This is a genomic window from Sphingobium sp. (assembly GCF_036170395.1).
Lineage (GTDB): Bacteria > Pseudomonadota > Alphaproteobacteria > Sphingomonadales > Sphingomonadaceae > Sphingobium.
Genome location: NZ_JAVHPD010000078.1, coordinates 1 through 41,904 on the forward strand (window position 1 = coordinate 1; position 41,904 = coordinate 41,904).

Consider the following 41,904-nt stretch of genomic DNA (forward strand, 5'->3'; position numbering starts at 1 on the left):
GTCGGCGGCTATATCAGCGACAATTGGAGCTGGCACTGGATCTTCTTCATCAACCTGCCGATCGCGGTCCTCTGCGTGTTCGCGGCCCAGGCGCTGCTGCGCCCGGTTGAAACCGACACGGCGCGTGTGCCGATCGACAAGGTGGGCCTCGCTCTGCTGGTGTTCTGGATCGGTTGCCTTCAGATCATGCTGGACATCGGCCGTGACCATGACTGGTTCGCCGACCCGATGATCGTCGCGCTCGCAATCCTGGCTTTCATCGGTTTCCTCGTCTTCATCATCTGGGAACTGACGGAGGAGCATCCGGTCGTCGATCTGCGGGTGTTCCGCCATGTCGGCTTCAGCTCGGGCGTCTTCACATTGTCGCTCTGCTTCGGCTCCTATTTCGCCAGCATCGTGGTCATCCCGCAATGGTTGCAGATGTCGATGGGCTATACGGCGACCTGGGCGGGGATCGTCACGGCGATGACCGCGACGGCGGCGCTGTTCACCGCGCCGATCGCCGCGCGCCTCATGAACAAGGTCGATCCGCGACTGCTCATTTCCTGCGCTGTCGCATGGATCGGCATCATGTCGCTGTGGCGCGCGCACTGGACCAGCGGCATCGATTTCGGTTCCATGGTGCTGCCCCAGTTCATTCAGGGCTTTGCGCTGCCCTTCTTCTTCATTCCGCTGACGACGCTGACGCTTGGATCGGTTCTGCCGCGCGAGACGGCGTCTGCCGCCGGGCTCCAGAATTTCGTGCGCACGATGGCGACCGCGATCGCCACCTCGCTCGTGCTCACGACATGGGGCGATTCGCAGCGGGTGGCGCGCAACGAGATGGCGGGCGTGTTGCAGCCCGACCAGACCCAGTCAGCTCTGACCGGGATCGGCTTTTCGACTGAGCAGGCGCGCCAGACCATTTCCAACATCGTCGAGCAGGAGGCGATCGTCATCGCCGTCGATCATGTCTTTTTCATATCGGCGATCATCCTGTTCACCGCCGCCGTCATCGTATGGATCGCACCCAAGCCGCGCGCCAATGTGGACACGTCGGCCGCCCATTAAGGGCTACCCAACCCCCATAGTGTGAGGTCATCGGGCCGGTTGATGTTGGGCAGGTCGAGGCCATCCGCCACGATCGCCCGCGCCCCGGTCCGCTCCGTCCAGCCCCGGATCGAGCGGCTGTTGGGCTCCGAGAGATGCGCGTCCAGCTCATCCGCCAGCGAAGACGGCCACCAGCCGAGCAGCGGCTGCCCGACGACAAAAGAGGGGTCGCTCCCGATCAGCAGCACCGGCAAAGCGGCGGGATAGACCGGCATGTCGCACCCGCTGCTCAGCACGCCCGCAAAGCCACGGGCGCGCGCATGATGGAGCGCTGCGTTGAGCCCGCCGAGCGGCCCCAGGTCCGGTCCCGGTCGGTCGGCAAGTCCAGCGGCGCGGCCGCATATCACGACCTCCGCCACATGCGGCGCAAGCCCTGCCACCGCATGATCGAGCAAGGTCCGCCCGTCGGGCAGCAGAGCAAGCGCCTTGTCGCTGCCGAAGCGGCGCGAGCGCCCGCCGGCCAGTATCGCCCCCAATATCGGTGAAGGCTGCATCGCATCGTCCTTGTCTGCCCCTCTGTCGGGACAGCCCGGCATTGCCTATAGCGGGGCGATGCACAAGCCCGACCCGCTCGCCGCCCTTCGCTTCGACCGCCTGACGCCGGACGGCATGGCGACGCCCATCGACCGGCCGATCGCCGACGAGGCGCCAGTCGCGATCGAGTTTAACGGGGTCGGCTATGCGGTGCTGATGGCGACGCCCGCCCATATCGGCGATCTCGTCACCGGCTTTGCGTTGGCCGAGCGGCTGGCGGAGCGCCAAGACCTGCCGCTCGATGTCGATGTGCATCGCGCCGAGCAGGGGCTGGTCGCGCGCGCCACCCTGCCGCCGGCGCGGACCGACGCGCTGCTCGACCGGGTGCGGCACCGCGTGTCCGATTCGAGCTGCGGCCTGTGCGGAATCGAGAATCTGGAACAGGCGCTCCGGCCCCTCCCGCCCGTGACGGCCCGGTCTGACGCCACGCCGGCCGCCATCTTCCGTGCTCTTGGCGATCTTTCGGCGCATCAGCCGCTCAATGCCGCTACCGGCGCGGCCCATGCCGCCGCCTGGGCCGGGCCGGACGGCGCGATCCGCCTGGTGCGGGAGGATGTCGGCCGGCATAATGCGTTCGACAAGCTGATCGGCGCGATGGCGCGCGCCAAGGAAGATTGGGGCGGCGGCTTTGCGCTGCTCAGTTCCCGCTGCTCGTTCGAGCTGGTGGAGAAGGCGGTGCTGAGCGGTTGTCCCTTGCTCGTCACCGTGTCCGCGCCGACCCGGCTCGCCGCCGATCGCGCCGCCGCCGCCGGCCTGCCGCTGGTCGTTCTGGCGCGCCGCGACGCGCTGTTGCTGCAAGGCCACATCGCCGGCGCATGACGCGCGCCGTGCTTGGCAAGCGCCTGTCTTTCCCCTAGAGGCGGCGACGCGGACGGGGCCATACCCCATCCGTAATGATCGCGCCGGTGCCCGGAAACGGGCTTAATCGGGAATGCGGTGCGGGCGTTCGTCGCCCAAATCCGCGGCTGTCCCTGCAACTGTAAGCGGGTAGCGCGATGCACTTGAGGTCGAAAGACCGGCCACTGGGGCTTGCCCTGGGAAGGCTCGTGCATCGATGCTGCGACCCGCGAGCCAGGAGACCTGCCGGCGCTTGGTCGCTCTTGCTTTGGTTCAGGGGATGGCCGGGGCACGGTGGTTTTCCGTCGAGCGACGCCATGCGGCCGGGGCCGCATCGGGTTGCAGGCGGGATTTGGCGTCGTCCCCGTGCATATCCGACCGTCGACAAGGCGGAAGCCCCAGGCCCGAAGTCGCACCCGACGCCTTGGGGTTCATCATGTTGAAGTACGGACTTTCTTTCGCGGCGCTACTGGCCGCGCATCCCGCGCTGGCACAAGAGGACGATCAGCAGATCATCGTCACCGCCGCCGGCATCGCCCAGCCGCGCGACGAAGTCGGCCAGGCGGTCACTGTCATTGACGCAGAGACGATCCAGCGGCGGCAGCCGATCGACGTTGTCGATCTGTTGGCGACGACGCCGGGCGTGCGCTTCAGCCGCACCGGCACGATCGGCAGCGCGACCGGCGTGTCGCTGCGGGGGGCGGAGACGACGCAGACTTTGGTGCTGATCGACGGGGTCAAGGTCAATGACCCGAGCGGCATTGGCGACGCTTATGATTTCGGCCCGTTGCTGACCGGCAATATCCGCCGGATCGAAATCCTGCGCGGGTCGAACTCGGTCGTCTATGGCAGCCAGGCGATCGGCGGCGTCGTCAACCTGATGACTGCCGTGCCGGTCGACGGCTTCGCCGCCAACGCCTCGGCCGAACATGGCTACAGCGATACGTGGAGCGCCAAGGCGGACGTGTCGGGCAGCAGCGGCATCGCGGCGGGCGGCATCGGCGCGGCCTATTTCCGCACCGACGGCATCTCCTCGGCGGCGGGCGGCACGGAGCGGGATGGCACCGAGAATATCGCCACCAACGCTCGATTGACGCTCAACTTCACCGATGCATTGAGCCTCGACCTGCGCGGCTATTATATCCACGCTGATCTTGACTATGACAGCTTCTTCGGCGCGCCCGCCGACAGCAGCGACGTGTCGAAGATGGACCAATATGTCGGCTATGCCGGGATCAACCTGGCGTTGCTCGACGGAAAGCTCACCAACCGGGCGGCGGTGACCTACCTCCGAAACGACCGCGACTATTATTTCGTGCGCGGCACCGACCCGGATTATGGCTACAAGGGCACGAACCTGCGCTTCGAATATGAGGGCGTCTATACGCCGGTCGATGCGGCCAAGTTCATCCTGGGCTATGAGCATGAGCGGCCGGACTATGACTTCTTCGGCTTTGGATCGACCAGCAGCGCCCGGATCAACATCGACAGCGTCTATGGCCTTGCCATCGTGAAGCCGTTCGACGGCCTGGCCGTAACCGGGGGCGTGCGGCATGACGATCACAGCCAGTTCGGCGGCGCGACGACCTTCGGCGCGAACGCCAACTACTCGCCCAATGGCGGCGCGACCAATGTGCGGCTGAGCTATGGCGAGGGGTTCAAGGCGCCGTCGCTCTACCAGCTTTACGACAGCTTCAGCGGCAATGCGACGCTGCGGCCGGAGCGATCGAAAAGCTATGACATCGGCTTCGACCAGCGGCTGGATGGCGGGCGCGCGATCTTCTCGGTCACGGCCTTCCGCCGGGATACCCGCAACCAGATCAACTATGACGGCGCGACCTTCACCTATGGCAATATCGATCGCACCCGCGCCAAGGGGGTGGAAGCATCGGTGGCGCTGAAGCCGGTGGACGCGCTGACGGTGACGGGCAGCTATAGCTATGTCGATGCGCGGGATCGCTCGCCCGGTTCGGCCTTCTTCGGCAACCGGCTCGCGCGCCGCGCCGCCAATCAGGTGAGCGTGTCGGCTGATTATGACTGGTCCTTCGGCCTGTGGACCGGCGCGACGGTGACGATGGTGGACGACAGTTTCGACAATGCGGCCAATACGCGCCGGCTCGACGGCTATGCGCTGCTGGCCGTGCGGGCGTCGCTGCCGATCGGCGAGCATCTGGAGGTCTATGGCCGCATCGACAATCTGACCGACGAAGCCTACGCCACGGCCTATGGCTACAACAGCTACGGCCGTTCCGCCTATGGCGGCGTGCGTGTCCGGTTCTGACGGCGGGTGTAAAGGGGCGGGCGCTGTGCCCGCCCCGCTACCGCGCGTTGAGGCGCGCGGTCATGGCGCGTGCGGCCAGAACATAGGCGGGGCCGCCGCACACGGTCCACGCCTGGGGCAGGCTGATGCGGGGGATGGAGCGCAGGGCCGGGTGATGAAGCATTTCAGTGCCCTGATCCTGCACCCGATCGGTCGCCTGCTCGACGATCAGCCAGTCGGGGCGGGCGGCGACCATCTCCTCCAGCGAAAGCTGCGCCAGCGCCGGCTTGCCGAGCTTCCCGGCAAGGTTGGTGAGGCCCACCCGGCGCATAAGGTCATCCACCAGAGTGCCCGTGCCGGTCAGATAGCCGCGCCTTTGATAATAGGCGGCTACACCGCTCCCGCGAGGGTGAGGCAGGGCCGCGAGGGCGCGGTTCATGTCGGCGATCAGCGCCTCGCCCCGATCGGAATGGCCGACGGCGCGGGCGACTTCGCGTATCTGGTCGAGGATCGCGGCATAGCTGGTCGCGTCCGCCACGCCCACAGTGCGCCAGCGGCCCGGCGGCGCAGCGGCGAGCGCGCCGCCGCCGAGGGGATAGCCGATGAGCAGATCGGGCTGGATCGCCAGCACCTCCTCCGGCCCGCGCCGCAGGCTGCGGAAGGCGCGCGCCTTGTCCGCCGCCGCCGACAGTTCGGGATCGCGCGCGTTGATGCTGAGCGCGGCGATCTGCGACGGATCGGCGAGCGCCAGCAGATATTGGTCGGCGCAGACATTGAGCGACACGATCCGCCGGGGCGCGGACGGCGCGGCCGCTCCGGTCATAAGGGGCAGCGCGAGCGCAGCGAGGAGCAAAGGGCGGATCACGATTGCTGCTTCGCCAAACTGGGGCAGCGGGTCAAGCCATGAGGCGACCCCGCCACCCGCTGCTGGTTCCTGCGCTGGTGCTGATCCTGCTTGCCGCCGCGATTGCGTCGCTGATGCTGGGGACGGTAGCCATCGCGCCGCAGCGCATCCTTGCCGTGCTGTCGGGGGGCGGCGATGCGGTCGCGCGCACCATCATCCTCGACCTGCGCCTGCCGCGCACGATCCTCAGCCTGGTCGTGGGGGCGATGCTGGGCCTGTCCGGGGCGACGCTCCAGGGCTATCTCCGAAATCCGCTGGCGGAGCCATCGGTCCTGGGTCTCTCCAATGCCGCCGCTCTGGGGGCGGTTTGCGCGCTCTATTTCGGGCTGTCCCAGCTTCATCCCATCATGCTGCCGCTGCTCGCGATCCTGGCCGCACTGGCCGCGGTCGGCGCGCTGTTCCTGCTGTCGGGCACGGCGGAAAGTCCGTTGACGCTGATCCTGGCGGGGATCGCCGTCGCGACGCTGGCGGGGGCGGGGATCAGCCTCGCGCTCAACCTGTCGCCCAATCCGTTCGCGGCGATGGAGATTATGAGCTGGCTGATGGGGAGCCTTGAGAATCGGAGCAGCGCGCATCTGTGGGTCGCCATTCCGTGCGTCGCGATTGGTGCCGCGCTGCTGCTGAGCGATGGCCGCACGCTCGATGCGCTCACTCTGGGGGAGGAGGGCGCGCAGGCGCTCGGCGTGGACCTCGGCCGAGCGCGGTGGCGGCTGATGCTGGGCATCGCGATCGGCGTCGGCGGCGCGGTGGCGGTGTCGGGGGCGATCGGCTTCGTCGGGCTGATCGTGCCGCACCTCCTCCGCCCGCTGACCGACCGGTCGCCGTCGGCCGTGCTGCTGCCGTCGCTGCTGGGCGGGGCGATCCTGCTGACGCTGGCGGACATTGGCGTTCGGCTGATCCCCACGACCAGCGAATTGAAGCTAGGCGTCGTGACGGCCTTGCTCGGCGTGCCCTTCTTCCTGTTCCACCTGATGCGGGCGCGGCGGCTATGGTGACGATCGCGGCGGAAGGGCTGTCGGTGCGGCTGGGGCGGCATCCGGCGGTGACGGGTATCGATCTAAAGCTAACGTCGGGGCAGCTGGTGGGCGTGATCGGTCCCAATGGCGCGGGCAAATCGACGCTGATCCGGGGGCTGCTGGGGCTGGTGCGGCCGGCGGCGGGGCGGGTGACGATCGACGGGGCGGACATTGCTGGGCTGGATCGCCGCGCGATCGCCCGCACCATCGCCTATCTGCCGCAGGGGCAGACGCTGCACTGGCCGCTCAGCGCCGAACGGCTGGTGGCATTGGGGCGGCTGCCGCACCTCGGGCCGCTGTCGCGACTTTCGGGTGCGGACGCGGCGGCGATCGAGGCTGCCATGGCCCAGACCGATGCGCTGCATCTGAAGGGCCGGATCGCTACCGAGCTGTCGGGGGGCGAGCGTGCCCGAGTCCTGCTCGCCCGCGCGCTGGCGGTGGGCGGGCTGGCGCTGATCGCCGACGAACCGCTGGCGGCGCTCGACCCCGGCCATCAGATCGATGTCATGGCCCTGCTGCGCGGCCAGTCGCGAAGCGGGGCGCTGGTCGTGACGGTGTTGCACGACCTCAGCATGGCCGCGCGCTGGTGCGACCGGCTGCTGCTGATGGACGGCGGCGCTCTGGTCGCCGACGGCGCGCCGCTCGACGTGCTGACCCACGCCAATCTGGCGCGGGTCTATGGCGTTACGGCGCGGATCGAACCGGGCGAGGAGCCGCTGGTACTGCCGACCGGCCGGGTTTAGTCGCCGAAGCCGCGCGGGGCGGGATCGACGACGCTGTACGCGCCCGTGCCGACCTCGTTCACCTCCAGCGCGCGCTCGGCCACGCCAGTGCGGCCGAAGCGGAACGCGCCGTCGATGCCCGAAAAGCCGCCGCCGTCGCGCAGCCGCGCCGCCGGGAAGGGGGTGCCAGGCCGCCAGTCCTGCGCAATCCGCACGGTCAGCAGCACCGCGTCATAGCCGAGCGAGGAGAGGCGGAACGGCGCGCTGCCGTAGCGGGCGCGATATTTGCTGGCGAGCTGGCGGTAGAGCGTGTCCGACACGCTGGCGAACCAGGCGCCGCGCAGCACCGGGCTGGCGGCGAGCGACGTGTCGGCGTTCCAGAGTTCGGTGCCGAGCAGCCGCGCGGTTGCGCCGCCATTCTTGCGCACGACCGGAGCGACCTGAAGCGCGACGCGGCCGCTGTCGGCGATCAGCAGCGCGTCATAGCTGGACGATGCCTGCAATTTCTTGACCGCTGCCGTGATGGAGGCGGGGGAACGGTCGAAATTCTGCATCGACACGACCGTGCCGCCGGCCTGCTCGACCGCGCGCAACAGCGCATTGCCCGCCCGTTCGCCATAGGTGCCGCGCGGCACCAGCGCGCCGAAGCGGGACAATCCCTTCGACCGGGCATATTCCACCACCCGCTCGATCGACTGGCCGGGGTTGTAGCCCATCACATAAACGCCCGCGCCCGCGACGCTGGTGTCGTTGGAGAAACTGATGACAGGCACGTTGGCGCGCGCGGCGATCGGGCCGATCACGCGGGCATCCTCCGCCAGCAGCGGCCCCAGGATCAGGCGATTGCCGTCGGCCAGCGCCCGGTTCACCGCCGCCGCAGCGCCCAGCGCCGTATCATAGGTGGTAATGCGGACCTTGTCGGTCTTCGTATCCAGCAGCGCCAATGTCGTCGCGTTGGCGATCGACTGGCCGACGCCGGCATTGCTGCCGCTCATCGGTACCAGCAGAGCGACGCGGTGGCGAGTCGCGTCGGTGGGCAGGCCTTGCACCACTTCGGGCGTGGTCGGCTGGGCCGGGCCGGTGGGGGTGGTGGGCACCTCGCTTTTGGGCACGATCGACTGACAGGCGGCGAGCGCCAGCGCGCTGGCGGCGAAGGCGATGCGCGCGCCGCGCTTCAGGACGGCGAACACATCTGCTTGCCGGGGGGCATCCGTCTCTGTCATCTGGCGTCCTTATGGAAATCGAACCTCTCGAGCCGGGGCTTTACATCGTCGCGGGGCCGATCGGCAACCTTGGAGACCTGACGCCCCGCGCGGCCGACATATTGCGCCGGGCGGACGTGGTGGCGGTGGAGGATACGCGGGTCAGTGCGCGGCTGCTGCGCCATGCAGGCTCCGACCGGCCGATGCTGCCCTATCATGACCATAGCGCCGACCATGTGCGGCAGCGGCTGGTTGAGCGGATGGGCCACGAATCGGTCGCGCTGCTGTCCGATGCGGGCACGCCGCTGATCTCCGATCCCGGCTACAAGCTGGTGCGCGATGCGCGGGCGGCGGGGCGCAGGGTGACGACGCTGCCGGGGCCGAGCGCGGCGATCGCGGCGCTGACGCTGGCGGGGCTGCCGACCGACCGCTTCCTGTTCATGGGCTTCCTGCCCGCCAAGGCCAAGGCGCGGGGTGATGCGCTGGACGAGGTGGCGGGGTTGCGGGCGACGTTGGTCTTTTATGAGAGCGGGCCGCGCCTGTCGGAGAGCCTGTCCGCCATGGCCGCGCATCTGGGCGACCGGGAGGCGGCGGTTAGCCGGGAGATCAGCAAGGCGTTTGAGGAGACGGCTTGCGGCCCACTTTCCGCGCTGTCCGCCCGCTATGCCGATGCGCCGCCCAAGGGGGAGATCGTCGTCATCGTCGGGCCGCCCGGTGACGCGCCGCCGGCGAGCGCCGAGGATGCCGACGCCGCGCTGCGCGAGGCGCTGACCCGCCTCCCGGTATCGAAGGCGGCGGGCGAGGTGGCGAAGAAGCTGGGGCTGGACCGGCGGGCGCTTTACGACCGGGCGATGGAGCTGAAGGGGTGAAGAAGCAGCGCGCCGAGCAGCGGGGGCGGCAGGCGGAGCGGATCGCGGGATGGTGGCTGCGCCTCAAAGGGTGGGAGATTGTCGGCCGCCGGCTCCGCACCCCGGCAGGCGAGGTTGACCTGGTGGCGCGCAAGGATGCGATGCTGGCCTTCGTCGAGGTGAAGGCGCGCGGGAGCGCGGCGGAGCTGGACCTCGCCATCGACGAGCGGCGGCTGGCGCGGGTCGCGGCGGCGGCGGATATCCTCTGGCACGCGTTGGCGCAGCCGGGGGACGATATGCGGATCGACGTGATCCTCCTTGCGCCGGGGCACGCGCCGCGCCATCTGGCGAATGTCTGGCATGGGGGGTGACGCCCCAGCCCCGCAATCAATTCCGTTCGTTTCGAGCGGAGGTTCGAGCGCAGCCGAGAACCGAAGTCGAGAATCTGTTCTCGACCGACGCTTCTCGACAAGCTCGAAGCTGCTCGAACCGAACGGTTCATGGGAACGATACGCATGACCAACCTCAACCCCCTGACCGTCGCGGTGCAGATGGACCCGATGGAGGGCATCAGGATCGCGGGCGATTCGACCTTTCACATCATGCTGGCGGGGCAGAAGCGGGGGCACAGGCTCTATCATTATCTCGCGCCGGACCTGACGTATCGCGATGGCCGGGTGCTGGCGAAGGCGCGGCCCGTGAGCATCCAGAAGGTGCAGGGCGACCATTTCGCCTATGGCCCGGAAGAGGTGCTGGACCTCGGCCGCGACGTGGATGTCGTGCTGATGCGGCAAGACCCGCCCTTTGACCTTAGCTACATCACCGCCACCCACCTGCTGGAGCGTGTGCAGGCCGAGACGTTGGTGGTCAACGATCCCGCGAGTGTGCGCAATGCGCCCGAAAAGCTGTTCGTGCTCGACTATGCGCGGTTCATGCCGCCGACGATGATTACCCGCGATCTGGCCGAAGTGCGCGCCTTCCTTGCCGAGCATGGCGAGATCGTGGTGAAGCCGCTCTATGGCAATGGCGGGGTCGCGGTGTTCCATGTCGGCGCGAATGGGGCGAACCTGTCCTCGCTGGTCGAGCTGTTCAAGGAGAAATGGGTCGAGCCTTTCATGGTGCAGGCCTTCATCCCCGGCGTCGCCGAGGGGGACAAGCGCATCGTGCTGGTGGACGGCGAGGTCATGGGCGCGGTGAACCGGATACCGGGCAAGGGCGAGATACGGTCGAACCTGGCGGTCGGCGGGTCGGCGGCCAAGACGCAGCTGACCGAAAGGGAGCACGAGATTTGCGCCGCTCTGGGGCCGGAGCTGAAAGCGCGCGGGCTGTTGTTCGTGGGCATCGACGTGATCGGGGGCGAATGGCTGACCGAGATCAACGTCACCTCGCCGACCGGCATCGTGTCGATCCAGGCGTTCGACGGGACCGATACCGGCGGCCTGATCTGGGACGCGATCGACGCGCGGCTGGCGGCGCGCGCGGCCGCCTAGATCGATGCGCCATTGCCGTCATGCCAGCGGAGGCTGGCATCTCTCTTCTCCTTCAGGCGTTGACGAGAAAAATGAGATCCCGGCCTTCGCCGGGATGACGGAGCGCGAGGGTTAGGCGATGACCGACTGGGTGCTGCGCCTGATCGATGCGGGCGGCTATTGGGGCATCGGGCTGCTGATGGTGCTGGAGAATGTGTTTCCGCCCATCCCGTCCGAACTCATCATGGGGATCGGCGGCATCCGCGTGGGGCAGGGGCGGATGGCGATGGAGTGGCTGCTGCTCGCCGGCACGATCGGCACCACCATCGGCAATTATTTCTGGTATCTGGTGGGGCATATATTGGGCTTCCACCGGCTCAAGCCGCTGGTTGATCGCTACGGGCGCTGGGCGACGCTGGAGTGGCGCGATGTCGAGGCGCTCGATCGGCTGTTCGGCAAATATGGGCAGATCGTGGTGTTCGTGTTCCGCTTCCTGCCGGCGTTCAGAACGATGGTATCGCTGCCGGCCGGGCTGTTCCGTATGGGGCATATGCGGTTCCTGCTATGGACGGCGGGAGGCGCGCTGATCTGGAACATCATCCTGGCCTATGCAGGCTATCTGCTGGGGCGCAACTTCACGCAAATCGATCGCTATGTCGGGCCGGTGGCGACCGCCTGCGTCGTAGGGGCGGTGCTGCTCTACCTCTGGCGGCTGGCGACGTGGCGACCCAAGGGTTAGGCGCGGGGGTGGGCGTTGCGGTAGATGTCGAGCAGGTGGGCGGCATCCACCTGCGTATAGACCTGGGTCGAGGAGAGGCTGGCGTGGCCCAGCAGTTCCTGGAGGGAGCGCAGGTCCGCGCCCCGGCCGAGCAAATGGGTGGCGAAGCTGTGGCGTAGGGCGTGGGGGGTGGTCCGCTCGGAGAGGCCGAGGCGGCCGCGGGCGCCTTGCACGGCGCGCCGGATCAGCGCGGGTGAGAGGGGGCCGCCGCGGGCTCCCCGGAACAGCGGTTCGCCTTTGGCCGGAGGGTAGGGGCAGGCGGCGAGATAGGCGTCGATCGCGTCGCGGACCTGCGGCAATAGCGGGACGATGCGGGTCTTGTTGCGCTTGCCGGTAACGCGCAGCGTGTCGCCCAAGGGCAGGATATCGCCGGTCAGCGCCATCGCTTCCCCGATGCGGAGGCCCGCGCCGTAGAGCAGCAGCAGCACCGCCCAGTCGCGCGCGCCGATCCAGCCTTCGCGGGCGGTTTCGGCTATGTCCTGCGCCAGCGCGACGGCTTCGTCGGGGGAGACGGGGCGGGGGAGGCCGCGCTTGACTCGTGGGCCTTTGAGTTGCGGCACCCGCGCCTCTTCGCCACCGGCGAAGCGCAGGAAGCCGCGCACGGCCGAGAGTTCGCGGGCGGCCGAGAGGTTGCCGATGCCGTCCATCCGCCGGTGGGTCAGGAAGGCGCGCAGGTCCGCCTGCTCCAGCGACGCCAGCGTGGCGGAGGTGAGCGGGCCGCCCCGATGCTGCTCCAGAAAGGCGACCAGCCGCTCGGCGGTGGCGACATAGGCGCGCACTGTATGGGCCGATCGCCGCCGGTCGAGGGCGAGATGCTGGCGCCAGCGGTCGAGAAGCGGGTGGGGCATGGGGAGGGTTAGGCCGATACACGCTGCTAGAGGTTTCGCGTTCCCCGGCGTAGGCCGGGGTCCAGTTCGACGCTCTGGACTGGACCCCGGCCTACGCCGGGGAACGAAGCTGCAAGGCCCGGTCCAGTGCTCCCCGATATTACAGGGCGGATGGGGTGCCGCAAAGCCCCAAGTGGAACAGCGAGTGGGACAGCTGATTCGCCATTTTCATGGCATATCGTTTCGATATCGTAATGATGTGGCATTGGCAAGCCGCCCTTGAATTTCTGGGCGAAATGGGCACATGGGACGCATGGCAACCCCTTTCGATCCGGCCGATCTGCCCACGGGCATAGTGATGCCGCTGTCCCTTCTGGTGAGCCGGGTGCTGGCGCCCAATCCGTCGCCTTTCACCTACACCGGCACGCAGACTTATCTGGTGGGCACAAGCGACGTGGCGGTCATCGATCCGGGGCCGGACGATCCCGCGCATCTGGCGGCGCTGGCCGCTGCGATCAGCGGCCGCCCGGTGGTCGCAATCCTGTGTACCCACACCCATCGCGACCATAGCCCCGCCGCGCGCCCGCTGAGCGAGGCGACCGGCGCGCCGATCGTGGGCTGCGCGCCGCTGACGCTGGAGGATGACGGGCCGCGCGCCGACGCGGCGTTCGACGCCGCCTATCGCCCCGACCGGGTGCTGAGCGACGGCGAGCGGGTGACAGGCACCGGCTGGACGCTGGAGGCGGTGGCGACGCCGGGGCATACCTCCAACCATCTCTGCTTCGCGCTGGCCGAGGAAGGGGCGTTGTTCACCGGCGATCATGTGATGGGCTGGTCCACCAGCGTGATTTCGCCGCCCGATGGCGACATGACCGCCTATATGGCCTCAATGCAGCGGCTGCTGGAGCGGGACGACGCGATCTATTATCCCGCCCATGGCGATCCGGTCGAGCAGCCGCAACGGCTGGTGCGCGGCATGATGGGGCATCGCAAGCAGCGCGAGGGGCAGATACTGCGCTTCCTGGAGCGCAACGGCGCGAGCGCGATCCCCGACATGGTGGCCGAGATGTACAAGGGCGTGGACCCGCGCCTGTACGGGGCGGCGGGGCGATCGGTGCTGGCGCATCTGATCGACCTCGCCGGCCGGGGCGTCGCCGCGCCCGCCGGGGACGGGCAATGGCGGATGGCGTGAGGCGCTATGCCGGGCCGATCGCCGCCGCGCTGCTGATCCTGATCGTCGGGGCGGCGATGCTGGTCGGCTGGCAGCGCTATAATCGCGACTATGTGGTGAGTGTGGAGGATGACGGGTCGGCGGTGACGAAGATCATCGCCGAGAAGATCGGCGGCACCGCTTCGCTGCGGGTGTCGCGGCTGACCGGCACGATCCAGAGCACGGCGCAGGATGTGCGCGGCTTTGGGCTGCTCAAGTCCGATCAGCTGGTGAAGATGCCCTATTCGGTCGATTACTTCGTCGACCTGTCGGGGCTGAGCGCGCGCGATCTGGAGTGGAACGCGCAGAGCCGCACGCTGATCGTCAACGCGCCCGACGTGAAGCCCGACCGGCCCAATGTGGACGAGAGCCGGCGGACTTTGGTGCGGACCAACGGGGTGTTCGTGACCCGGCGGGCGGGCGAGGAACTCAGCCGCAAGGTGTCGGCCCATGCGCAGGCGCGGGCGGAGAAATCGGCGCGCTCGCCCGAACGGATGGCGCAGGCGCGCGAATATGGCCGCGCCGCCGTCGCGAAGATCATGGCCGCGCCGCTGGGCGCGATGGGCTATGGCGACGCGCGGGTGATCGTGACCTTTCCGCCCGAGCGGCGGGGGGAGAATCGCGAGCGGTGGGACGTGACCACGCCGATTAACGAGGTGCTGGCGCGGGGGCGGTAGGGGGGCGGGCTGATAAGGTGGCCTGCCTGCGTGGCGCTGTTCTCCCTCCCGTTTACGGGAGGGGGCATATGCGTAAGCGATCAGGGTTAGACGCTCAAATGGCGGCTTTACAGTGGCCGAAATTGGCCAATTTCGATAAGTCTGGTTTCGATCAGCCAGTATGAATAGCCGCCATTACAAAATGGCACCAACACCAGCATACTGCCCCAAGAAATCGGCGTATGGATGACCGCGTTCGATCAAGGTGCCGCCAAATATTTCGTGCTGCAAACATCTTGCGGTAGCAAGCTCCAAGTCTCGGATCGGGTCGCAGCGGTAATCGGTATAATATTTGTGATAGATGGAGGCCTCATAGATATTTGGAGCGCCGCCGTGGATCACACCAGCACGCAATTTCGCCAGTTTTCTAGCGCGTGCCTCGTCAAACTCGGGACCGAGCTGCGTCCCGACGGCATCTACCATCGCCTGCGTTGCCGCTTCTTTGTCTCCAAATAACGCATCTAACGCTCCGCAAAGCGGAGCTACGCGAGCAGCAGGATCTTTAACCCAAGCTCTGAAGAAATATTGTAGGGCCAAGACCGATTTGCGATCACGCTTGCTGTCTGAGTTCAGCTTTTCTGCCAGTGCCGAGAGCCACAAATGATCAACCGTGGCAATTTCAAGATACTCGCTCAAAGCGGGCGTGCTGGCGTCGCCGCTGTGAAATGTAGCCCGGCTTTTGAAGCTCATGTACCCTTTGGGCATAGTAGCTATCGAAAAGCAGTACCGCTGGAGTGGGTGAGGGAGCAGCGCACATGCGCCGAGGATCGCATTCCGATTACGTAAAGCTACTTCCGCCAACGGCGCCCTTACTCTTAGCCAACAAGATATATCTGCGGATGGCATGCCCGCGTGCATAGGCGTCGGTGGATGGCAGTTCGGCCTAATCTCATCAGGGTCATACCATTGCATTAATTCTTTAGCCAACTCTTCAGGCGGCAGTAAGAAGAACGATTGGCTACGGAAAGATGCTTCCACCTTCGCGATTTTAATCGGGTAGAGAAACAGATCATTTACGGTTACGAAAATTGGCGAACGTTTCATCGCTTCAGCCAATTGAATCTTCTCGCTCGCATTTATGTGATCGGCAAAGGAAGCATTATCAGGCAAGCCCCACGAATTAAAGCGGAGGGATTCAATCTCTTCACGCATGAAATTGACTAACATTCGCTGCAAGTCTTGAACGGACAGCGATCGCAAATGAGGCGAAGCTTCTCGGCGAATAAATAGTGCGGCCTCTAAAAGTGCGCCCGCCTCAAAATAGATTTCTGTTCCGATGTGCGGCTTTGAAACTTGGTAGCCGCCATCCACCGATCCAACTCGTTTTGAGCGAAACATCGACCTCAATAACAGTTCAATCGCTTGTAAAACGGGAGCGTTAGATTCGTGCATTACCGTACGATGCAGAGTCGAATGGGACGCCGCAACCAAAAGGATACAGCAAACAGCGGCAGGCTGAACCTAATGGTGAAACCGAGCGAGAACGACCGCTTTTTAGGATTGCAATCGTAACGTGCAAACGAAAAAAAGTTGCGTTTTGCAACTAGAAATTTTTGACTGTCCGAATGTCCGCAAATCCATCAATCTCCGTCATGTCAGCGAAGGCTGGCATCTCTCTTCTTCTGGCGCTGCGGTTGAAAGAAAAGTGGGATCCCAGCCTTCGCTGGGATGACGGGACATCGAAGCTGGGAGCTTGATCCCCTCTCAAAACATTGTCGTTTCAGGAAGATGTTGGCGTCTGTCGCCTCCGATGATAGGATTTTCCTGTCGGTCGAATAGAGGCGGGGGTAGCATGGCGACGCGGGCATCGGGGGCGGGGGCGGTTTTCGATCGCGAGCATCGGTTCTTCTTTATCAGCGCCTGTATCATGGCGCTGGTGCTGGTGGCGGGATTTTCGACCAATATCCTGTTTCAGCGGTCGAGCTTCGCGGTGCCGGCGCTTTACCATGTCCATGCGGTGACCTTCTTCGGCTGGGTGGTGCTGTATCTGCTCCAGACCGGCCTCGTCGCGACCGGATCGCGGGCGCTGCACAAGAGGCTGGGGTGGCTGGCGCTTGTCTGGGTGCCGGCGATGGTGGTGCTGGGCATCGCGATCACGCTGACCGTCATTCGCTCCACGGGCGGTCCCTTCTTCTTCGCGCGCGACGAGTTCCTGATCGGCAATCCGATCGGCATCCTGACCTTCGCCGGGATCGTGTTCTGGGCGATCCGGCTGCGGCGGCGGACCGACTGGCACAGCCGGCTGATGCTCTGCGCCATGGCGTCGGTGACCGGGCCGGGCTTCGGGCGGCTGCTGCCGCTGCCGCTGATGATGCCGCTCGCCTGGGCGCTTTCGGCGGTGCTGTTTCCCGCGCTCTTCATCCTGGCCGGAATGGTGAGGGACAAGCGGCGGATCGGGCGGGTGCACCCCGCCTATTTCTGGGGACTGGGCCTGCTCGCGGGCACGCAGATCGTTGCGGAGGGGATCGCCTTTAGCCCCATGGGCCGGGCGATCGGCGACGCGGTGACGGCCGGCACGCCGGGGGCGGCGCGGCCGCTCTATGCGGACTGGCCCCAACATCCTTGATCCCCCCGCCTCTCGGGCCTATCTGCGCCCGCAGAGAAGCGAGACGGAGTGAACAGGGTGGACGCACGCGGCGGCATGGGCGGATCATTGCAGGGGCTGGACCTGCGCGCGGAGATCGACCGCCTCCGCAAGGAGCGCAACGCCGTGATCCTGGGTCATTATTACCAGAAGCCCGAGATTCAGGATCTGTCGGATTTCGTCGGCGACAGCCTGGAACTGTCGCGCAAGGCGGCGGAGACCGATGCGGACGTGATCGCTTTCTGCGGCGTGCGCTTCATGGCGGAGGCGGCCAAGATTTTGTCGCCCGACAAGATCGTGATCCTGCCCGACATGGATGCGGGATGCAGCCTGGAGGATAGCTGCCCGCCCGCCCAGTTCAAGGCGTTCCGCGAGGCGCATCCCGACCATATCGCCTTGAGCTACATCAATTGCTCGACCGAGGTGAAGGCGCTCTCCGACATCATCGTCACCTCTTCTTCGGCGGAGAAGATCGTCGCGCAACTGCCCAAGGACCAGAAGATCATCTTCGGGCCGGACAAGCATCTGGGCGGATACCTCAAGCGGAAGCTGGGGCGCGACATGCTGCTGTGGCCGGGCGTGTGTATCGTGCATGAGGCGTTCAGCGAGACCGAATTGCTGAAGCTCAAGGCGCAGCATCCCGGCGCGCCGGTCGCCGCGCACCCTGAATGTCCGCCCTATATCGCCGACCATGCCGATTACATCGGGTCGACCAGCGGCATATTGAATTACGCCCGGACCATGCCCGGCGACACGCTGATCGTCGCGACCGAACCGCACATCATCCACCAGATGCGCAAGTCCGAGCCGACCAAGAACTTCATCGGCGCGCCGGGCGCGGACGGCAACTGCAACTGCAATATCTGTCCCTATATGGCGCTGAATACGCTGGAGAAGCTGTACCTGGCGCTGCGCGACCTGACCCCGCGGATCGAGATGGACGAAGGGCTGCGGCTGGCGGCGAAGAAGAGCCTCGACCGGATGCTGGACATGGCGAGCGGGACCGTGGGGCAGGGGGATCTGGGGGCGCGGTGAGGCTATGCCCTATTACCGCGTCATGCTGCGAGGACATAATTTCTCCGGTGCGCCGATCGGGAAGCGCGGGCGGTTCGGGCTTTACACGACCCGGTTCGTGCAGGCGCTCAATGCCAAGCGCGCGGAGTATAAGGCGGTTGCGCTGGTGTGGCGCGATGCCAAATTGGCGCAGCCTGCGCCGCGCAACGACACTGATCGGGCGCGGCTGACGGTCGAGGCAATTACGAGGATCGAACGCCTGCCTCTGCGTCGAGGCGGCGGCGCGACGTGGTTTCGGGAAGAGGAAGAGCAGACGCCTGAGCCTGGCTGGCTGCGGAAGCTGACAGCTAGGTTGGGGTTTGGAGCACGAAGCTGGAGGGGTGAATCGTCACCCCGGCCGTAGGGCCGGGGTCCCGCTTTTCTTATGTGGTCGCGAAGGAAGCGGGACCCCGGATCAAGTCCGGGGTGACGTTGTGATGGAAGGCAGGGGCTTCAACAGGCTCACCTGAGCTGGTCCAAGGGCCGAACGGGGTTGAGGTGATTGCTCTGCCGGAAAGGGATTGCGGGCGGGTCGTGGGGGCGGTTAGAGACCCGCCCATGACCTTCTCCCTCCCCAATTTCGACCTCGACGCCTTTGTCGCCGCCACGCTTGCCGAAGACCTTGGGCCGGACGGGCGCGATGTGACCAGTGAGGCGGTCATTCCCGCCGATGCGCTGTTCGAAGGGGTGATGGACAGCCGGGACGCGGTGACTTTGGCGGGTTTGCCGATCGCCGTCGCCTTTTTCCGCGCGCTCGATCCCGATGTGAAGATCGAGATGCTGCATCAGGATGGCGAACAGGTGGCGGCGGGGACGGACCTGCTGCGTATCCGGGGTCGGGCGCGGGCGATGCTGACGGCGGAGCGGTCGGCGCTCAATACGGTGCAGCATCTGACCGGGATCGCGACGATGACGCGCGCCTATGTCGAGGCGATCGCGGGGACGGGGGCGACCCTGCTCGACACGCGCAAGACGATACCGGGACTGCGGGTGCTGGAGAAATATGCGACGCGGATGGGCGGGGCGACCAATCATCGCATGGGGCTGTGGGACGCGGCGATGATTAAGGACAATCATGTCGCGGTCGCCGGATCGGTCGGGGAAGCGGTGCGGCGGGCGGTCGATGCGGGGGTTGCGCGGATCATCGTGGAGGTGGACCGGATCGACCAGATCGAGCCCGCTCTGCAAGCGGGAGCTACGCATCTGCTGCTCGACAATATGGACGTAGCGACGCTGCGCGCGGCGGTGGGTCAGGTCGATGGGCGCGTGCCGACCGAGGCGTCCGGCGGGGTCACGCTGGAGACGATCCGGGCGAAGGCCGAGACCGGCGTCACCTATATCAGCGTCGGGCGGCTGACCCAGTCGGCGCCGGCCGCCGATATCGGGCTGGATTTCGCTTATGCGTAAGGCGCTCGTGACCCTCGCCATGCTGATGGCGCCGGGCGTCGCGCTGGCGCAGGCCAACCAGTGCCGGCTGCCATCCGTCATCCCGCGCCCGCATGTCGAGGGGCCGACCGCCGATGAGCCCAAGCGCGTGCTGCCGATCGGTTACTATACGCTGGCGGTCAGCTGGACGCCGCAATATTGCAAGACCGCGCGCGGCGGCGCGCGCGATGCGTTTCAGTGCGGATCGGGCAACCGGTTCGGCTTTACCCTGCACGGGCTGTGGCCGGACGGCTATGGCAAGGAGTGGCCGCAATATTGCAAGCCGGCCGGCGTATTGCCGCGCAGGATCGTGCGCGATCATCTGTGCGCGACGCCCTCGGTGCAGCTCATCCAGCATGAATGGGTGAAGCACGGCACCTGTATGCCGACGACGCCGACGAAGTTCTTTGCGCTGTCGCGCAGGCTCTATCATGCGCTGCGCTATCCCGACATGGCGGCGCTGGCGCGGCGGGAGGTGATTTCGGCGCAGGATTTTCGCCAAGCGTTCGCGGCGGCGAACAAGGGGATGGTCGCCGACGGATTGCGGCTCAACTTGACGCGGGAAGGGGCCTTGAGCGAAGTGTGGGTCTGCATGGACAAGCGCTATCGCTATATCGCCTGCCCGCCGCAGCAGGGCGGGGTGCGCGATCGCGCGCGGGTGACGATCGAGCTGCCGGCTTGAGCAAGGTCAGGCGTCGATCGTCACGGTCGAGGGATGGTGCCGGTCCAGATGCCTGCGGATGATACGCAGATTCTTGCTGTTGGATTTGTAGAAGAAGTCGAACAGATCGCCGGCGAAAGGGATCGCGCCGACCAACGTGTCGAAGCCGACATTGGCGGCCATGCGGGTGAGTTGCCATTTCGACATGCCGAGGTTCCGGGCTTCCCACACCATCCACGCGCCCATCGCCGCCGTGGCGAGATCGCCCACGACGGGCACGAGGCCGATCAGGCTGTCGAGGCCGACGCGGCGCTGCGTGCCGGGGATGACGAACAGCCCTTCCAGCATCGCCTCCATCGCTTCGACGCGGCGGCGGACCGAGGCGGGATCGCGGCCGAAGCCGGGCATGTCGCGCACCATCTGGTCGAACTGATTGGGCGAAATCGCCATGATGCCTCTTCTCCTTCAACTCCCTAATTGGTGCTGCGGAAGAGGTGGTTCAATGGGTGGCGCGCGCGGGGCGAGGGCTGGAAGCCGCTGAGGCGGCGGGACACGAGCGACCAGCGCACCGGCGCGCCAAGCGCAATATAGCCATTATGCGCGACCATCAGCGCTTCGGCCTCGGCCATGCGGGCAGCGCGTTCCTCGATCGTGCTGGCGAGGCTTGCCGCCTGCAACTGCGCGTCCGCAAGTTCGCTGCAATGGACTTTGCGGGCGCAGCCGACGCGGCCCAGATACCAGATCGCGCTGTCATAGGCGGCGACTTCATCGACGAGCCGCAGGTCGGCGTCGGCGCGGCGATCGACCCGCCGCGTAGCCAGGCCGATCGCCGCCAGGTCCCGCGCCAGCAGCGCATAGAGCAGGGTCGATCCCGGCCCCTTGGGCAGGGCGATGCGGATCGGCGGCGGATCGCCATTGTCGGCGCGCCAGCGGCGCACGCTGGCCGCCCCGAGCGCGCGGCGCTGGTCGAGCGGAAGCGCGGCCCAATCGGGATCGGTGGGCGGGCGCGGCAGGTCCATCTGGTCGGGCAGGATGCGCTGGCTGGTCGCCCAGCCGCCCAGCGGGAAGACGGCGGACAGCTGGTTGCGGTCGATCGCCATGTTGATCGCGGCGCGGATGCCGTCATCGTCGATCAGCGTGCCTGTCCCGACGACCGCGAGGCCGAGCAGCCCCTGCACCGGATCGACCCGCACATCCTTGCGATCGATGCCGGCGGGCACGAGCAGCGGCAGGTCCGAATAGCGGCCGCCCAGCACCAGCGCGGCGTCGCCGTCGCGGAAGCGGACGATGGCGAGCGCGGCGCGTTCGGCGCGCAGCACGCGGGTCTGCCAGGGCGGGATCGGCTCGTCCTCCTCCAGGCCGGTGCGGTCGATGGGGGTGAGGAACAGCGCCTTGCCCTGCGGCGCGACGCGATAGGGGCCGGTGCCGCCATCGCGCGAGAGGATCGCCATCTGCGGCTGGGCCAGCATCTGGAGCACGAAGGGCCGGGGCGCGACAAGGCGCAGCTCGATCACCTCGCCGGTCATCGGCACCACCGCCTGCACCGCGTCGAGCGGACCGTTGGGATCGAGCTTTCGCAGCATCTCGATCCGCGCCATCAGCATCCGCGCGACATCGGGCGCGGTAACGCGCGATCCATCGGCCCAGAAGGCGCGGCGCAGGCGAAAGATGTAGCTGCGCCCGTCATCCTGCACGATCCAGCGCTGGGCGAGCGCGGGCAAGATTTCGCCGCTGGCGTCGAACGCGACCAGCCCCTGCGCCGTCGCCTCCAGGATCAGCTTCGCGCCGGGATCGGGGAGGTTGGGGAGGGGCTTGGCGAAATCGTCGCGGTCGCCGATGACGCTGACGACCACGGGGCCGCGCCCTTCGTCCGAGCAGGCGGCGAGCGCCAGGGCGGCGCCAAGCGCAAGGCAGCGGACAAGGGCGAAGGCGGCGGGCATGGGCGATCAGGCTTAGCTCGTGCCGCTCGCCCCGCCAACCATCAAGGATGGGGCGCGGCGATCGCCTTGCCGGCGGGGTCGAAGATCATCACCGCGTCGCCCGCCCTGCCGAAGCGCGGCCAGGCGGGCAGGCCCGACCCGTTGGGATCGCCGGACTTCACGAAATTCACGAGATAGGCGCTGATCGTGCGCCCCATGGCGTCATCGCGCGCGGTGGTGGCGTCGCCATATTTCACATGCTGGGTGTCGAAGAAATAGGGGATGTCGCTGGCGTGCTGCGCGCCGGGCCGGCCGATGCTTTGCGCCACATAGTCGAAATAATAGGCGTAGACGGGCAGTTTCTTCGCGGCGAGCGTGCCGGCCACCTGCCGCGCGCCGGCGATCATGACACCGGTCGGGCCGCCGATATCGGCGCTGGTCGCGCCGACCATCACCGGCACTTTGGCGAAGCGGCCGGCGGCATAGGCGGCGGTCGGCGACACCGCGATCTTCCCGTCGGCATAAGGGCCGACATAGTCGGCGCGCGGCTGCGACAGGGTAGCGAGGTTCAGATTGTCGATCACCTGTTCGCCGGGCAGGGCGCGCAGGCGGGCGAGGGCGTCGGGACTGTCGGCGGGCACGCCCTTGCCCGTGGCGAAGGCCTGCCCCGCCTTTTCCGCCGCCGCATGGCCGGAATCGCCGCGCAGCGATCCGTCGCCGCCCGACAGGATGACGGCGCGGGCGAAGAGGCCCTGCGCCAGCGGGGAGGCGAGCAGCGCATGGACCGACATGCCGCCCGCGCTTTCGCCGATGATCGTCACCTGCGCCGGATCGCCGCCGAAGCGGGCGATGTTGCGCTTCACCCACTGGAGCGCCGCGACCTGATCCATGAGGCCATAATTGCCGGTGAGCCCCTTGTCCTCGTCCGCCGCTGTGAGCGCGGGATGGGCGAAGGTGCCGAAGCGGCCGAGCCGATAGTTGAAGCTGACCACCATGATCCCCTGCTTCGCCAGCGGCGCGCCCGAATAGGTCGGGGGCGAGGCGCCGCCGTTGACGAAGCCGCCGCCATAGATCCAGACCATCACGGGCAGCTTGGCGGTCGCGCCGACGGGTTTCCAGATGTTGAGATACAGGCAATCCTCCGACGGCGGGGTGCCGAGCGGCGCGGCGTCGCTGGGGAAGGGAAGCTGCATACAGTCGTTGCGATAGGCGGCCGCGTCTCGCACCCCGTCCCATGCTTGCGCCGGCTGCGGCATCCGCCAGCGCAGACCTCCGGCCGGGGGCGCGGCGAAGGGAATGCCCTTCCAGCTTTCGACGCCATCCGCCGCTACGCCGCGCACCGCGCCGCGATCGGTGGTGACGACGAGGGGGGTGGCGGGCGTTTGCGCCAGGGCGGGGGGTGCGCCGAGAGTCAGAAGGGCGAGGAGGGCGGTTTTTGTGGAGGACATGATCGGGTCTCCGACATTCGATCTTTGCGTCTTTAGAGGCGCTTGGGCGGTCGAACGCAACGGCTCTACGACTATCGGCTTACCCGATGGTCCGGCAACGGGATATCAAGGGATGTGAGCGATAAGCGCGGGATGGAGACCGTTGCCCTTGTCCCGCCGATGCGCCGTCTGCCGGGCGCCTGGCGGATCGACCTGCCCGCCGGGGCGTGGGCGATCGTCGGCATTTATGCCACGATGCTGATCGGCGTCGCGCTCGCCGTGCCCTTTCCCAACTGGATCGACGAGCTGGGGCATTTTTCGATGATCCGCGCGCAGTATGACGCGCCCGCGCTGTTCCCTGACTGGAGCGTGTACCGGATGCTCGATGTCGCGGACCTGTCGCGCTGGTCGGCTGAGCCCAACTATATCAACCATCCCGCGCTCTATTATCTGCTGCTCGCGCCGCTTTTCGCGCTGAGCGCCGATCCGCTGCTGTTTCGCCTGGTCAATATGGCAATGGCCGTGGGGGCGCTGCTGCTGATGCTGGTGGCGGTGCGGCGACGGTTCGGGGCGGATGCGGTGTCGCCGGTCTGGTTCGCCTTCGCGGCGGCGGCCTTCCCCAAGGCGGCGGTGGTCGGCGGAGCGATCAACAATGACAATCTGGCGATGCTGGCGGCGGCGGGCCTGTTCGCGGGCGTGATGGGGATGCCGGGGGCGGTGTGGTGGCTGCTGGCGGGACTCGCGGTGGCCGGCTGGACCAAGCTCACGGCCTTCGTGGCATTGAGCGCAGTCGTGGGCTGCTGGCTGGCGCTGCGGCTGATGCGGGGGGAGGTGCGCTGGGGCGATCCGCTGATCCGGTGCGCGGGCGCGGGCGTGGTGATCGGGGCGGCGCCTTATCTCGTCACGCTGGCGCGGACGGGGCAGGTCGTGTGGGTTCATGCGGCGACCTGGTATGTGCCGCCGGGCGAGCGGGCGGCGCTCGATTTTCCGGGCTTTGCCGCGCATTTCTTCCGCATGCTGGCGCATAAATGGCCAGCGGCGGAGGGGGCGTTTCCGCTCTGGGTGGTGGTTGGCCTGCTGGCGCTGATGGCGGGAACGGCGGTGCTGGGCGCGCGGGCGCGGGTGGTGAGGCTGCCGGTGCTGGCTTACGGGTTCGGGATCGGGGTGCTGCTTGCCGTCCACCTGATCTTCGGGTGGCGGAGTTTCGTGGCGCTGGGCGATCTCACCATTGCGCAGGCGCGCTATTATCATGTCCTCTGGCCGGGCGTCGCGCTGGGGCTGGCGGCGGGGATGACGGCGGCGGAGCGGCGATGGCGGCCCGCGCCCTGGATCCTCGCAACGCCGATGGCGATGATGACGCTGGCGGGAGCGGCGCTGATCGTAGCCCTTTGATCCCTCAAGCGATGCGCCCTCAACCGGGATCACAGCCACCCCCGTTCGGGCTGAGCCTGTCGAAGCCTTGCCCTTCGTCAGCAGAAAGGGCGGCCCTTCGACAGGCTCAGGGCGAACGGTTGATCTATAAGGTGCGATGCTCCAGGAAGCGGAAAAGGCGGCCCCCGGTGGGAGCCGCCTTCCATGTCTCTCCGGCGGACCGGAAAAGCGATTACTTGAGCTCGACGGTCGCGCCGGCTTCTTCCAGCTGCTTCTTGACCTTCTCGGCCTCGTCCTTGCTGACGCCTTCCTTGACGGCCTTGGGCGCGCCTTCGACCAGCGACTTGGCTTCGGTGAGGCCGAGGCCGGTGATGGCGCGGACTTCCTTGATGACGTTGATCTTCTTGCCACCGTCGCCGGTGAGGATCACGTCGAATTCCGTCTGCTCTTCAGCAGCCGGCGCAGCGGCGGCGCCACCGGCGGCCGGGCCGGCAACGGCGACCGCAGCGGCGGCCGAAACGCCCCACTTTTCTTCCAGAGCCTTGGACAGCTCAGCGGCTTCGAGGACGGTGAGGGCCGAGAGCTGGTCGACCAGAGCGTTGATGTCTGCCATTTGTCTATTTCCTTGAATATGGGGCACATGCCCCGTCAGATTGGGTCAAAAACCGGAGGGTTGCGGCGATCAGGCCGCTTCCTTCTCCGCATAGGCGTTGAAGACGCGCGCGAGCTGCGCCGCCGGTGCCTGGGTGACGGTTGCGAGCCTGGTAGCCGGGGCGACGATAAGGCCGACCAGCTTGGCGCGCAGTTCATCCAGCGACGGCATCGACGCCAGGGCCTTCACGCCCTCCGCATCGAGCAGCACTTCGCCCATCGCGCCGCCGACGATCTCGAGACGATCGTTGGTCTTGGCGAAATCGATCGCAACCTTGGCGGCGGCGACCGGATCGGCCGAGGTGGCGAGGCCGACCGGGCCGGTCAGCAGGTCGCTGAGGCCAGTGTAGGCGGTGCCATCCAGGGCGATGCGGGCGAGGCGGTTCTTCGTAACCTTGTAGGACGCGCCGGCTTCGCGCATCTTCTGGCGCAGGACGGTCGACTGGGCGACGGTCATGCCAAGGTTGCGGGTCACGACGACCACGCCAACCTGTGCCAGCTCTGCGTTCAGCGCGGAAACGACCTCAGCTTTCTGATTACGATCCATGCCATTACTCCACTTCATGTCCGCGGGCGGACCCGCAGACGGCTTCAAACCCGCGCCGGAAGGCACGGGGTGTTAAGGTCCGAAGGGGAGAGATCGACCGGCCTGGATCACACAAGGAAACAGGCGGACGCCGAATCGGGCGTGTCCGCCCGTCCGGCAAAGAGCTTTTCCCCGTCTAGGCTGGAGATTAAGAAGGGCAAATTCCCTTCACCAACTGTCTCGGACGGAAGACCGGAGGCGCAAGGCCGCCGGTCTGCTGGGGGCGCGCATAGGCGAAAAGGCGGGGGATGTCACGCGGAAAGTGGGGCGGGGCGGGGGTGCGGTGGCTCCACTGAAGTTCACACCGTTGTCGGGGTTGTTCGACGGGAAATGTGGAAAAATCGGAGGTCGCGCGCCTGCGACGCGCCGCCGACGCGCCTGTTGGGTCATGGTTGGGTGTCGATTGGGTCACGGTTGGGTCACGCCCGCGCGCCTGTCGGGTAACGGTGGCGCGGCTGTGGTTGGGAGAGGAAGGGGGTGGGGAGAAGGGGCGGCGCGGTCCATCGGTCAGGATGGAGCAGAGAATTTCCTATTAGGGAAGGGCAATGGCTAGCAGCACTCTAGCTTCCGCTTCACGGTGGGAAGTCCGTTTTATCGTGACACGGTAGGGTAGCCTTGCGTACCCTAGCGATCTAAAGTGGGCCCATGTCGAGCGAAACCGAATCTCACCGCGCAGTGTATGCCGCCGATCTCTCTATCGACCTTGAACAACTTGCAATCCGCGAGTCTGAGCAGATCGAGTGGAAGCAGAATGTCGCAGATGTCGATAATGTTGTTCAGACACTATCTGCTTTCGCGAATGATTTGGCAAACTTAGGCGGAGGATATGTGGTTTGCGGAGCCCAAGAGGTGAAGGATGAGCACGGTTTCCCAAAACTAGTCCAAACGGGATTGACAGCCAATCGTTTGAAAGAAATTGAGGGGCAAGTACTCCAACGATGTCGAGATAGGGTCTCACCTCCAATTACGCCATTAGTGCACGAGATGCCAGCCGAAAATCCTGCAACTCGGCTGCTGATATTCATCCAGCCCTCTACCGGCCACGCGCATAGCGTCCGCATCGGAGATGATGGTTCCAAACATTGGGTCCGAGTTGGACGCGAGACGAGAGAAGCTCGGAATGGTACTCTCCGTGAGCTACTAGTTCGTAAAGGTGCCCAGCAGCCGTGGGATCGGCGGCTTTGTACTGGAGCGACCATAAATGACTTAGATCTTTTAGCTATACGCGACGCTTTGCAGCGAATGCGCGTTTTCTCGGCTGACCGTGGCGTTGAGGCATATCTCTCCGATGACGCCCAACTCAGTGCGATGGTCCCTCCGCTTTGTGGCCGCGAACCCATGACCAATATCCTCCGGCCGAGAAATTTTGCCATTTTGTTGTTTGGTCGTGATCCACAGCGCTTTATTCCGGGAATGGTTAGTCTTTTTTCGATCTATCCAGGCCGAGATCGTTCTGACGTGCATGCCGAAAGACATGAGCTGGCGGGAACAATTATTGAGCAATCGCGCCGGTTGAACGAGTTACTTGATGTCCAATCTTTTACGACATTTGACAAGTCTGATAGAGCTACCCCGAACTCGGTAAAGTATCCGAGGAGAGCGCTGTATGAAGCTATGGGAAATGCGCTGGCCCATCGTGATTATGAACAAACCGACCCTACAAGGGTAACGGTTTTCGAGGATAGAATCGAGGTCTTGTCACCAGGATCGCTGCCTCTGGGCGTTGCACTCGAGAAGTTTCGCACTGGCGAAGCGGCCCCAAGGTGGCGCAATCAAACATTGGCATGGTTTTTTAATCGACTTCAGATTGCTCAGGCAGAAGGTCAAGGTATTCCGACTATCCTCAGGACCATGCGAGAGGAGGGATGCCCGCCTCCCGTATTCGACGTCGATGAAGCACGGGTTCTTTGTGTTCTTCCTGCCCATCCTAGGTATGCTATGATGCGGGAGCTACGGTCTGTTGAGCAAGATTTAGCCCTCGGCGACTGGGAAGAGGCGCAACGTTCTGTAGTCAAAGTTCTTGACCGCGATCCCACAAATGTGCGTGCGTTACAACTGTTTGCCGAGGTGCTGACATTGCTGCGTGACCCCGCGCCTTTGGTCAAGTGGCTGGGTACTTCGGGTAACGAATGGACGCAACTGCCACGAGAGGTTTTGCTGCAATTTAGCGAAGCCCTAGTATCTGGTGCTGAAACGACCGACGAACATCGAGCAACAGCCAACCGCTTATTGGCTCGTGCAGCAATCGGGCGTCTCGAAGAGCGTGAACTCCGCCGAATCGTAGTCGCTATGATACGCAGCCGAGATCACCGCAACGCTATCCAACTACTCGACACCTATGAAAAGGATCACAACGAAGTTCAACACAGCGCTTCATTTCATCAGCTTCGCGGCGACGCGTTAATCGGAATGGCAAATAAATGCCTCGCAACAGCGCGGCGGAGCCGAACGCCAAACGCAACGCGAGAACGTTCATGGTCTCAGTTTGATGAGTATGCCAGAGAAGCAAAAGATCAGCTTCAAAAAGCAGCGAATTTGAACCCCGACGCCAACTTGGCTTCTGTGATACAGTTGAATCTGTCGTATTTGGAAGAGCAGATGGACAAGGCTAGACGTTTCCGTCGGCCGAGGCGGCACTCGCACTAATGAAGATTGTAGTTCTGGTGGGTACCATTGGATGATGATCGGGTGACAACATCCCCCTCAAACCCGATCCGCCTGCACCACGATGTCGAGCGCCCTTAGCGCCGACAAGATCCGGTTGAGATGCTGCGCGTCGGCCACCTCCAGGTCGATGATGTCGGTGTGGAACGGCCCCTCGCGGTTCACCAGTTGCAGGTTCAGAATGTTCGCCTTGGTCGCGCCGAAGACGTTGGCGACCGCGGCGAGCGCGCCGGGCTGGTTCTTGACGATGACGGAGAGGCGGGCGGTGCCGCCCTTGGACTTGCCGTCCCAGGCGAGGTCGACCCAGTCGTCGTCCTGCTCCACTTCTAGCGATCGGCAGTCGATAGTGTGGACCTCGATCGGCTCGCCGGTGCGGCGCACGCCGACGATGCGGTCGCCGGGGACGGGGTGGCAGCAGTCGCCGAGGCTGTAGGCGATGCCGGGGGTGAGGCCGCGGATCGAGACGGGTTCGTGCTGGCGCGGATGGGCTTCCTCCATGCCTTCGGCGGTGGTGGAGCCGGGGACGAGCGCCTCCATCACCTCATGGTCGAGGACGCGGTGGGTGGCGATGGCGACCATCAGCGCCGCGCGATCGTCCAGCTTCAGGCGCTTCAATGCCGCGGCCAGCGCCTTGTCGCCCAGTTCCTTGGCAAGGTCGGGGGAGAAGCGGCCGACGATCTCCTCATAGAGTTTCTCGCCGAGCTTGATCTCCTCGCCGCGCTGCTTCTGGCGGATATAGCGGCGAATGGCGGCGCGCGCCTTGCCCGTGATGGCGAAGGTCAGCCAGCCGGGCTGCGGCTCCTGCCCCACGGACTTCAGGATTTCGACCTGATCGCCATTTTCGAGGGAGGTGCGCAGCGGCACGACGCGGCCGTTGACCTTCGCGCCGACGGTCTGGTTGCCGAGCGAAGTATGGACGGCATAGGCGAAGTCGACCGGGGTCGAGCCCTTGGGCAGCTGGTGCAGCTCGCCCTTGGGGGTGAAGGCGAAGATGCGGTCCTGATACATCGCCATGCGGGTATGTTCGAGCAGCTCGTCGGCGTCCTGGCTCTGCTCCAGGATTTCCACGAGATCGCGCAGCCAGGCGGCGTGCTGGTCGGCGGCGTCGCCCTGCTGCTTGTAGGCCCAGTGCGCGGCAAGGCCCAGTTCGGCGTCATTGTGCATCGACCGGCTGCGGATCTGCACCTCGATCCGGGCATTGTCCTGATGGATGACGGTGGTGTGGAGCGACTGATAGCCGTTGCGCTTGGGGGTGGAGATATAATCCTTGAAGCGGCCGGGGACCATCTTGAAGGTCTGGTGGATGATGCCGAGCGCGCGGTAGCAATCCTCGGGCGTCTCGGTGATGACGCGGAAGGCCATGACGTCGGTCAGCTGCTCGAAGCTGATATGGCGTTCCTGCATCTTCTTCCAGATGCTGTAGGGATGCTTTTCGCGGCCCGAGACGGTGACCGACAGCCCCTTGCCGGCGAGCAGCAGGTGCAGCTCCGCGCCGATCCGGTCGACCTTGTCATGACCGCCTTCCTTGAGCTGCTCCAGCCGGCGGGTGATGCTGTCATAGGCTTCGGGCTCGATCTCTCGGAAAGCGAGGAGCTGCATCTCGCGCATGAAGTCGTACATGCCGATCCGCTCCGCCAAGGGCGCGTAGATATCCATCGTCTCGCGGGCGATGCGGCGGCGCTTGTCGGGGTTCTTGATGAAGTGGAGCGTGCGCATATTGTGCAGCCGGTCGGCGAGCTTGACCAGCAGCACGCGGATATCGTCCGACATGGCGAGCAGGAATTTGCGGAGATTTTCCGCCGCCCGCTCATTTTCGGACATCGCCTCGATCTTCGACAATTTTGTCACGCCATCGACCATGCGGGCGACATCGGGGCCGAAGGCGGCCTCTATCTCCTCATGGGTGACGAGCGTGTCCTCGATCGTGTCGTGGAGAAGGGCGGTGACGATGGTCTGGTCGTCGAGGTTGAAGTCGGTCAATATGCCCGCCACCTCGATCGGGTGGCTGAAATAAGGGTCGCCGCTGGCGCGCTTCTGGCTCCCATGCTTCTGGACCGAAAAGACATAGGCGCGGTTTATCATCGCTTCGTCCGCGTCCGGATCGTAGCGCTTCACCCGCTCGACAAGTTCATACTGGCGTAGCATCGTTTCCCGATTGTGTTGAACCGCCCTTGCGGTGCAACAAAAAAATCCCATGTTGCGCAGATAGGGCGGCACTTTTGCAACAGCCGCCAACTTGCGCTATGCGTGACTGTCATGACACATAATATGGCCCAGGACCTGGAACAATGCGCTCTCCCCGCCGCGCTGGAGGCGATGGGCGAGCGATGGTCCTTCCTCATCCTGCGCGGCGCGCTGTCGGGCATCCGCCATTTCGAGGAATTCCAATCGACGCTGGGGATCGCGCGCAACATCCTTGCCAACCGGCTCGCGCGGCTGGTGGAAAACGGCATCATGCTGCGCCAGCCGATGACGTGCGACCGGCGGAAGGTCGAATATCGGCTGACCGAAAAGGGGCAGGATCTTGCCCCCGCGATGATCGCGCTGCGCCAGTGGGGCGAGAAATGGGGCTGCGCGCCCCCATCCTGCCAGGTGCTGGGCGACGCGCGCGACCGCCAGCCGATCCGCGGCGTCGTGATCCAGGCGCATGACGGGCGCGCGCTGGAGCTGAGCGATCTCGTTTGGGTGTGCGTGGACGAAGTGACGCCGATGACGCAGGAACCGGCGCAGGCGGCGTGAGGGTGCGGGGCGGGCACTGACCGAAAATTGGAGCATGATGTTCCCCGGCGCAAGCCGGGGAACAAGGGTGAGTGAGCGGGATCAGGTCCGCCAACGGGTTCCAATGTGGCGCGGGGGCGGCTAGGCTCCGGTGCAATGTCCGTGTCCGTGCCCCGCATCAAGCCGCAGCCTTTCTTCGCCGACAAGAATCGCGCCTTCTGGAATCTTCAGTCTGTCGGATGGGCCGGGGCGTTCCTGCTGCGCGGGTCGTCTACCGTGGCGAACGGCCAGCCTTTCTCCAGCCTGATTCCGGTGCTGATCTCGACCGTCACCGGCTATTCGGTGACATTGCTGATCGCGGTGGTGTTCCGCTTTCTGCTCAAGCAGCGGCCGATCGTCACCTGGGGCGTTTCGATCCTGACTGTGGTCATGGCGGCGGGGCTGGTCGCCTTCATCGACGCCTGGGTATTCTCGACCCAGAACCGGGGCAGCGTGACGGCGGGGCTGCAACTGTTCCTGGGCGCCTTCTACCTGTCGATGACGCTGATCGGGGCATGGTCCGCACTCTATTACGCCATCAACTTCTACCTGACGGTTGAGGAGCAGGCGGACCAGCTGCTGCGGCTGGAAAATCAGGCGGCCAACGCGCAGCTCGCGATGCTGCGCTACCAGCTCAATCCGCATTTCCTGTTCAATACGCTCAACAGCATTTCGACCCTGGTGCTCTTGAAGCAGACCGACCGGGCGAACGCGATGCTCTCGCGCCTGTCCTCCTTCCTGCGCTACACGCTCATCAACGAGCCGACCGCGCAGGTGACGATCGAGCAGGAGATCGAGACGCTGAAACTCTATCTCGAGATCGAGAAGATGCGGTTCGAGGACCGTCTGCGCCCCAGCTTCAGCATAGATCCGGCCGTGGCGAAGGCGCGGCTCCCGTCGCTGCTGCTCCAGCCGCTGGTCGAAAATGCGATCAAATATGCGGTGACGCCCAAGGAAGAGGGGGCCGATATCACCGTCAGCGCGCAACCTGCCGGGGATAATGTGCGGATCGTCGTATCGGACACGGGGCCGGGATTGAACGAAAGCGGAATGAAGCCGCACATCCCCATGAGCGAAGGGACGGGCGTGGGCCTGCCAAACATCCGCGACAGGTTAATTCAGGCCTTCGGGGAACGACAGAGCTTTGAAACGCGTTCCACGCCGGGCGGATTTTCGGTCATTATCGAATTTCCGCTTAACATGGATGAAACATCGAAAGTGGCCGCATGACCATCAGAACGATCCTCGTCGACGACGAAAGCCTGGCTATTCAAGGCCTTCAGCTCCGTCTTCAAGCGCATGAGGATGTCGAAATCGTCGAAACCTGCACCAACGGCCGCGAAGCGATCCGCGCCATCAAGACGCATAAACCCGACCTTGTGTTCCTCGACATTCAGATGCCCGGCTTCGACGGCTTTTCCGTCGTCCAGGGGCTGATGGAGGTGGAGCCGCCGCTCTTCATCTTCTGCACCGCCTATAGCGACTATGCGATCCGCGCGTTCGAGGCGCAGGCGGTCGATTATCTGATGAAGCCGGTGGAGGAAGGGCGCCTTGCCGACGCGCTCGACCGGGTGCGCCAGCGCCTGAACGACAAGCGGCAGGTGCAGGAAGCGGAGAAGCTGCGCGAGGTGCTGGCCGAGGTCGCGCCGCAGGCGATGAGCGATTTCGCGAGCGACGACGACGCGCCGGCCTCCAACCGCTTCGAGAAGCTCATCAACATCAAGGATCGCGGGCAGATTTTCCGCGTGGACGTGGATTCGATCGAACGGATCGATGCGGCGGGCGACTATATGTGCATCTACACCGCCGACAACAGCCTGATCCTGCGCGAGACGATGAAGGATCTGGAAAAGCGGCTCGACCCGCGCAATTTCCAGCGCGTGCATCGCTCGACCATCGTCAATCTGAGCCAGGTGCGGCAGGTGAAGCCCCATACCAACGGCGAATGTTTCCTGGTGCTGGAAAGCGGCGCGCAGGTGAAGGTCAGCCGTTCCTATCGCGACGTGGTGGCGCGCTTCGTGCATTGAGCGTGGGGCGCCTGCTGCCCGCCCTTGCAGGGCAGGGCTATCGCATATGAAAATGCCGTTCGTCCTGAGCCTGTCGAAGGACCGTCCTTTTCCTGGCGCAGACACTTGGAACAAAGAAAAAAGGGCCCTTCGACAGGCTCAGGGCGAACGGAGACTTGGCCAAATCCTTTTGCGCACCAAGGGCAGATTCCATACGCGATTCCCCTGCCTTGCAGGGCTGGACGATGTCTGCCCGAAACGCCTATGTGCCGTTCCATGATCCGCCCGTTGCTCGCTCTTCTCGCTCTCTTCTCCTTTAGCGCCTGCGGGTCGGGCGAGGGCGACGGCGTGGGTGGGGTGAGCGCCAGCGAGGCGCAGGCGCTCAACGAAGCGGCGGCGCGGCTCGATGCGCAGGCGGGCGCGGCGCAGAGCGGGGAGGCTGGTCTCAACCCGGCGGCGCAGGCGGCCGCGCGCGCCGATCGCGACCGGCTGCCCGCCAATGCCGTGCGTCCGTGACACGAAAAAGGGCCGCCCCGGATCGGGACGGCCCTTCTTTCATGATCGGGCCAACCGCTCAGCAGTTGCGGTCGATCGCGCGGCCGGCCAGAGCGCCCACGCCCGCGCCGATGATGGCGCCGGTGGTGCCGTCGCCGCGGCGGCCGTAGCGGCCCGAACCCTTGCCGATCTCGTTACCCAGCAGACCGCCGGCGATCGCGCCGATGATCGTGCCGCCGGTGCCGTTGTCGCGGCAGCGATAGCCGCCCCGATACCCACCGCGATAGCCGCGATAATAGTTGTTGCGATAATAGCGGTCGCCGCGATAACCGCGATAATAATCACCGCGATAGCCGCGATAGCCCCGGTCATACCCGCCACGATAATAGTCGCCACGGTCGTAACCGCCGCGATAATATTGCGCGCTCGCCGGCGCGGTGGTGGCGGCGAAGGACGCAACGCCCATTGCCAGCGCGGCGCCCATATTCACAAGAAACTTCATCTTCATGGCGTTGCTCCTCCATAAGCCATCCTCTTGGGCGGCGCTCTTGGAAAAGAACGGGATTGCCCATCGATTGATCCCCTTATGATCGATTCGCCTTGAGCCGAGCCTGAATGGCGGTGACAGCCGCCGTTCAGGCGCGCGCGGCCCGTCACGCGCCTGCTGCGTCCTGCCGGATATTGCCCTATGGCGAGCGCGATGCCGCGAATCCTGATCGTCCTGGCGCTCGCCGTCCTGCTGTTGCCCGCTCCGCATCTGTCCAAGCCGCAAAGCGTGCAGGCGGGGCGGCTGCTGGTGCGCGCGCGCGCGTTGCCGCTCAGCAGCCTCGATCCCGGCCTCGCTTATGCGGGCGCGCTCGACTATCTGGGCGGCTGGAGCCTGGAGAGCGACAATCCCGGCTTCGGCGGCCTGTCCTCGCTGCTCGCCGACCCGTCGGGACAGATGCTGGGCTTGAGCGATTCCGGCATATTGATGGGCTTCCATATCGGGCCGGGGGCGGAGCGGCTGCGCCCGTTCATCGCGCCCCTGCCGGTTCGCGCGAAGGACCGGCATCGGCCCTGGTGGTCCTGGGACAGCGAGGCGCTGGTCCATGATCCCGCGACCGACCGCTACTGGGTGGGGTTCGAGCTGTTGCAGGCGGTGTGCCGATACGGCCCCGGCTTCGCGCGGGTGGAGGCGTGCCGCGCCTGGCCGGAGATGTTCGCCTGGCCCGAAACCGGATCGATCGAATCGCTGGTCCGCCTGCCCGATGGCCGCTTTCTGGCGATCGGGGAAATGGGGATGACGGCGGACGGCCGGCATGAGGCGCTGCTGTGGGACGGCGATCCTGCGGAGACGGCAACCGCCGATCCCGTTCATCTGCGCTACGCCCCGCCGCAGGGCTATCGCCCGACCGACGCGGTGATGCTGGACGCGCGCCACATGCTGGTCCTCAATCGCAGGCTGACCTTGCAGGAGCTGTTCACGGCCGTGATCGCGATCGTGGACCTGCCCGCGCGGATCGACGCGGACACGGTGCTGAAAGCCCGGCCCCTCGCCCGCCTCGCGCCGCCCTTGCTGGCCGATAACTTCGAGGGGATGGCCGTCACCCGCGAAGCCGGCCGTCCGGTGATCTGGATCATATCCGACGACAATCACGAATTCTTCCAGCGCACGCTGCTGCTGAGATTCGGTTTGCGGGAACTGCCCTTTCATCCTCCCCTCGAAGGGGAGGTGGATGGCCGAAGGCCAGACGGAGGGGTGTCCCGCTATCGATAGCTGGACACCCCTCCGTCACGCGCTCCGCGCGCGACACCTCCCCTGCAAGGGGAGGATGATAAGGGCCGCCCTCCTCTCACACCGCCATCGCCACCTGCGGCATCGCGCGCAGCCGGCCCATGTCGCGCTGCGGCGGCGCGCCGAACAGGCGGCGATATTCGCGGCTGAATTGCGAGGGGCTGTCATAGCCGACGCGGAAGCCCGCCTCCGCCGCGTCCAGCCGGTCGGCGAGCATCAGGCTGCGCGCTTCCTGAAGCCTTAGCTGCTTTTGATATTGCAGCGGGGTCATCGCCGTCGCGCGGCGGAAATGCTCGTGGAAGCTCGACACGCTCATGCCGGCCAAGTCCGCCAGCATCCGCCCGCTGAACGGCTCGCGAAAATGCGCCTTCAGCCAGGCGATGGCGCGCGCGATCTGGCCGGTGCGGCTTTCGCTCGCGGCGATCGCGCGCACCGCCGCGCCATTCGGCCCGGTCATCAGCCGCACCAGCAGTTCGCGCTCCATCAGCGGCGCGAGCAGGGCCGCGCTGTGCGGCTGGCCGAGCAGGGCGGTGAGCCGCGTCGCGGCGTCGAGCATCTCGGGCGTTACCGGATGCAGCGACATGGCTGCCCCCTCCTGCGCCGGCGCGACAGGCGGCAAGGCAAGCGCGATCTCCGACAATATCGCCGGATCGAGATAGAGGCAGAAGCAGAGATAGGGCTCGGCGACGCTCGCCCGCGTCACCGTGCCGGTGATCGGCAGGTCCAGCGAGGCGATAAGATAGCTGGCGGGGCCATAGGTCAGCACCGCGTCGCCCAGCAGCACCCGCTTCTCCCCGCGCGCGATGATGCAGAGCGCCGGGCGCTGAACCATGTGGATCGGCTCCCCCTCGCCCGACCAGCGGACAAGCGCAAGGCGCGGGATCGCGGTTTCGATCAGCCCATCGTCTTCGGCATATCGGGCAATCTGTTCGGCAAGCGCATCATGGATCATCGATAGTCCTTCCGATGCTTGTCGTAGCGCAGACAGGCCCTCCTTTCCATCGCCATGCCGCTAATCTGGAAAATCGTGCAAGCATTGCGGACGACCATTCTACCGCATCATCCCTCTCCCGCGCCATTCAACACCCATCGGATCGACGGTCGATCCGCCGGACATGGAGACGAGACAATGACGATCGAAAACAAGGTCATCGCGATCACCGGGGCCAGCAGCGGCATCGGCGAGGGCGCGGCGCGGCTGCTGGCGGCGCGGGGCGCGAAGCTGATGATCGGCGCGCGCCGCACCGACCGGCTGGCGGCGCTGGCGGACGAACTCAACGCGGCGGGCGGATCGGTCGCCTTCCGCGCGCTGGATGTTACCGACCGGGCCGATTTCGAGGCGTTCGTCGCCGCGACGCAGGCCGACTATGGCCGCATCGACGTGCTGGTGAACAATGCCGGCCTGATGCCGCTGTCGCGCTTCGACAGCCTGAAAGTCGATGAGTGGGACCGGATGATCGACGTCAACATTCGCGGCGTGCTGCACGGCATCGCGGCGGCGCTGCCCCGCTTCAAGGCGCAGGGGAGCGGCCAGTTCGTCAATATCTCCTCGATCGGCGGCTATGCGGTCTGGCCGACCTGCGGCGTCTACAGCGCCACCAAATATGCGGTGCGCGCGATTTCCGAGGCGTTGCGGATGGAGCATGACGACATCCGCGTCACCATCATCGCGCCCGGCGTAGTGGAGTCCGAACTGGCCGACACCATCACCGATCCGGCCGCGGCGCAGGCGATGGTCGATTTCCGCGCGATCGCGCTCACCCCGGACGCGATCGCCCGCGCCATCGCCTATGCGGTGGAACAGCCGGCGGATGTGGATGTGGGCACGCTGATCGTGCGGCCGACCCGGTCGACGATCTGAGCGTTCGGTCGCCCTTGCCCTGAAGCGGGGCGGATGAAAGCACCGCCAGAAACAGAAAAGGGGCCGCGCCGTTTGCCGGAGCGACCCCTTTTCCGAAAACGCAAGATTACATCGCGTTCGCGGCGTTGTTGGTCGCGTTCGACGCAGCGTTGGCGGCGTTGTCGGCGGCGTTCAGCGCAGCGTTCATGGCGTTGTCGGCCGCGTTCGACGCGTTCTCCGCCGAGTTGGCGGCGTTGTTGGCCGCGTTTTCCGTGCCGCCGGTGCAGGCAGCCAGGCCGAGCGAAGCAGCGAGAACGAGCGAAAGAGCAATCGACTTGGTCATGGGCAACAACCCCTCTCTGAGAATAAAAAAACCGCAGACAACTCTCGGAGAAAAGCTCACCCCCCATTGCGCCTGCGCATCGATTCGTAATGCTTTGCGCAGGGCAAGGCAATCCCATTCATGCGCGGTCAAGGCGGGAGACCGGCTATCCTGTGTGAAGCGGCAAGACGATGCCGCCCATTGACGTATATAAAGATTTCTTTATATGCTCACCCCATGATCGCGGCACTCGACATGTTCCGGGCCTTGGGAGACCCGACGCGGTTGCGCATCGTCCATCTGCTGCGCGCGATGGAACTGGCCGTGGGCGAGATTGCGCAGGTGGTCGGGCAAAGCCAGCCGCGCGTGTCGCGCCATGTCCGCATCCTCGCCGAAGCGGGCCTGGTCGAGCGGCGCAAGGAAGGCAATTGGGTGTTCCTTCGCCTGCCGCGCACGCCCGCCGTCGCGCCGTTCCTGACCTTGTTCGACCAGCTTGCCCCGTCCGAGGGGGAGAAGCTGTGGCAGGCGGCGGACCTCGCCCGTCTCGCCGCGGTGCGCGCCGACCGGGCGCGCGCGGCCGAAGCCTATTTCGCCGAACATGCCGAGCAATGGGACGCGATCCGCTCGCTTCATGTCGCCGAAGCCGAGGTGGAGGCGGCGATGACCGCGCTGCTGGAAGCGCGGCCGATCGGCCATCTGCTCGACATCGGCACCGGCACCGGGCGGATGATCGAGCTGTTCGGGCAGGCCGCCCATCGGGTAACGGCGCTCGACCGCAGCCCCGACATGCTCCGCCTCGCCCGCGCCAAGCTGCCGCAGGATGCGGGCGACAAATATGCGCTGCTGCTCGGCGATTTCCTCGATCTGCCGCTGGAGCCGGCCAGCGTCGATACGGTGCTGCTGCATCAGGTGCTGCATTATGCCCAGGCGCCCGAGGCGGCGATCGCGGAGGCGGCGCGGGTGCTGACCGGCGAGGGGCGGCTGCTGATCGCCGATTTCGCCGCGCATGAGCGCGAGGAACTGCGCAGCCGCGACCAGCATGCGCGCCTGGGCTTCACCGACGATCAGATCGCCGGCTGGTTCGCCGATGCGGGCCTGGCGCTCGACCGGGTGGAAAGCCTGCCCGGCGACCAGCTGACCGTCAAACTCTGGCTCGGCCGGCGCACGGGCGCGCAGGTGCTGCCCCTTCACGAACGGAAATCCGCATGACGCTGCAAGAAGCCACCCAGCCCCTTTATGCGGACTTGGCCGGCGACGCTCAGGTGAGCTTTGAATTCTTCCCGCCCAAGACCGAGAAGATGGAGGCGCAGCTCTGGTCGGCGATCGAGACGCTGACGCCGCTCGGTCCCAAATTCGTGTCGGTCACCTATGGCGCGGGCGGATCGACGCGCGAGCGCACCCACAATACCGTCGCCCGGATCGCGCGGGAAACGCCGCTCGCCGCCGCCGCGCACCTCACCTGCGTCGCGGCGAGCAGGAGCGAGATCGACGAGATCGCCGATGCTTATTGGGAGGCCGGCGTGCGCCATATCGTCGCGCTGCGCGGCGATCCGCCCGAGGCGGGCGGCCGCTTCGAGCCGCACCCGGACGGCTACAGGGGCGCGGCGGAGCTGGTCGAGGGGCTGATGAAGCGCCATGCCTTCGAGATCAGCGTGTCGGCCTATCCCGAGACCCATCCCGATGCGGCGAGCGCGCAGAGCGACCTCGATAACCTCAAGCGCAAGCTCGACGCCGGCGCGAGCCGCGCGATCACGCAATTCTTCTTCGAGCCCGACACCTATTTCCGCTTCCTCGACACCGCGCGGGGGCAGGGGATTACCGCCGACATCGTGCCGGGCATCATGCCGGTGAGCAATTTCGCCGCGGTCCAGCGTATGTCGGCCATGTGCAATACGGCCGTGCCCGAGTGGATGGGCCGGCTGTTCGACAGGCTGGACGACCTGCCCGCCGCGCGCCAGCTCGTGTCCGCGACGATCGCGGCGGAGCTGTGCCGCAAGCTTTATGAGGGCGGGGTGCGCGACTTTCACTTCTACACGCTCAACCGGGCGGAACTCAGCTATGCGATCTGCCATCTGCTGGGGCTGAGGGCGAAGGTGGAAGCCGAGATGGTGGCATGACCTTTGTTTTCCCGTTCGCCCTGAGCCTGTCGAAGGGCTTCACCGACCAAAGGGAGGTGTCTTCGCCTCCGCTCAGACAAGGGCTTCGACTTCGCTCAGCCCGAACGGAGTTTTGTCCATGATGACCGCCGAACAGATATTCCGCCAGCTCGCCGCCGAGAAGATCCTGATCTTCGACGGCGGCTATGGCACCTCGATCCAGAAGCATGGCCTGACCGAAGCCGATTATCGCGGCGATCTCGATCTGCCGAAGGACCAGAAGGGCAATAACGACCTTCTCTGCCTCACCCGCCCCGACATCGTGGAGGGCATCCACGCCGCCTATCTGGAGGCGGGGGCGGACATGGTGGAGACCAACACCTTCTCCTCCACCAAAATCGCGATGGCCGATTATGGCTGCGAACATCTGGTATGGGACATCAATGTCGCCGCCGCGAAGCTGGCGCGCGCCGCTTGCGAGAAGGCGACGGCGAAGGACGGCAAGCCGCGCTTCGTCGCCGGGTCGATCGGGCCGACCAACAAGACGCTCAGCATCTCGCCCGACGTGAACGACCCCGCCTATCGTGAGGTCGATTATGATACGCTAAAGGCCGACTATCGCGAGCAGTGCGATGCGCTGATCGCGGGCGGCACGGATTTCCTGCTGGTGGAGACCTGCTTCGATACGCTCAACGCCAAGGCTGCCGGCATGGCCGCGCGCGAGGCCGAGGCGGCAGCGGGGCGGGAGGTGCCGCTGATGCTGAGCTTCACCATCACCGACATGTCGGGCCGCAACCTGTCGGGCCACACGATCAACGCCTTCTGGTATTCGCTGCGTCATCTGAAGCCGCTCACCATCGGGGTGAATTGCGCGTTCGGCGCGGACCTGCTGCGGCCCTATCTGAGCGAACTGGCGAAGAATGCCGACACGCTGATCCTCGCCTATCCCAATGCCGGCCTGCCCAATGAACTGGGGCAATATGACGAACTGCCCGAAACCACCGCGAAGCTGATCCGCGACTGGGTGGACGAGGGGCTGGTCAACATGGTCGGCGGCTGCTGCGGCACGACTCCCGCGCATATCGGCGCGGTGGCGCGGGCGCTGGCCGGCGAAAAGCCGCGCGTGGTGCCGGAACTGCCGGTCGTGACGCGGCTCGCTGGTTTGGAGCCGATGCACATCGCGGCCTGAAATGCGGGAGGGACATTTCTCCCTCCGTTCGCCCTGAGCTTGTCGAAGGGCACCACCGACCGCAGGGAGGTGTCTTCGCCTCCGCTCAGACAGGGGCTTCGACTTCGCTCAGCCCGAACGGAATTAGAGATCGGGATATGACCCAGACCACCCAATCCCCCGAACTTACTGGCGCCACCTTCGTCAATATCGGCGAGCGCACCAACGTCACCGGCTCGGCCAAGTTCAAGAAGCTCATCATGGCGGGCGATTATGCCGCCGCGATCGATATCGCGCGCGAGCAGGTGGAGAATGGCGCGCAGATCGTCGACGTGAACATGGACGAGGGGCTGCTCGACGCGGTCGAGGCGATGACGACCTTCCTCAAGCTCATGACCTCGGAACCGGACATCAGCCGCGTCCCCGTCATGATCGACAGCTCCAAATGGGAGGTGATCGAAGCGGGGCTGAAGTGCGTCAGCGGCAAGCCGATCGTCAATTCGATCAGCATGAAGGAGGGCGAGGAGGCCTTCCTCCACCACGCCAAGCTCTGCATGGCCTATGGCGCCGCCGCGGTCATCATGGCGTTCGACGAGACCGGCCAGGCGGATACCAAGGACCGCAAGGTCGAAATCTGCGAGCGCGCCTACAAGCTGCTGATGACCATCGGCTTCCCGCCCGAGGACATCA

41 protein-coding genes and 1 riboswitch are annotated in these 41,904 nt (G+C 65.6%); of the genes, 27 read left to right on the forward strand and 14 right to left on the reverse strand.

Annotated features, from left to right (window positions below; all coding sequences use genetic code 11):
- Positions 1-1,050, forward strand: a 1,050-nt coding sequence (locus V2B31_RS18990; RefSeq protein ID WP_328281611.1) for a DHA2 family efflux MFS transporter permease subunit, incomplete at its 5' end; no start/stop codon positions are given.
- Here the strand turns inward: V2B31_RS18990 and mobA are convergent.
- On the reverse strand, positions 1,047-1,583 hold the full coding sequence (gene mobA / locus V2B31_RS18995; RefSeq protein ID WP_328281613.1) for a molybdenum cofactor guanylyltransferase: 537 nt from the start codon (positions 1,581-1,583) through the stop codon (positions 1,047-1,049). The genes V2B31_RS18990 and mobA overlap by 4 nt on opposite strands.
- 58 nt (positions 1,584-1,641) lie before the next feature.
- On the opposite strand from mobA, the gene V2B31_RS19000 reads away from it, so the two are divergent.
- Positions 1,642-2,442 (forward strand): formate dehydrogenase accessory sulfurtransferase FdhD, encoded by an 801-nt coding sequence (locus V2B31_RS19000; RefSeq protein WP_422248086.1) that lies wholly within the window; start codon positions 1,642-1,644, stop codon positions 2,440-2,442.
- A 67-nt stretch (positions 2,443-2,509) separates the two neighbouring features.
- Positions 2,510-2,725, forward strand: a riboswitch (cobalamin riboswitch).
- Between the two features lie 171 nt (positions 2,726-2,896).
- On the forward strand, positions 2,897-4,741 hold the full coding sequence (locus V2B31_RS19005) for a TonB-dependent receptor plug domain-containing protein (protein WP_328281614.1): 1,845 nt from the start codon (positions 2,897-2,899) through the stop codon (positions 4,739-4,741).
- A 37-nt stretch (positions 4,742-4,778) separates the two neighbouring features.
- On the opposite strand, the gene V2B31_RS19010 is transcribed toward V2B31_RS19005, so the two are convergent.
- Positions 4,779-5,543 (reverse strand): ABC transporter substrate-binding protein, encoded by a 765-nt coding sequence (locus tag V2B31_RS19010; RefSeq protein ID WP_328281688.1) that lies wholly within the window; start codon positions 5,541-5,543, stop codon positions 4,779-4,781.
- 80 nt (positions 5,544-5,623) lie between these two features.
- Here V2B31_RS19010 and V2B31_RS19015 point away from each other — a divergent pair, with 80 nt between their 5' ends.
- Together V2B31_RS19015 and V2B31_RS19020 are read left to right on the forward strand one after the other, a co-directional pair.
- The gene (locus tag V2B31_RS19015; RefSeq protein WP_328281616.1) at positions 5,624-6,619 is read left to right on the forward strand and encodes a FecCD family ABC transporter permease; all 996 of its coding nucleotides are present in this window, start codon (positions 5,624-5,626) and stop codon (positions 6,617-6,619) included.
- Positions 6,613-7,383 (forward strand): ABC transporter ATP-binding protein, encoded by a 771-nt coding sequence (locus V2B31_RS19020; RefSeq protein ID WP_328281619.1) that lies wholly within the window; start codon positions 6,613-6,615, stop codon positions 7,381-7,383. Before V2B31_RS19015 ends, V2B31_RS19020 begins: the two co-directional genes overlap by 7 nt.
- Here V2B31_RS19020 and V2B31_RS19025 read toward each other — a convergent pair.
- A complete protein-coding gene (locus V2B31_RS19025; protein ID WP_328281621.1) occupies positions 7,380-8,585 on the reverse strand; it encodes a penicillin-binding protein activator in 1,206 nt (401 codons plus the stop codon). The genes V2B31_RS19020 and V2B31_RS19025 overlap by 4 nt on opposite strands.
- Positions 8,586-8,596: 11 nt before the next feature.
- Between V2B31_RS19025 and rsmI the strand changes: the two genes are divergently transcribed.
- The 4 genes from rsmI (at position 8,597) to V2B31_RS19045 (ending at position 11,620) form a co-directional block, all read left to right on the forward strand.
- Positions 8,597-9,433 carry a 16S rRNA (cytidine(1402)-2'-O)-methyltransferase gene (gene rsmI, locus V2B31_RS19030; protein WP_328281622.1) on the forward strand — a complete coding sequence of 279 codons (837 nt, stop codon included), beginning with the start codon at positions 8,597-8,599 and terminating at the stop codon, positions 9,431-9,433.
- Entirely contained in the window at positions 9,430-9,783 is a 354-nt protein-coding gene (locus V2B31_RS19035; RefSeq protein WP_328281624.1) for a YraN family protein, read from the forward strand. Before rsmI ends, V2B31_RS19035 begins: the two co-directional genes overlap by 4 nt.
- A 144-nt stretch (positions 9,784-9,927) precedes the next feature.
- A complete protein-coding gene (gshB, locus tag V2B31_RS19040) occupies positions 9,928-10,902 on the forward strand; it encodes a glutathione synthase (protein ID WP_328281626.1) in 975 nt (324 codons plus the stop codon).
- A 118-nt stretch (positions 10,903-11,020) separates the two neighbouring features.
- Entirely contained in the window at positions 11,021-11,620 is a 600-nt protein-coding gene (locus tag V2B31_RS19045; protein ID WP_328281628.1) for a DedA family protein, read from the forward strand.
- Here the strand turns inward: V2B31_RS19045 and V2B31_RS19050 are convergent.
- Entirely contained in the window at positions 11,617-12,507 is an 891-nt protein-coding gene (locus tag V2B31_RS19050) for a tyrosine recombinase XerC (RefSeq protein WP_328281631.1), read from the reverse strand. The genes V2B31_RS19045 and V2B31_RS19050 overlap by 4 nt on opposite strands.
- A gap of 292 nt (positions 12,508-12,799) precedes the next feature.
- On the opposite strand from V2B31_RS19050, the gene V2B31_RS19055 reads away from it, so the two are divergent.
- Both V2B31_RS19055 and V2B31_RS19060 read left to right on the forward strand, forming a co-directional pair.
- The gene (locus V2B31_RS19055) at positions 12,800-13,678 is read left to right on the forward strand and encodes an MBL fold metallo-hydrolase (protein ID WP_328281633.1); all 879 of its coding nucleotides are present in this window, start codon (positions 12,800-12,802) and stop codon (positions 13,676-13,678) included.
- A complete protein-coding gene (locus tag V2B31_RS19060) occupies positions 13,663-14,373 on the forward strand; it encodes a DUF4230 domain-containing protein (protein WP_328281635.1) in 711 nt (236 codons plus the stop codon). Before V2B31_RS19055 ends, V2B31_RS19060 begins: the two co-directional genes overlap by 16 nt.
- A gap of 174 nt (positions 14,374-14,547) precedes the next feature.
- Here V2B31_RS19060 and V2B31_RS19065 read toward each other — a convergent pair whose 3' ends face one another.
- Complete coding sequence (locus tag V2B31_RS19065; RefSeq protein ID WP_328281638.1) at positions 14,548-15,804, reverse strand: hypothetical protein; 1,257 nt, start codon at positions 15,802-15,804, stop codon at positions 14,548-14,550.
- A gap of 400 nt (positions 15,805-16,204) precedes the next feature.
- Here V2B31_RS19065 and V2B31_RS19070 point away from each other — a divergent pair, with 400 nt between their 5' ends.
- The 4 genes from V2B31_RS19070 (at position 16,205) to V2B31_RS19085 (ending at position 20,156) form a co-directional block, all read left to right on the forward strand.
- Positions 16,205-16,978, forward strand: a complete 774-nt coding sequence (locus V2B31_RS19070; protein WP_328281642.1) for a hypothetical protein — start codon at positions 16,205-16,207, stop codon at positions 16,976-16,978.
- A gap of 75 nt (positions 16,979-17,053) precedes the next feature.
- Positions 17,054-18,031: a quinolinate synthase NadA gene (gene nadA, locus V2B31_RS19075; RefSeq protein ID WP_328281690.1), complete on the forward strand. Its 978-nt coding sequence runs from the start codon at positions 17,054-17,056 to the stop codon at positions 18,029-18,031.
- Positions 18,032-18,607: 576 nt separating this feature from the next.
- Positions 18,608-19,456, forward strand: a complete 849-nt coding sequence (nadC, locus tag V2B31_RS19080; protein ID WP_328281644.1) for a carboxylating nicotinate-nucleotide diphosphorylase — start codon at positions 18,608-18,610, stop codon at positions 19,454-19,456.
- Positions 19,449-20,156 (forward strand): ribonuclease T2, encoded by a 708-nt coding sequence (locus V2B31_RS19085; RefSeq protein WP_328281645.1) that lies wholly within the window; start codon positions 19,449-19,451, stop codon positions 20,154-20,156. The genes nadC and V2B31_RS19085 overlap by 8 nt, the downstream gene beginning before the upstream one ends.
- Before the next feature lie 6 nt (positions 20,157-20,162).
- Here the strand turns inward: V2B31_RS19085 and V2B31_RS19090 are convergent, their stop codons facing one another.
- Genes V2B31_RS19090 through V2B31_RS19100 form a run of 3 tightly spaced genes read right to left on the reverse strand, consistent with a single transcriptional unit; the run spans position 20,163 to position 23,502 of the window.
- The gene (locus V2B31_RS19090; RefSeq protein ID WP_328281646.1) at positions 20,163-20,585 is read right to left on the reverse strand and encodes a DUF4112 domain-containing protein; all 423 of its coding nucleotides are present in this window, start codon (positions 20,583-20,585) and stop codon (positions 20,163-20,165) included.
- Positions 20,586-20,608: 23 nt separating this feature from the next.
- A complete protein-coding gene (locus tag V2B31_RS19095) occupies positions 20,609-22,075 on the reverse strand; it encodes an ABC transporter substrate-binding protein (RefSeq protein WP_328281647.1) in 1,467 nt (488 codons plus the stop codon).
- Between the two features lie 41 nt (positions 22,076-22,116).
- Positions 22,117-23,502 (reverse strand): carboxylesterase/lipase family protein, encoded by a 1,386-nt coding sequence (locus tag V2B31_RS19100; RefSeq protein WP_328281649.1) that lies wholly within the window; start codon positions 23,500-23,502, stop codon positions 22,117-22,119.
- Positions 23,503-23,616: 114 nt separating this feature from the next.
- On the opposite strand from V2B31_RS19100, the gene V2B31_RS19105 reads away from it, so the two are divergent.
- On the forward strand, positions 23,617-24,873 hold the full coding sequence (locus V2B31_RS19105; protein ID WP_328281651.1) for a hypothetical protein: 1,257 nt from the start codon (positions 23,617-23,619) through the stop codon (positions 24,871-24,873).
- 211 nt (positions 24,874-25,084) lie between these two features.
- Here V2B31_RS19105 and rplL read toward each other — a convergent pair whose 3' ends face one another.
- Entirely contained in the window at positions 25,085-25,465 is a 381-nt protein-coding gene (gene rplL / locus V2B31_RS19110) for a 50S ribosomal protein L7/L12 (RefSeq protein ID WP_328281653.1), read from the reverse strand.
- Between the two features lie 69 nt (positions 25,466-25,534).
- The gene (gene rplJ / locus V2B31_RS19115) at positions 25,535-26,050 is read right to left on the reverse strand and encodes a 50S ribosomal protein L10 (protein ID WP_328281655.1); all 516 of its coding nucleotides are present in this window, start codon (positions 26,048-26,050) and stop codon (positions 25,535-25,537) included.
- A 684-nt stretch (positions 26,051-26,734) separates the two neighbouring features.
- On the opposite strand from rplJ, the gene V2B31_RS19120 reads away from it, so the two are divergent.
- The gene (locus V2B31_RS19120; protein ID WP_328281659.1) at positions 26,735-28,735 is read left to right on the forward strand and encodes an ATP-binding protein; all 2,001 of its coding nucleotides are present in this window, start codon (positions 26,735-26,737) and stop codon (positions 28,733-28,735) included.
- A 57-nt stretch (positions 28,736-28,792) separates the two neighbouring features.
- Here V2B31_RS19120 and V2B31_RS19125 read toward each other — a convergent pair whose 3' ends face one another.
- Positions 28,793-30,898, reverse strand: a complete 2,106-nt coding sequence (locus V2B31_RS19125; RefSeq protein WP_328281663.1) for a RelA/SpoT family protein — start codon at positions 30,896-30,898, stop codon at positions 28,793-28,795.
- Between the two features lie 111 nt (positions 30,899-31,009).
- Here V2B31_RS19125 and V2B31_RS19130 point away from each other — a divergent pair, with 111 nt between their 5' ends.
- From V2B31_RS19130 to V2B31_RS19145, 4 genes are all read left to right on the forward strand, one after another.
- Positions 31,010-31,492: a winged helix-turn-helix transcriptional regulator gene (locus V2B31_RS19130; protein ID WP_328281665.1), complete on the forward strand. Its 483-nt coding sequence runs from the start codon at positions 31,010-31,012 to the stop codon at positions 31,490-31,492.
- A gap of 141 nt (positions 31,493-31,633) precedes the next feature.
- On the forward strand, positions 31,634-32,740 hold the full coding sequence (locus V2B31_RS19135) for a sensor histidine kinase (protein WP_328281691.1): 1,107 nt from the start codon (positions 31,634-31,636) through the stop codon (positions 32,738-32,740).
- The gene (locus V2B31_RS19140; protein WP_328281667.1) at positions 32,737-33,537 is read left to right on the forward strand and encodes a LytR/AlgR family response regulator transcription factor; all 801 of its coding nucleotides are present in this window, start codon (positions 32,737-32,739) and stop codon (positions 33,535-33,537) included. The genes V2B31_RS19135 and V2B31_RS19140 overlap by 4 nt, the downstream gene beginning before the upstream one ends.
- Positions 33,538-33,792: 255 nt before the next feature.
- Positions 33,793-34,032: a hypothetical protein gene (locus V2B31_RS19145; protein WP_328281671.1), complete on the forward strand. Its 240-nt coding sequence runs from the start codon at positions 33,793-33,795 to the stop codon at positions 34,030-34,032.
- A gap of 58 nt (positions 34,033-34,090) precedes the next feature.
- Here the strand turns inward: V2B31_RS19145 and V2B31_RS19150 are convergent, their stop codons facing one another.
- Positions 34,091-34,519: a glycine zipper 2TM domain-containing protein gene (locus V2B31_RS19150; protein WP_328281672.1), complete on the reverse strand. Its 429-nt coding sequence runs from the start codon at positions 34,517-34,519 to the stop codon at positions 34,091-34,093.
- 192 nt (positions 34,520-34,711) lie between these two features.
- Here V2B31_RS19150 and V2B31_RS19155 point away from each other — a divergent pair, with 192 nt between their 5' ends.
- On the forward strand, positions 34,712-35,770 hold the full coding sequence (locus tag V2B31_RS19155; protein ID WP_328281674.1) for an esterase-like activity of phytase family protein: 1,059 nt from the start codon (positions 34,712-34,714) through the stop codon (positions 35,768-35,770).
- 76 nt (positions 35,771-35,846) lie between these two features.
- Here V2B31_RS19155 and V2B31_RS19160 read toward each other — a convergent pair whose 3' ends face one another.
- On the reverse strand, positions 35,847-36,740 hold the full coding sequence (locus tag V2B31_RS19160) for an AraC family transcriptional regulator (protein ID WP_328281676.1): 894 nt from the start codon (positions 36,738-36,740) through the stop codon (positions 35,847-35,849).
- A 177-nt stretch (positions 36,741-36,917) separates the two neighbouring features.
- Between V2B31_RS19160 and V2B31_RS19165 the strand changes: the two genes are divergently transcribed.
- On the forward strand, positions 36,918-37,649 hold the full coding sequence (locus V2B31_RS19165; protein ID WP_328281678.1) for an SDR family oxidoreductase: 732 nt from the start codon (positions 36,918-36,920) through the stop codon (positions 37,647-37,649).
- A 106-nt stretch (positions 37,650-37,755) separates the two neighbouring features.
- Here the strand turns inward: V2B31_RS19165 and V2B31_RS19170 are convergent, their stop codons facing one another.
- The gene (locus tag V2B31_RS19170; RefSeq protein WP_328281693.1) at positions 37,756-37,971 is read right to left on the reverse strand and encodes a circumsporozoite protein; all 216 of its coding nucleotides are present in this window, start codon (positions 37,969-37,971) and stop codon (positions 37,756-37,758) included.
- A gap of 216 nt (positions 37,972-38,187) precedes the next feature.
- Here V2B31_RS19170 and V2B31_RS19175 point away from each other — a divergent pair, with 216 nt between their 5' ends.
- The 4 genes from V2B31_RS19175 to V2B31_RS19190 all read left to right on the forward strand — a co-directional run.
- The gene (locus V2B31_RS19175; RefSeq protein WP_328281680.1) at positions 38,188-39,159 is read left to right on the forward strand and encodes an ArsR/SmtB family transcription factor; all 972 of its coding nucleotides are present in this window, start codon (positions 38,188-38,190) and stop codon (positions 39,157-39,159) included.
- Entirely contained in the window at positions 39,156-40,067 is a 912-nt protein-coding gene (gene metF / locus V2B31_RS19180; protein ID WP_328281682.1) for a methylenetetrahydrofolate reductase [NAD(P)H], read from the forward strand. Before V2B31_RS19175 ends, metF begins: the two co-directional genes overlap by 4 nt.
- 121 nt (positions 40,068-40,188) lie before the next feature.
- A complete protein-coding gene (locus V2B31_RS19185) occupies positions 40,189-41,235 on the forward strand; it encodes a homocysteine S-methyltransferase family protein (protein ID WP_328281694.1) in 1,047 nt (348 codons plus the stop codon).
- Between the two features lie 137 nt (positions 41,236-41,372).
- A partial coding sequence (locus V2B31_RS19190; protein ID WP_328281684.1) for a dihydropteroate synthase occupies positions 41,373-41,904 on the forward strand: 532 nt, incomplete at its 3' end.

Excerpts from the sequence above, each read along its gene's own strand:
- nadC (WP_328281644.1), top strand. The coding sequence starts at position 18,608 with ATGACCTTCTCCCTCCCCAATTTCGACCTCGACGCCTTTGTCGCCGCC.
- V2B31_RS19045 (WP_328281628.1), top strand. The coding sequence starts at position 11,021 with ATGACCGACTGGGTGCTGCGCCTGATCGATGCGGGCGGCTATTGGGGC.
- nadA (WP_328281690.1), top strand. The coding sequence starts at position 17,054 with ATGGGCGGATCATTGCAGGGGCTGGACCTGCGCGCGGAGATCGACCGC.
- V2B31_RS19025 (WP_328281621.1), bottom strand. The coding sequence starts at position 8,585 with ATGACAGAGACGGATGCCCCCCGGCAAGCAGATGTGTTCGCCGTCCTG.
- V2B31_RS19165 (WP_328281678.1), top strand. The coding sequence starts at position 36,918 with ATGACGATCGAAAACAAGGTCATCGCGATCACCGGGGCCAGCAGCGGC.
- V2B31_RS19155 (WP_328281674.1), top strand. The coding sequence starts at position 34,712 with ATGCCGCGAATCCTGATCGTCCTGGCGCTCGCCGTCCTGCTGTTGCCC.
- V2B31_RS19010 (WP_328281688.1), bottom strand. The coding sequence starts at position 5,543 with ATGACCGGAGCGGCCGCGCCGTCCGCGCCCCGGCGGATCGTGTCGCTC.
- V2B31_RS19060 (WP_328281635.1), top strand. The coding sequence starts at position 13,663 with ATGGCGGATGGCGTGAGGCGCTATGCCGGGCCGATCGCCGCCGCGCTG.
- V2B31_RS19130 (WP_328281665.1), top strand. The coding sequence starts at position 31,010 with ATGACACATAATATGGCCCAGGACCTGGAACAATGCGCTCTCCCCGCC.
- V2B31_RS19090 (WP_328281646.1), bottom strand. The coding sequence starts at position 20,585 with ATGGCGATTTCGCCCAATCAGTTCGACCAGATGGTGCGCGACATGCCC.
- V2B31_RS19125 (WP_328281663.1), bottom strand. The coding sequence starts at position 30,898 with ATGCTACGCCAGTATGAACTTGTCGAGCGGGTGAAGCGCTACGATCCG.
- rsmI (WP_328281622.1), top strand. The coding sequence starts at position 8,597 with ATGGAAATCGAACCTCTCGAGCCGGGGCTTTACATCGTCGCGGGGCCG.
- V2B31_RS19145 (WP_328281671.1), top strand. The coding sequence starts at position 33,793 with ATGATCCGCCCGTTGCTCGCTCTTCTCGCTCTCTTCTCCTTTAGCGCC.
- V2B31_RS19055 (WP_328281633.1), top strand. The coding sequence starts at position 12,800 with ATGGCAACCCCTTTCGATCCGGCCGATCTGCCCACGGGCATAGTGATG.
- V2B31_RS19005 (WP_328281614.1), top strand. The coding sequence starts at position 2,897 with ATGTTGAAGTACGGACTTTCTTTCGCGGCGCTACTGGCCGCGCATCCC.
- V2B31_RS19095 (WP_328281647.1), bottom strand. The coding sequence starts at position 22,075 with ATGCCCGCCGCCTTCGCCCTTGTCCGCTGCCTTGCGCTTGGCGCCGCC.
- V2B31_RS19050 (WP_328281631.1), bottom strand. The coding sequence starts at position 12,507 with ATGCCCCACCCGCTTCTCGACCGCTGGCGCCAGCATCTCGCCCTCGAC.
- metF (WP_328281682.1), top strand. The coding sequence starts at position 39,156 with ATGACGCTGCAAGAAGCCACCCAGCCCCTTTATGCGGACTTGGCCGGC.
- V2B31_RS19120 (WP_328281659.1), top strand. The coding sequence starts at position 26,735 with ATGTCGAGCGAAACCGAATCTCACCGCGCAGTGTATGCCGCCGATCTC.
- V2B31_RS19000 (WP_422248086.1), top strand. The coding sequence starts at position 1,642 with ATGCACAAGCCCGACCCGCTCGCCGCCCTTCGCTTCGACCGCCTGACG.
- V2B31_RS19185 (WP_328281694.1), top strand. The coding sequence starts at position 40,189 with ATGACCGCCGAACAGATATTCCGCCAGCTCGCCGCCGAGAAGATCCTG.
- V2B31_RS19160 (WP_328281676.1), bottom strand. The coding sequence starts at position 36,740 with ATGATCCATGATGCGCTTGCCGAACAGATTGCCCGATATGCCGAAGAC.
- V2B31_RS19150 (WP_328281672.1), bottom strand. The coding sequence starts at position 34,519 with ATGAAGATGAAGTTTCTTGTGAATATGGGCGCCGCGCTGGCAATGGGC.
- V2B31_RS19020 (WP_328281619.1), top strand. The coding sequence starts at position 6,613 with ATGGTGACGATCGCGGCGGAAGGGCTGTCGGTGCGGCTGGGGCGGCAT.
- V2B31_RS19015 (WP_328281616.1), top strand. The coding sequence starts at position 5,624 with ATGAGGCGACCCCGCCACCCGCTGCTGGTTCCTGCGCTGGTGCTGATC.
- V2B31_RS19100 (WP_328281649.1), bottom strand. The coding sequence starts at position 23,502 with ATGTCCTCCACAAAAACCGCCCTCCTCGCCCTTCTGACTCTCGGCGCA.
- rplJ (WP_328281655.1), bottom strand. The coding sequence starts at position 26,050 with ATGGATCGTAATCAGAAAGCTGAGGTCGTTTCCGCGCTGAACGCAGAG.
- V2B31_RS19085 (WP_328281645.1), top strand. The coding sequence starts at position 19,449 with ATGCGTAAGGCGCTCGTGACCCTCGCCATGCTGATGGCGCCGGGCGTC.
- mobA (WP_328281613.1), bottom strand. The coding sequence starts at position 1,583 with ATGCAGCCTTCACCGATATTGGGGGCGATACTGGCCGGCGGGCGCTCG.
- rplL (WP_328281653.1), bottom strand. The coding sequence starts at position 25,465 with ATGGCAGACATCAACGCTCTGGTCGACCAGCTCTCGGCCCTCACCGTC.
- gshB (WP_328281626.1), top strand. The coding sequence starts at position 9,928 with ATGACCAACCTCAACCCCCTGACCGTCGCGGTGCAGATGGACCCGATG.
- V2B31_RS19175 (WP_328281680.1), top strand. The coding sequence starts at position 38,188 with ATGATCGCGGCACTCGACATGTTCCGGGCCTTGGGAGACCCGACGCGG.
- V2B31_RS19170 (WP_328281693.1), bottom strand. The coding sequence starts at position 37,971 with ATGACCAAGTCGATTGCTCTTTCGCTCGTTCTCGCTGCTTCGCTCGGC.
- V2B31_RS19070 (WP_328281642.1), top strand. The coding sequence starts at position 16,205 with ATGGCGACGCGGGCATCGGGGGCGGGGGCGGTTTTCGATCGCGAGCAT.
- V2B31_RS19065 (WP_328281638.1), bottom strand. The coding sequence starts at position 15,804 with ATGCACGAATCTAACGCTCCCGTTTTACAAGCGATTGAACTGTTATTG.
- V2B31_RS19140 (WP_328281667.1), top strand. The coding sequence starts at position 32,737 with ATGACCATCAGAACGATCCTCGTCGACGACGAAAGCCTGGCTATTCAA.